Below are 53,647 nucleotides of genomic sequence, written 5' to 3'. Positions count from 1 at the left end.
ACACCTTCTTCGAGGTGGGCGGCAAGACGCCGCCGGCGCCTGTGGCCGCCAATGCCGCTGCATCGGCGCCGATTGCGGAGCCGCGTTCGTGATCATGACAGCGACACCGCCGCGCAAGACCTCCCTGTGGCGCACCGTGAAGGCGGTGGCCTGGGGCTTCTTCGGCGTTCGCAAGAACAGCGCATACCAGGAAGACATCGCCCGGCTTTCGCCGCTGCACATCGTCGCCGTCGGGATCGTCGCCGCCATCCTCTTCGTGGTCGGCCTGATCCTGCTGGTGAAGTTCGTCGTCGCGCCCTGACCAGAGATTCGTGCCCCCCAGATTGAAGTTAAAGAAGAGAACCAGGACCTGATATGAGTTCAACCACCCACGGCACCACGCCCTACTACTTCGTGCCCGGGCCATCGGCCTACCCCGTCATGTCCGCCATCGGCCTGCTCTTTGTCATCTTCGGCGCGGCGCAGTGGATCAACGGGCACCAGTGGGGAGCCTGGTCGCTGTTGCTCGGCATGGTGTGGTGGCTGGGGACGCTCTTCGCCTGGTTCCGCCGCGCCATCGGCGAGAGCGAAAGCGGACAGTACGGCCACAAGGTGGACCTCTCCTACCGCTGGAGCATGAGCTGGTTCATCTTCTCCGAGGTGATGTTCTTCGGCGCCTTCTTCACCGCGCTCTGGTGGGCTCGCACCCATGCGCTGCCGAACCTCGGCAGCCTGGACAATGCCCTGCTGTGGCCCGACTTCAAAGCCGTCTGGCCGACCATGGCGCCCGGTGCCACCGGCTCGCCGGCCGACATCGTCGAGCCCTTCCAGACCGTCGGCCCCTTCTGGCTGCCCACCATCAACACCGCGCTGCTGCTGAGCTCGGGCGTCACGCTGACCATCGCGCACCACGCGCTGCGTGCCGATCACCGTGCACAGGCGATCCGCTTCATGTGGCTCACCGTGCTGCTCGGCGCCACCTTCCTGGGCGTGCAGGGCTACGAGTACTACCACCTCTACACCGAGCTGAACCTCAAGCTCAGCTCCGGTGCCTACGGTTCCACCTTTTTCATGCTGACCGGCTTCCATGGCCTGCACGTGTTCATCGGCATGCTGATGCTTCTGTTCATCACGCTGCGCCTGCGCAGCGGCCACTTCACGCCGGAGCGCCACTTCGGCTTCGAAGGCGCCGCGTGGTACTGGCACTTCGTCGACGTGGTGTGGCTCGGCCTTTACTTCCTGGTTTACTGGCTTTGAGCGGTCCCCACGGCACAACAAAAAAGCGCCGTCAGGCGCTTTTTTCATGGAGGTTGTGGAACGAGCACGACCTACTTGCCGAGCGGGAGCCCTCCCGGCTGGATGTAACCGAGTTTCCAGGCCAGCAGCAGGCAGAGGAACAAAAGCACGGACAGGCCGATCCGAACCGTCAGGGCGCGCACCATTCCGCCGCTCTTGGCGCGGCCCTCGCGCCCATCCCTCAGCATGAAGAACAGCGCGACCACGAGGCTCGCCAGGATGCCGATGAAGGCCAGGGCGACAAGGTATTTCATGACGCCGATTATCGACCGCGGGGACAGGCCCCTGACGTGAGCGATGGCTTGGTCTCGGCCGCGCCGCGTGCCCGTCGCGGCCGCTTCTGGCTCGTCACCCTGGCGGCGGTGGCCATGCTGGCCGCCACCGTTTCGCTCGGCCGCTGGCAGCTGTCCCGCGCCGCGCAGAAGGAAGCCCTGCAAGCGCAGATCGAGGCGCGCAAGAACCTGCCGCCCCTCACCGAGGGCGAATTCCTCGCGCTCGACCCGGCCACCGAGGCCATGCACCGGCCGGTCCGCCTGCGCGGGCTCTGGCTGGCGCCGCACACCATCTACCTGGACAACCGCCAGATGCACGGCGTGCCGGGCTTCTACGTGCTCACTCCCTTCGCCATCGAGGACAGCAACCGCACCGTGCTGATACAGCGGGGCTGGGTGCAGCGCAATTTCACGGACCGGACCCAGCTCGCGCCGGTGGAGACGCCGAGCGGCCTGGTCGAGGTCACGGCCCGGATCGCACCGCCGCCCGCCCACCTGCTCGCGCTGGGCAAGGAAGACGCAGCGCCCGCCGCATCCCCGGGGTCTTCGCCCATCCGGCAGAATCTCGACCTGGACGCATACCGGACCGAGACCGGCCTGCCTTTGCGCACCGACGTTTCACTGATGCAGACCGGACCGGCCTCCGAGGGCCTCCAGCGCGACTGGCCGGTTCCCGCGCTGGGCATCGAGAAGCACTACGGCTATGCATTCCAGTGGTTCGGGCTCGCGGCCCTCGTCGTCATCCTCTATGTCTGGTTTCAATTCATCGCCCCCTACCGCCGCGCGCGCCGTGTCCGCCGTGGCTGACGAGCCGCTGGGCCTGACGGTGCACTCGATGCCTTCGCCACGCCAGGCGCTGGATGGCGCGGAGGGCCGGCGCACGGTGCTGGGCCGCTGGAAGATGATCCTGGTCATGCTGTGCTGTGCATCGCCGGTCATCGCGTCCTACTTCACCTACTACGTGATCCGGCCCGAGGGGCGGCGCGTCTACGGCGAACTGATCGACCCGCAGCGAGCCTTGCCCGACATCGTGGCGACCACGCGCGAGGGCGCGCAGGTGCCACTCGGCTCGCTCAAGGGACAATGGCTGCTGGTCGCGGTCGCCGATGCGGCGTGCGACACGCTGTGCGAGCAGCAGCTCTACCTGCAGCGGCAATTGCGCGAAAGCCTGGGTCGCGAAAAGGATCGTCTCGACCGCGTCTGGCTGGTCAGCGACGCGGCGCCCGTGCCCTCACGCCTGGACAACGCTCTGCGTGGCGCGACCGTGCTGCGCGTGCCGGCGGCACAGCTCGCCCAGTGGCTGACCCCGGCGTCCGGGCACGCACTGGCAGAGCATTTCTATGTGGTCGATCCCATGGGCAACTGGATGATGCGCTTCCCCGCCCGCATGGATACCGCAGGTGCAGGCCGTGCGAAGCGCGACCTCGATCGCCTCCTTCGCGCCTCCTCCTCCTGGGACGAGCCCGGCCGCTGAGGGGGCCACCACAGCCCATGGACACGACCTCGCTTTACGACCTCACACCCATTGCATGGCTGCTGGCGGTGGGCGTGCTGCTGGCGCTGGGGCCGCTCTACTGGGTCTGGCGCCGCAGCGCCGGCCATGGCGCGGCCCGCCGCCTGCACCTGCTGACAGTGCTCACGCTGTTCCTGACCTTCGATCTCACCCTGTTCGGTGCCTTCACCCGCCTCACCGACTCCGGTCTGGGCTGCCCCGACTGGCCCGGCTGCTACGGCAACGCCAGCCCCCTGGGTGCACGCCATGAGATCGCGATGGCCGAGGCTGCTCAGCCCACCGGCCCGGTCACCCACGGCAAGGCCTGGGTGGAGATGGTGCACCGCTACCTGGCGACCGGTGTCGGTTTCCTGATCTTCGTGCTGGCGATCGCCACCTGGGTGGCGCGGCGGAACCAGCGCCATGCGGAGCATGCGCGCGAACGCCCCCTCAGCGCCTGGTGGCCCGCCGCCACCCTCGTGTGGGTCTGCCTGCAGGGCGCCTTCGGCGCGCTGACCGTGACCTGGAAGCTCTACCCGGCGATCGTCACGCTGCATCTTCTCGGCGCCGTGGTCCTGCTGGCGCTGCTGTGCATTCAGGCGGTGCGCTACAAGCAGGCTGCGGCCGACCGGCAGCCCGTGCCGGTATCGCCGGCGCTGCGCGTGTTGCTCTTCGGGGTGAGTGCGTTGCTGCTCGTGCAGATCGCGCTCGGCGGCTGGGTCAGCACCAACTATGCGGTCCTGGCCTGCACCCAGTTCCCCAGTTGCCAGGGCAGTTGGTGGCCACCGATGAACTTCGCCGATGGCTTCCACATCTGGCGTTCGCTCGGCGAGGGGGGCGACGGCGCGCCGATCGACTTCGCTGCGCTCACGGCGATCCATTACGTGCATCGTCTCATGGCTTACCTGGTCTTCCTCGCGATCTTCCTGTTGGTCTGGCAATTGCGCCGCAACACGTCTCTGCGCCCACACGCCCGGTGGCTGGCCGCACTGGCACTGCTGCAGCTCGCCACGGGCCTTGGTAACGTCCTGCTGGGCTGGCCTCTGGTCGCGGCCGTGCTGCACACCGGCGGCGCGGCGGCGATGGCAGTGGTGCTGACGTGGGCGCTGTGCGACAGCCGGCGCGCCGGTATGCGCGTTCCGGTGGGTTCGGCGACGCGTGGCGCCGGGATGGAGGCGGCATGACCACCAAGGCCACAGTCCACAGCCATGGCGCGGCCAGCGTGATGCGCCAGTTCTACGTGCTCACCAAGCCGCGTGTGGTGCAGCTGATCGTCTTCTGCGCGCTCATCGGCATGGTGCTGGCGGTGCCGGGCCTGCCCAGCCTGGCCGAGGCGCAACGCATCGTGGTGGCCAGCCTCGGTATCTGGCTGGTCGCGGGCGCCGCGGCCGCGTTCAACTGCATGGTGGAAAAGGGTATCGACGCCAGGATGAAGCGCACCGCCTGGCGCCCCACGGCGCGCGGCGAACTCAGCGACAGGCAGGCGCTGCTGTTCTCGGCGCTGTTGTGTGCCGTGGGCTCGGCCATGCTGTGGTTCGCGGTGAATCCGCTCACCATGTGGCTGACCTTCGCGACCTTCGTCGGCTATGCGGTGATCTACACCGTCATCCTCAAGCCTTTGACGCCGCAGAACATCGTGATCGGCGGTGCCTCCGGCGCCATGCCGCCGGTGCTGGGCTGGGCCGCGATGACGGGGGAAGTCGGGCCCGAGGCGCTGATCCTTTTCCTCATCATCTTCCTGTGGACGCCGCCGCACTTCTGGGCGCTCGCGCTCTACCGCGTCGAGGACTACCGCAAGTCCGGCCTGCCGATGCTGCCGGTCACGCACGGCAACGAGTTCACGCGGCTGCAGGTATTGCTCTACACATTCATCCTCTTTGCCGCCTGCCTCATGCCTTTCATTTACGGCATGAGCGGCTGGCTGTACCTGGCGGTTGCCGTGGCCGTGAGTGCCGGCTTCACCAGCTATGCCTTCGCCTTGTGGCGCAGCTACTCGGACCAACTGGCGCGCAAGACCTTCCGCTTCTCGCTCATCCACCTCAGCGTGCTCTTCGCGGCGCTGCTGATCGACCACTACCTGCGATGAAACAATCGATGAACAAGCGGCAGGCGCTGCGGCTGATGGGCTGGACCGGGCTCGCCGCCGCGGCCGGGCTTGGCCTGGCGGCCTGCTCGGAGAACAAGCCCAGCTTCAACGCCGTCGACATCACAGGGGCGGACTATGCCAAGGGCTTTTCGCTCACCGATGCCGAAGGAAAGCAGCGCACGCTGGCCGACTTCAAGGGCAAGGTGGTCGTGATGTTCTTCGGCTACGCCCAGTGCCCCGATGTCTGTCCGACCACGATGACGGAGATGGCGCAGGTCAAGCAGCAACTCGGCAGCGACGGCAACAAGCTGCAGGTGGTCTTCGTCACGGTCGACCCCGAGCGCGACACGCCCGAGGTCATGAAGGCCTACATGAGCGCGTTCGACCCGGCCTTCGTTGCCCTCATCCCCACGCCGGAGCAGCTGGCCGCGTTGGCCAAGGACTACAAGGTCTACTACAAGAAGGTCGAAGGCAAGACGCCGACCAGCTATTCGATGGACCACTCGGCCGCCAGCTTCGTCTACGACACCGAGGGCCGCCTGCGGCTCTATGCGCGCTATGGCGCGGGCGTGCCGGCCATGGTGTCGGACGTGAAAATGCTGCTCAAGTCTTCCTGAGGCGCGCGGCTGTGGTTGTGGCGGGCGTCGAACACCTGAGGCAGCGCAAGGGCGCCTCTCGCATCGCCCTGATCCCGCCTGAGGTGCTGGAGGCGCTCAACGACGGGCTCCTGGAGACGGTCAACCTCAACGAGTTCATGGCGCTTGAACTGCCACGTCTCGCGCGCAGCGTGGCCGCGCACCTGGGCCTGGATCCCCAGAGCGAGCGCTTGGTCGACACCTTGGCAATGCTGTCGGCCTTCAAGCCCCTGCAGCGTCACGGCCACATCTCGCGGGCGCTCTACGACCTGACGGCGCTGCATGCCGAACGTGATGCGGTGGCACATCGGCTGGCCACGCACCCCAGCGATGTGGCGCGCTGCTGGGCGACGCAGTGGGTCCCACTGTCGGGGCTGGCGCTCCCGGCGCAGTTGGTGGCGGTGCGCCGCTTCGCTGCCGATCCGCATTTCGGCGTGCGAGAGATGGCCTGGATGGCGGTGCGCGACTCGACCATCGCTTCGCTCGATGAGGCGCTGGCGCTACTGCAGCCCTGGGTGCTCGATCCCGATCCGAACATTCGCCGCTTCGCCAGTGAATTGACCCGGCCCCGCGGCGTTTGGTGCGCCCAGATCGAGCGGCTGAAGGCCGAGCCCTGGCTGGCTCAGCCGCTGCTGGAGGCCTTGCGGGCGGATCCCAGCCGCTATGTGCAGAACTCGGTCGCGAACTGGCTGAACGATGCCAGTCGGACCCAGCCCGAATGGGTGGAAGAAACCTGCTCGCGCTGGCTGGAAGGGCCCGAGACGCCGCTGCAGACCCGATACATCGTCCGGCGGGCGTTGCGTACGCTGGCGAAGCCATAAGAAAAGCCCGGCAGGCCGGGCTTTTGTCGGATGGAAAAAGGAGGCTGGATCAGGCGAAGTCTGCCAGCGCCTTCTTCATCTTCTTCATTGCCGCCACTTCGATCTGGCGGATGCGTTCGGCGCTGACCTTGTAGACCTCGGCCAGCTCGTGCAGCGTCATGCCGCCGGAGCCGTCGTCGTTGACCTTGAGCCAGCGCTCTTCCACGATGCGACGGCTGCGGTCGTCCAGCGTCGCCAGGGCGGTGGAGATGCCGTCTGTCGACAGGCGGTCGCGCTGGCGCGATTCGAGCTGGGCCGTCGGCTCCTGCGAGGCGTCCGCCAGGTAGGCGATAGGGCCGAAGCCTTCATCGCCGTCATCCGACGGGCTCGGGTCGAGCAGCACGTCGCCGCCCGACATGCGAGTTTCCATCTCCAGCACTTCCTCGGGCTTCACATTCAGGCGGCTCGCGACCTGGGAAACCTCGTCCGAACTCAAGGTGTCGCGGTGCGTGTCGCCGTCGGCGGAATCGGCCTTGAAGCCCTGCTTCATCGAGCGCAGGTTGAAGAACAGCTTGCGCTGCGCCTTGGTCGTAGCAACTTTGACCATGCGCCAGTTCTTCAGGATGTACTCGTGAATCTCGGCCTTGATCCAATGCATCGCGTAGCTGACCAAGCGCACACCCTGATCGGGGTCGAAGCGCTTGACCGCCTTCATCAGGCCGACATTGCCCTCCTGGATCAGGTCGCCATGCGGCAGGCCGTAACCCAGGTACTGGCGGGAAATGGAAATGACCAGGCGCAGGTGAGACAGGATCAGCGCACCCGCGGCTTCGAGATCGTTGTGGTCGCGCAGACGCCGGGCATAGGTCTGCTCTTCCTCCTGCGTCAACAAGGGCAGGCGGTTGGCGGCCGAAATGTAGGCGTCCAGGTTACCCAGCGAAGGCACCATCGACCAAGGATTGGCGACGGCGAGCTGGTTGGCGGGGGCTCCGGACAAGACTGTCATTGAGGAAACTCCTTCGTTCAAAGGCATATTAGCACTCGATTGGAGGGAGTGCTAAGCAAAGGGTTCCCCTGCGCTGCCAATGGAAACAATAGTCGCAGGCTATTCCGGCCATGCTGGCGCGACACGTAGGACAGCGGCTGAAGGGGCCGCGCGGCGTGTCTCGCCCTACCAGCGCACCCCGAGCCGGATAAAGAGCCTGGAGAGTACGAACAGGGGGCCGACCCAGAGGTACTGGATGTCCTCGAAGAAGGAGGGCTTCCTGCCTTCGATCTTGTGGCCGACGAACTGAAAGATCCACGCCACGACGAAAATGGTGGCGCAGATCGGAACCACAAGGTCCCCCATGGCATGGACCGCGGCCAGCGCCACGGCGGTGCATGCCACCATGGCCAGCACGAAGGGCAGGGAGCGCAGCATCAGGTAGTACACCAGGCTGGCGGCTACGAAGGCGTAGGCCACCCAGGGGTGCAAGCCGAACAGCAGGCCGAGGAGGCTGAGCATGATCGCCGGGATCGCCGCCATGTGGATCGCCTCGTTGGTCGGATGCTGGTGGCTTTCGCCGTAGTGGGCAAGGAGGCGGTCGACCTTGCGGTCGGTGCCCGACAGGGGGGGGGCGGCGGTGTGCATGGCTATTCCTGAGGCTCGGCGGCCGGCGGGGAGGATGCCAGACCGGCCCTATCCCATCAAGGCCTGGGCGAACTCACGTGCATTGAAGGTCTCCAGGTCCTCCAGCTTCTCTCCGACGCCGATGAAGTACACCGGGACCGGCCGCTCGCGGGCGATGGCGCACAGCACGCCGCCCTTGGCGGTCCCGTCCAGCTTGGTGATGACCAGCCCGGTCAGGCCCAGCGCCTCGTCGAAGGCCTTGACCTGGGCCAGTGCGTTCTGGCCGGTGTTGCCGTCGATGACCAGCAGCACCTCGTGGGGCGCCGTGGCTTCGGCCCGGGTGACGACGCGCTTGATCTTCTTGAGCTCGTCCATCAGGTGCAGTTGGGTAGGCAGCCGGCCGGCCGTGTCGACCAGCACCACGTCCTTGCCGCGTGCCTTGCCGGCGTTGACGGCATCGAAACTCACCGCGGCCGGGTCGCCGCCCTCCTGGCTCACGATCTCTACCGTGTTGCGGTCGGCCCAGACCAGCAACTGTTCCCGCGCCGCCGCGCGGAAGGTGTCTGCGGCCGCCAGCAGCACTGCCGCACCCTCGTTGGACAGGTGCCGGGTCAGCTTGCCGATCGAGGTGGTCTTGCCTGCGCCGTTGACGCCCGCCACCATGATCACGGTGGGCGTGTGCTCGCCGATGACCAGCGTCTTCTCGAGCGGACGCAGCAAGTCGGCGATGGCGTCGGCGAGGAGCAGCTTGACTTGCGAGGCCTCGGTCGCCATGTTGCTGCGCACGCGCTTGCGCAGGTCCTCCAGCAGGTATTCGGTGGCCTTGACGCCGGTGTCGGCCATCAGGAGCGCGGCTTCGAGTTCCTCGTAGAGCTCGTCGTCGATCTGGGCGTTGACGAAGGCGGCCGTGATGCCGTTGCCGGTCTTGCGCAGGCCGGCCTTGAGCTTGCCGAGCCAGCTGGTGCGCTCGGGGGCAGGGGCTTCGACTGTTATGGGCGCAAGGGCAGCAATCGGCGGCGCGATCGGGGCGGGCGGGGGCGGCGTTTCAGCCGGTGCGGTCGGCGCCGCAGCGGGCGGCGTGACAGGCGGCGTGACAGGCGGCGTGACAGGCGGCGTGACAGGCGGCGCGACGGGTGGGACGACTGCCGGCGCAACCGGGGGCGGCGCCACAGGAGCCGCTACGGGGACAGGGGGCTCCGCCACCGCGGGCTTGCCGCCGAACCAGGTGGACGGCGAGAACATCGACCTCACGGGCGCAGGCGGCTCTGCGGGCGCCTCCGCCTGCGGGGCGGCTGGGGCCGGCGTCGGTGCAGGACTTTCGGCCGGCGGCTTTTTCTTGAAGAAACTGAACATCGGAGCGTTTTTACAATCCGAGCCATTCTATGAAACACCCCTCGCCACGCCGCGCTGCGTCTGGTGCGGTGCTGGCTTCGGTGCTGATGGCGCTGTGGGCCGGCCCCGCGCTGGCGCAGACCCCTCCTGCGCCTGCCACCGACGCGCCGGCCGCAAGTCCAGCCACCCAGGCTCGCCAATTCACCCTTGCCAACGGCATGACCCTGATCGTCAAGCCGGACCGCCGTGCCCCGACGGCCGTGCAGATGGTCTGGGTCCGGGTCGGTTCCGTCGACGAGGTCGACGGCACCTCCGGCGTGGCGCACGTGCTCGAGCACATGCTGTTCAAGGGCACGAAGACGCTCAAGCCCGGCGAGTTCTCGCGCCGCGTGGCAGCGCTGGGCGGGCGCGAGAATGCCTTCACCACGCGCGACTACACCGGCTACTACCAGCAGATCCCGGCCGACAAGCTGGAGCAGGTGATGGCGCTGGAGTCCGACCGCTTCGCCAACAACCAGTGGCCGGACGAGGAGTTCAAACGCGAGATCGAGGTGGTCAAGGAGGAGCGCCGCCTGCGCACCGAGGACCAGCCGCGCGCGCTCCTCGGCGAGCAGCAGAACGCCGCCGTCTTCATCGCTTCGCCCTACCAACGCCCCGTGGTCGGCTGGATGAGCGACCTCGACGCGATGACCCCGGCCGATGCCCGTGCCTTCTACGAGAGATGGTACGTGCCGGCCAATGCAGCGGTGGTGGTGGCCGGCGATGTCGATGTCGACAGGGTGCGCGCCCTCGCCGAGAAGTATTACGGTCGCATTCCCGGCCGTGCGGTGCCCGAGCGCAAGCCTCGTATCGAGCCGCCGCAGCGCGGCATCCGGCGCATCGAGTTCAAGGCGCCGGCCGAGCAGGCCTACGTGTCCCTGGCGTTTCGCGTGCCGCAGATTCCGGCCACCGACCAGTTCGACGGCGCGAGCGATTCCTATGCCCTGCTGGTGCTGTCCGCCGTGCTCGACGGCTATCCTGGCGCGCGGTTGGACCGTGCGCTCACCCAGGGACCGGATCGGGTGGCCGATGGGGCCGGTGCCTACGCCGGCTTCGTCGGCCGCGGTCCGCAGCTTTTCGTGCTGGATGGCGTGCCCGCCGCGGGCAAGACGCCGGAGGCGGTCGAGGCCGCCCTGCGCGCGCAGGTCGACAAGATCGCCCGTGAAGGCATCGGCGAGGCCGAACTGGCCCGGGTCAAGACCCAATGGACCGCCAGCGAAACTTACAAGCTCGATTCCGTCATGGCGCAGGCACGCGAACTCGGCAGCAACTGGATCCAGGGCCTGCCGCTCGACGCCAGCGCGCGCATGATCGCGCGGCTGCAGAAGGTCACGGCGGCCGAGGTGCAGGCCGTGGCCGCCAGGTACTTCGGCGACGACCAGTTGACCGCCGCAACGCTGCGACCGTTGCCGCCCGATCCCCAGCGCCGCGGACGCGGCTTCGCTGCGCCCGCGGGAGACCTGCGATGAAGACGACGAGCCGGTGCATCATGCAGAATCTTCGAAACCCCACCCGGCCCCTGGTGTGCCTCGCCTTCGCGCTGGCGGCGGCCGCAGCGCAGGCCGCTGTCCCGATCGAGCAATGGACGCTGTCCAACGGTGCCAAGGTTTACCTGGCCGCTACCGACGCCCTGCCCATCGTCGACGTGCAGATCGACTTCGACGCCGGCAGCCGGCGCGACCCCGCGGCGCAGGCCGGGCTGGCCGGCGTGACCGCCGGCATGGTCGAAAAGGGCATTCGCGCGAACGGCAGCGACCCCGCGATGGACCAGAACGCCCTGGGCGAGGCTTGGGCAGACCTCGGCGCCAACTTCGACGCCAGCGCCGGCACGGACCGCATGAGCTTCTCGCTGCGCACGCTCGCCACGCCGGCCTTGCTCGACAAGGCGGTGCGCCTGGCCGCGCGCGAGATCGGCGAGCCTTCCTTCCCGGAAGACGTGTGGCAGCGCGAGCGCGAGCGGCTCAATGCCGCCATCCGCGAGGCCAACACCAAGCCCGCGACCCTGGCCAGCCGGACCTTCGGCCAGGCCGTCTACGGCAGCCATCCTTATGGGCAGGACGTGACCGAAGCCACCCTCGCACGCATCGACACGGCCGCAATGCGCCAGCGCTACGAGCAACTGATCCAGCCGTGCCGGGCCAAGCTCAGCATCGTGGGCGCCGTCACGCGCGCGCAGGCCGACACGATCGCCGCCGCGCTGCTTTCGCGCCTGCCCGAGCCGGCCGGTACTTGCGCCCCGTTGCCGCCGGCGCCCGAGGTAGCGCCGCTCGCGGCTTCCAAGGAAGAGCGCCTGCCCTTCGACTCGGCCCAGGCCCATGTCTGGATCGGGCAGCCTGGTTATCCGCGCAGCGATCCTGACCATTTCGCCCTCACGCTCGGGAACTACATCCTCGGTGGCGGCGGTTTCGTCTCGCGACTGACCGAGGAGGTGCGCGAAAAGCGCGGCCTGGCCTACAGCGTCTACAGCAGCTTCTCGCCGGGCCTGCATGCGGGTGCCTTCCGCATCGGCTTCCAGACGCGTCCCGACCAGGCCGACGCGGCCGTGAAGGTGGCGCGCGAGGTGGTCGCGAAGTTCGTCGCCGAAGGCCCCACGGCGGCCGAACTCAAGGCCGCCAAGGACAACCTGATCGGCGGTTTCCCGTTGCTGCTCGACAGCAATCGCAAGCTGCTGAGCAACGTCGCCAACATCGCCTGGAACGACCTGCCGCTCGATTACCTCGAGACCTGGACCGCCCGCATGAATGCCGTCACCGTGGCCGACATCAAGGCCGCCTTCGCGCGCAAGCTGCAGCCTGATCGCATGGTGACGGTCGTCGTCGGCGCAAGGCCCTGAACCGTGGCGACCACGACCAAGCAGAAGCACGGCGCGCGTCGCCACGAACTCCGCATCATCGGCGGCGAATGGAAGCGCACGCGGCTCGCCGTGGTCGACAAGCCCGGCCTGCGCCCCACGCCCGACCGGGTGCGCGAAACCCTCTTCAACTGGCTCGCCAGCCTGGCGGGTGCCAGCGGCGGCGAACTGCCCGGGTGGCATTGCGTCGACGTCTTCGCGGGCACCGGTGCGCTCGGCTTCGAAGCGGCGTCGCGCGGTGCCGCCTCGGTGCTGCTGTGCGAGCAGGATGCCGCGCTGATCGCGCAGATGCAGGCTCTGAAGACGAAGCTCGACGCCGAGGCCGTGCGCATCGAGCGCGGCAACGGCGTGACGGCCCTGGAGCGCGTACCGGCGGGTAGCGTGCATGCCGTGTTCCTCGACCCGCCTTTCGACCACCCGCAGCTCTACGAACCGGCGCTGCGCGCCGGGGTACGTGCGCTGCGTCCCGACGGCGTGGTCTACCTCGAGGCGGCACGCCGCTGGGGTGACGATGAGCTCACCGATTTCGGTCTCACGCCCTGCCGTCATCTCAAGGCCGGTGCGGTGCATGCCCATCTCCTGGTGCGCGTGTCCGGCAGCACTGCATAATCCGCCCGAACCCGGCCGCATCGGCTGCACCAGAGGAAGCAACCATGTCCAGCAACGTGATCGCGGTGTACCCCGGTACATTCGACCCCATGACGCTCGGCCACGAAGACGTGGTGCGGCGTGCGACCCAGCTGTTTTCCAAGGTCATCGTCGCGGTGGCCGCCGGCCACCACAAGAAGACCATGTTCACGCTGCAGGAGCGGATCGACATGGCGCGCAAGGCGGTGGCGCCCTACAGCGACCAGGTCACCGTCGAGAGTTTTGCGGGCCTCTTGCGCGACTTCGTGGTGGCGCGCGGCGGCAAGGCCATGGTGCGCGGCCTGCGCGCCGTCACCGACTTCGACTACGAGTTCCAGCTCGCCGGCATGAACCGTTCGCTGATGCCGGAGGTCGAGACCGTGTTCCTGACACCCAGCGACAAGTACCAGTTCATCTCCAGCACCTTCGTGCGCGAGATCGCGGTGCTCGGCGGAGAGGTCGACAAGTTCGTCTCGCGCGACGTGCAGGAAAGCCTGCTTTCCAAGGTGCGCAGCCTGGGCCGCGAATGACGCCGCCGCGCCTGCACGCCCTGGGCGATGCGGCGCTGCTGTGCGAGTTGCCGCCGCCGGCCACGTTGGCGCAGCAGCAGCAGATCTGGGCGCTGGCCAGCGAGGCCCTGCAGTGGCGCGGCGTGCACGAAGTGCTGCCGGGCATGAACAATCTGAGCCTCCTCTTCGATCCGGAGCAGGTCGATGCGGCCGAGCTGGAAATGCAGGTGCTGTCCGCCTGGCCCCAGCTCGCAGGCATGGCCATCGAGGGGCGTGACATCCGCATCCCGGTCGTGTATGGCGGCGAAGCCGGTCCCGACCTGGCTGACGTGGCGGCGCACACCGGGCTCACTGCGGCTGAGGTGGTGAGGCGCCACAGCAGCGGCGACTACGTGGTGTACCTGCTCGGCTTCCTGCCGGGCTTCGCCTTCATGGGAGGGCTGCCGCCGGAGCTGGCGACGCCCCGGCGCGCCGAACCCCGGGTGGCGGTGCCGGCCCGCTCCGTGGGCATCGGCGGGTCGCAGACCGGCATCTACCCGCTCGTTTCGCCGGGCGGCTGGCAGCTGATCGGCCGCACCCCGCTCGAACTCTTCGATCCCGCCGCCGCGGAGCCCACCCTGCTGCGCCCCGGCGACCGTGTGCGCTTCGTCGTGGAAAGCGTGGCGCTGTGACGGCAGCGGGCGCTCTCACCGTGCTGCGGCCCGGTCCGCTTGCCTCCGTGCAGGACCTGGGCCGCTACGGCCATCGCGAACAGGGCATCTGCCCCGGCGGTGCGCTCGATGCGCTGGGCCTGGTGCTGGCCAACCGCCTGGTGGGCAATGCCGATGGCGCTGCGGGGCTGGAGCTCACCCTGGGTGGCTGCGAAATCCGCTTCGACACTCCCACCCGCATCGCGCTGGCCGGCGACGATTTCGGCGCACGGCTCGACGGCGCGCCACTGTGGCCCTGCTGGAGCGTGCAGGTCGCGCCCGGCCAGGTGTTGCGCCTGGGCGCGGCCAACGAGTGGTGCGCCAAGGTGGGCCTGCGAAGCTGGCTGGCGGTCGCCGGCGGCATCGACGAGCCCGTGGTCATCGGTTCACGCAGCACCGACCTCAAGGCCGGCTTCGGCGGCCACCAGGGGCGCGCGCTGAAGAAAGGCGACCGCCTGCCGCTGGGACAGCCTCGCCTCGATGCGGCGCGCATGGCGCGTCGGTCCTTCGGCGTTCGCGCGCCCGACTGGGACGCGCAGGAGGACGGCACCGTGGTCCTGCGCGTCATGCCCGGCCCTGAGTTCGAGCAATTCACCACCGCCTCGCGCGAACTGCTGTGGCGGGAGGCCTGGCGCGTCACCACGCAAAGCAACCGCATGGGCAACCGGCTCGAAGGACCGGAGCTCAAGCGCAAGCGCAACACCGACATGCTGTCCTCGGCCGTGATCCCCGGGACCATCCAGGTCCCGCCGTCGGGGCAGCCCATCATCCTGATGGGCGATGCGCAGACCACCGGAGGTTATCCGCGCATCGGGGTGGTGATCCGCGCCGATCTCTGGAAGCTCGCGCGCGCGCCCCTCAACGGGCGGCTGCGCCTGGTCGAGGTCGACGCCACAGCCGCGCTGGCGGCCTGGGCGGCGCAGCGGCAGTACCTGGCGCATGTCACCCAAGGCCTGTCGGCCATGGGATGGATGCTGCCGGCGCACAATGGGACGCAAGGAGAACGCCACCATGCGGATTGACCTCAACGCCGACCTCGGCGAAGGCTGTGACAACGACGAGGCCCTGCTGCAGCTCGTGAGCTCGGCCAACATCGCCTGCGGCTGGCACGCCGGCGACGCGAAGACCATGCGGCAGTGCGTGCGCTGGGCGCTGGACAACGGCGTGGCGATCGGCGCGCATCCCAGCTTCCCCGACCGAGAGAACTTCGGCCGCCGCGAAATGCAGTTGCCGCCTGAAGAAATCATCGCCGGCATGCTCTACCAGGTCGGCGCCCTGGCCGCCATCGTGCGGGCCGAGGGCGGCACGCTGGCCCACGTCAAGCCGCACGGCGCACTCTACAACCAGGCCGTGAAAGACCCCGTGCTGGCCGAGGCCCTGTGCGAGGCCGTGCGCCGCTTCGATCCCGGCCTGCGCTTCTTCGGCCTCGCTGGCAGCGGCATGATCGATGCGGCCCGGCGCGCCGGCCTGACACCGGTGGAAGAGGTCTTTGCCGACCGGGGCTATATGCCCGATGGCAGCCTGGTGCCGCGCAGCCGGCCCGGCGCGCTGATCGAGGACGAGGCGCAGGCCCTGGCGCAGACGCTCTCGCTGGTGCGCGACCACCAGGTGCGCGCGGTCGACGGCACGGTGGTCGAGATCCATGCGCAGACCGTCTGCCTGCATGGCGACGGCGCACACGCGCTCGCCTTCGCGCGCCGCATCCGCGAACGCCTGACAGCGGAAGGCATCGCGATCGCCGCGACGTGAATATCCTGCTGACCGGCTTCGAGCCTTTCGACAAGGAGGCGATCAATCCCTCGTGGGAGGCGGTTCGCGCGCTCGACGGCTGGCGCTGCGAGGGCGCGCTGGTGCACGCGCGGCGCATCTCCTGTGTCTTCGGCGCCGCGCTGCGCGAGCTCGATGCGGCCATCGACGAGCTGCAGCCGGTGCTGGCGATCGGTGTCGGCCAGGCCGGTGGGCGCAGCGAGATCACGCCCGAGCGCGTGGCGATCAACGTGGACGATGGCCGCATCTGCGACAACGCGGGCTGTCAGCCCATCGACCAGCCGGTGGTGGCGGGCGCGCCCGCGGCCTATTTCTCGACGCTGCCGATCAAGGCCATGGTGCGCGCCCTGCGTGCGGCCGGCATCCCGGCGTCCGTGTCGAACAGCGCCGGAACCTTCGTCTGCAACCACCTGTTCTTCGGCTTGATGCATCGCATCGCGACGCGCCCGGCGCCGGCCCTGCGCGGCGGCTTCATCCACATCCCCTGCTTGCCGGAGCAGGCGGCGAGCCTTCCGGGCATGCCCAGCATGTCGTTGGACACGGTGGTCGACGCGCTGCGCATCGCGGTCGCGACCGCACTCACGGTGCACGACGACGTGCGCGAGACGGGCGGGCAGATCAGCTGAGCATCACGCGCCGCAGCCAGGGCACCAGCGTCGCATTGACGACCTCCGGCTTTTCCATCGTCAGCATGTGGCCGCAGGCCTCGACCCACACCAGTTCCGCGTGCGGCATCAATTGGGCCAGCTCGCTCGAGCATTCGGGCGCGGTGAGGCGGTCGCTGTCGCCGCACATGATCAGCACCGGGCAGCGCAAGGAGGCCAGGTGCGTGCGCTGGTCGGGCCGCTCCATGAGGGCGCGGTTCTGGCGGATCAACTGCTCGGCGCCGGCATCCAGCACCAGCTCCACATAGCGGCGCACCAGCGCGGCATCGGCGGCCTGGTTGGGATGGAAGGCGAAGCCGGCGTTGAACTCGATCACGTCGCGCGCTTCGCCGCGCTCGAAGAGCTCGATCGCCGAGGTGCGCAGCTCGTACATCTCCGGCGTTTCGGGCCGCGGGTTCGTCCCCAGCAGTGCCAGGCCGGCGATGCGTTCCGGCGCCTGGCGCGCGGCCTCCATCGCGATCATGCCGCCCATCGAGGCGCCGCACAGCACCAGCGGGCCGGGATGCTCGCGCAGCAGGGCCGAGGCCATGGCCTCGATGCGTTCGTGCCGCATGTGGACGTCGCTCACGCGCACGTCGAGATGGGCTGGGAGGGCGGGAAGCTGGGCTTCCCAGAGGCGCTCGTCGCAGGCGAGGCCGGGGAGCAGGACAAGTCGGGGCATCGCCGCATTCTCATCGAATCGGCTTTGCTCGGGCCGCTTCGCATGTCCGTCGATGCGAGGGACGCAGCACCGACACGTATTGCGGGGACAATGGCGCACCCCATGTCCATCGAACTCATCCTGATCCGCCACGGCGAAACCGACTGGAACCGCGAGCTGCGATTCCAGGGGCACATCGACGTTCCCCTCAACGACACCGGCCACGAGCAGGCACGCCGCCTGGGCTTGCGCATGGCGCGCGAGTCGGCGCACCACCTCGTCAGCAGCGACCTGATGCGGGCGCAGCAGACGGCGGCGCCGGCCGCGCAGCAGCTCGGGCTCGACATCCTCACCTCCGTCGCGCTGCGCGAGCAGAACTTCGGCCTCGTCGAAGGCATGCGGGCCGAGGAGATCCAGGCGCAGCACCCGCGCGCGTGGGAGGACTGGCTCAAGTTCAACGAGGACCACGCCATGCCGGAGGGCGAGTCGACCCGGCAGTTCCATGCCCGCGTCATGGAGACCCTCGGCAGCCTCGCGGCCACGCACGCGGGAAAGACGGTGATCGTCGTGACGCATGGCGGCGTGCTGGACATGGTCTGGCGTACCGCCCGCGGGCTGGGGCTCAATGGTCCGCGCCGCAGCGAAATCCCCAATGCCGGATTCAACCGCATCCGCGTCGCCGATGCGGCGCGGCCCACGGCGATCGACATCCTGGACTGGGCCGACACCGCCCACCTCGACGGCCTGCCGGCGCAGCCAACCTACGACCAGGAGCGGCACCTGCGCAAGTCATGAGCCTTCCGGTGCGCTGCAGCTTTCCTGCCGCAGTACCGGCAGCAGTTGCGGCGCCAGTGACTTCAGCAACTGCACCGGCAGCGCGCTCGTGAAACGGTAGCGGGCGGCATAGGGCTCCCGCACCGAGGCGACCAGCGTGCCGTAGTACCGATCGCCGAGGGTGAAGGCGAAGGTGGCCGTGCGCTCGACCTTGCGCTCGGCGATCACGCGGCCGCCGCGCCCGTAAACCTGGAAGCGGCGGTCGCCGGTGCCGGTCTTGCCGGTGATCTCGATGGGCTTGCCGTTCTCGTCCGGCAGCGCGCCGTAGAGCCGGCGCGCGGTGCCGCTGCGCACCACATCGGCGAGTGCTCGCCGCACCGCCTGCGCGACCTCCGGCGCCAGCACCTGCTGCGGGTTGTCGACGCGCGCTTCGAGCCGAGTCTCGTAAGGCGTGCCGCGTGCGAAGTGCAAGGCGGTCACGCCGGGCTTCGGCAGCCGCCGTCCGTCGTTGGCCAGGATGCCCATCAACTCGGCCAATGCCGCCGGCCGGTCGCCGGAGGCGCCGATCGCGGTGGCATAGGAAGGCGTCAGCGAGGCGAAGGGATAGCCCAGCCGCTGCCATGTGCGGTGGATCTGGGCGAAGGCATCGTCCTCGATCAGTTCGCGGATGCGGCGGTCCTGCGCGCGCTTGTGGCGCGTCTTGAAGAGCCAGGCATAGCTGTCCTGGCGCTCCTGCACGCTGGCGTCCAGCACCTCGGTCAACGAGGCACCGGGGTGCCGGCGCAGGTAGCCCACCAGCCACAGCTCCAGCGGATGCACGCGGGCGACGTAGCCGCGGTCGCCCAGCGAAAGGGCGGAATAGGTCCCGTGCATCTTGCGAAGTGCGCGTGGCGATTCGGCGCCGCGGCCGAGCTCGCGCACCAGCAGCGCTTGCAGCTGCGCTTCGTCGGCCTCGGGTTCGAGGCTGAACAGCACGCTGGCCAGCCGTGGCGCCGTCGGCCGCCGCAGGCCCTTGAGCAGCAAGGCCTGCGCCTCGGCCGGCGACTTGTCCTTGTACTTGCGATGGAAGCGAGTGAGGTAGGCCGAGCCCTCGCGGTCGGCGAAGAGCACCAGCATCTCGCGCCGCCCCGGGTCGGCCGGGTCTTCCAGCAGCTGGCGGCCGGTGGCGCCTTCGCCGTACATCCGATGGCGCACGATGTCCCGCATGAGCCGGATGAACACCAGGTTGACCGAGTGCCGGAAGGCCTCCTGCACCGTCATCGGTCCGCCGCGCGTGCGATCGAAGTTGCTGAAGCTGTGCAGGCCGCCGCCGGTGAAGAAGGCCTCACCTTCGCCGGCCGAGTAACGGCGTTGCATGGCCGCTTCCAGCATGGCCGCGAGGCCGCGATCGCCCTCGTTCAGAAGGTACTGACGGGCCCATCGGCCCAGGGGGTCGCGCTCGCTCGGCTGCCAGGCGGAGATCGCGGCCTGGCCGGCCCCGGCCCAGCGCCCGTGCAGTTCGGCCACCACTTCGAGATAGGTGACCAGCGTGCGCAGCTTGGCGGTGGAGCCGAGATCGAGCCGCCCACCCTGGTTCATGTCGAAAGGCTGGTCGACGCTGTCGGCCTGTATGCGCAGCAGGTTCCTGCCGGCGGCGCGTTCGTAGAGCGTGAAGCTGTAGGCAAGGTGGCGCGGATCGTCGCCGGTGCCCAGCAAATGGTGCCCGTAGAGGCCGGCGGCGCGGGCCGCTTCCGGCGTGCGCAACTGCATCAGTGCATGGGCGGCGGTGGCCTGCGCCGGGGCGTGAAGGGTGCCGTCGATTTCGAGGTCGAGGCGCTCGAGATCATAGGTGCGGTGCACGTCGAGCAAGGCGGACAACTCGCCGCGCAGTGCGTTCAGTGCCTTGCGCCCGATGAAATCGGGCCGCGGCGCGGGCGGCACCTCGCGTATCCACTTCAGCCTGGCCTTGAACGCCGCATCCCGCAAGGAGGGCGCGATGACGCCCGCGTCGGCCATCAGACGCAGGTAGCTGTCGGTGAGCCGGCCCAGGCTCTCGCCATCGTCCTGCAGGTGCTGCGCGGGGCGCCGCTGGGCGATGATGAGCGACAGCGCCTGCTTGAAGGCCTCGGCCTGGCGCTCGAGCGCCTCTTCCGTGGCTCGGGCGCCCTCGGCGTTGTCGGCCAGCAGGCGACTGAGTTCACCGATGTCGCGTCCGTACCAGGCCCACAGGCCGTCGCCCACGCCGTGCACCTCGCCGTAGCCCGGGCGCGCGCCCAGCGGCACGGTGTCCAGGTAATCGACCACGATTTGCCGGCGCCGCTGTTGCGTGTCCTCGCCGCCGTGGTACGCGCGCAGCGAGGCCGTGGTCATCTGCCGCAGCTTGTCGCCGACCGACCCGGTGCGTCCGTGGGGCGAATGGCGGTACTTCTCGATCTGGGTGGCCAGCGTGCTGCCGCCGGAAGCCGAGCGCGACAGGCCCAGCGCTCGCTGCAATTGCTCGAAGCCGGCCTTGGCGAAGCGCTCCGGGTCCAGCGCGGGATTGCGCTGGGCCGGCTCGGCGTCGAGCAGGTGGCGGTCCTCGACGAAGAGCAGGGCGTCCACCAGCAGTGGCGGCACGTCCTCGAAGCGTTCGTACACGCGCTGCGGCACACGGGTCTGCGTCAGCGTCCGGGCCCGGCAGTCGCGTACCGTGAGTCCGGCCTGGTTCTTCTCGCGCCACGGGCCATAGAGGCCGTGGTCGTAAAGTGCCACGAGGCGCGGCGACATGCGTGCCTGTTCGGTCACCTGGTAGCCGCGCGCCTCCAGCCGCTCGATGAACTCGGGCATGCGCCTGTAGCCGAGCCGCTCGTCGTAGGGACCGCTCCGCGGAAAGCGCAGGGCGTCGCTCGGGCCGGCGGCCACGCTGAAGTGCGCGTCGCGCCCGAGATCGCGCCAGAAGGCGGACTGCAGCCGCGCGGTGCGCAACTCGTCGACCGCAACGGCAACGAGCGCCCCCGCCGCGGCGAGTCCCGCGCCGAGCCACAGGAGCGTCCTGAACCTTGCCACGATCTGCCTCCATCGAGCCCGTGCCGCGGGTTCTGCAGATCGGATGATGCGCTCTTTCGGCGCGGTTGTGGGACCTGGTGACCGTGATGTCGGGCGGAACCCCCGGCATGCGGACAGGCTCCAAGAAAGACCGGCATTCCCGCCGGCAGGAGGTGCAACCATGTTCCAACTGAAGCATTGGCAAGACGCCGTCAATGGCGCGCTGGGTGCCTGGCTGGTTCTCTCACCCTGGATCCTGGGCTATTCCGGCAACGCTGCCGCCATGCCGAATGCGGTGATCGTGGGTATCGCGCTGATCGCCACGGCGCTCGGCGCGATGCTCCTTCCGCGCGCATGGGAAGAGTGGACGGAAGCAGCGCTGGGGCTGTGGCTGATGGTGTCGCCATGGGTGCTGCGCTTCAACGGCAACGCCGACGCGATGCTCACCGCGGTCGTGACGGGCCTGGTCGTTATGGTGCTGGCGCTGTGGACTTTGTCGACCGACGAGGAATACAGCCGCTGGTGGCACCGCATCGCGCACTGAAGAAGCTGCAAGCAATCCCGCCGCGCCGGCTCATCCCGCCCAGGCGGGGCCACCCGGCGCGGCGTTCAGCGTCGACGCGGTGACGCATTGAACGTCAGGCGCGGAAGCCCCAGAGCTGCATAGACCTGGTCGGCCCGGCGCCGCAGGCGCAGCGATTCGGGCTGGGCATTGACCTGCTGCTGCAGAAGGCCCTGCGCGCTCGCCAGCGTGCTGGCGGTGCCGCTGGCGATCAGCGCATCGAGGTAGACCTGCTCGAACAGGTCGCGTTGCGCATGGCTGCCGCCGATCTCCACCAGGCGCGGCAGCGCCAGACCGAGGCCCTCGAGTGTGCCGGCGGCATCGCCGCGCGCGTGCGCCAGCAAGCCCCGGGCCGCGGGCACGCAGACGCGTTCCCAGGCGGCATGCGTGGACGCCGGCGCGCCGGCCGCAAACGCCTCGATGTTGTGCAGCAACTGCCCCGCCTCGGGGCGCCCCGCACGTGCGAGGCCATAGAGGTACTGCAGATCGAGAAAGGGCAGAACGTGGTCGTCGAGCCGCCCGGCCAGGTAGCCGGCAAGGTCCTGCCAGCGCTCGCCCACGTCGATGCCGGCGAGTTCCAGGCGGGCCAGCAGCGAGACCGCGCCGATCTGGTCCTGCGAGTACGCCTTGACCACGCCCCACACCTGCCCGTCGTAGACGGCGAGCGCCTCGGCGTCGCGACCCAGGTCGATCAGGAAGAGCGCCATGTGCCACCAGTTGTGCGTGACCATGAAAGAGTTGAGACCGGTCCAGGTGTCGCTCACGCTGCGCATGAAGTCCAGGCCCTCGGCCAGCCGTCCCTCGGTCAGCATCACGTGGGCGAGGGCATGGTGCGCCCAGGGCTCCTTGCGAACCATCGCGATGGCGCGGCGCGCGCTGGCCTCGGCCTCGCGCAGCAGGTGGCATTGCTCCTGGCCGAAGGCCAGCATGCCGTGCACATAGGGCACGTCGGCCGCGGCGGGCAGGGCCGCCAGCGCGAGTCGCAGCATGCCGGGACAGTCGCCGATGTTGAAGCAGTGGTACTGCCCGAGCTTGAGCGAAGCCAGGTCGCGCGGATGTTCCCGGGCCTGCTCGTGGTGCAGGGCGATCGCCTGAGTGATGTCGCCCTCGGCCCAGGCGGCGACGGCTTCGATGTAGCGCCGCTCGCGCGGGGTGGCACGGGCCGCGCCGGCTTGCGCCCGCTCGAGGAAAGGCCGTGCGTTGGGAACGGCATCGCGCGACTCGGCGAACAGGTGCAGCGTCGCGCAGTAGGCCTGTACCAGCGGGCTGTCGTCCTTTGCGGCTGCGAGCACGTCGGCGGCGCGCGCTTCGCATGAGACGAAGCCCTCGACGAAGTCATTGACCGCGCGCAGGCTGGAGGGGTCACTCGAGGTGAGGGGATTGCCCAGGCTGTCTTGCATGCGGCCTATTCTGCCGCCGGCGCATCCTCGCCGCGACGGTCCCCTACACCCCCGCCTGCTGGTGCCGATACTCCTGCGTCAGCCCGCCGTAGCCATAGGCCGCGGCGCGTGCGTCGATGAGATGCACGTAGGAAACTTCGTGCAGGTTCTTCCGCAGTGCCGCCAGCGCGCCGTAAATCTCTCGCAGGTAGCGGGCTTTCTCGGCCTTGGTGTTCGTCTCGTCGGTGATGCTGATGTCCAGGTGGAAAGCCGACTTTCCGAGCTCGGTCAGCGAGCGGCCGCCGATGAACCAGGCGTCGGCGGGAATGTACTGCACGGTGGTGGCGATCACGGCCAGCTTCTTGCCCAGCACGCTCTGGGTCAGCTCGGCCACGGTGTCGACGACGCGGCGTGTGAGCTGGGCGTCGGGTTGGCCGGACAGGTGAATCACGATGTGAGGCATGGCGCTTGTCCTTGAAGGGATGAGGACTTCATTCTGCGGAAAGGTAATCCATCCGAAAAGCGGGAAGATATGATGGATGTCATCGGCTAAGCGAATGGATGAAGCATGCAGACCTTCGACCTGGAGCAGCTCAGGACCTTCGTCACGGTGGTCGAGGCGGGCAGCCTCACCGCGGCCGCGCCCCAGGTTTTCCTGTCGCAGTCCGCCGTGAGCGAGCAGATGCGCAAGCTGGAGGAACGGGCCGGACAAGTCCTGCTCAGCCGCAGCAAGTCCGGCGTTCTGCCCACGGTGGCCGGCACGCGCCTGCTGGCCTATGCGCAGCGACTGCTGGCGCTGGCGGACGAGGCCCTGCGCGATCTGCGCGGCGAAGCCCTGCAAGGTGAGCTGCGCCTGGCCGTCACCGATTACTTCCGCCCCGGAGAGCTGGCGCGCCTGCTCGCTCGCCTGGGTGAACGCTACCCCCAGGTGCGCCTGCATGTGAGCGTGCTGAAGAGCGGGGCGATCGAGTCCGGCTACGCGCAGGGCGAGTTCGACGTGGGCGTCACGATGCGGGTCGCGGGGCAGGGGGACAAGGCGGACGCAAAGGCGCCCGTGCTGCGCCGAGAGTCACTGGCCTGGATGGGCGCCGCCGGCCTGCGCGTCGCGCGCGGCGAGCCGCTGCGCCTGCTGGTGCTGCCCGACACCTGCTCGCTGCATCAGTTCACCGTGGGGCTTTTGCAGCGGCGGCGCGTGCCCTACACCGTGGCGCACGTGGCCTCGGGCGTGGCGGGGCTGCAGTCCGCGCTGGCGGCGGGCCTCGGCGTGGCATGCCTCAACGAGTCCGCCCTGTGCGAGGGCGTGGCGCGCCTGGTGCCGCCGCATGGGCTGCCGGCGCTGCCGCGGGTGGTGTTCCAGCTGTTGCCGCCGCGCCGCGGCGAGACGGCGTTCGTCGCGCGGGCCCGCGAGATGCTGGCCTCGCAATTCTCCTGAGCAGCGTTCAGGCGTTCGGGCGTTCAGGAGGCCGTCGGCCGGTCAGCGTGCCCGCACAGCAGGCGGCGGCCAGTCGGCCGCGTCCTGGGCATGCAGGTCGTCTGCGCTCACCAGCTCATCGCCGACAGGTCGTTGCAGAAGATGGGCACGGCGGTCCACAGACCCTTGACGCCCTTCTTGGCCACCGAGGGGAACTGGGGCTGGTACAGAAAGCCGTTGGCGGCATCTTCGGCCAGCAGGCGCTGAGCATCGCCCAGCAGCTTGGCACGCTCGGCCGGGTTGCCGGTCGAGACCAGCTTGTTGTAGATGCCGTCGAAGGCCTGCGACTTGTAGCCCCAGTAGTAGTCGGGCTTGGTGTAGTTGTCCAGATCGAAGGGTTCGACGTGCGAGACGATGGTCAGGTCGTAGTTGTGGCCGCCGCCGTAGGTGCCGCTGAGCCACTGGGCCCATTCCACGTTCTGCAGCTTGGCCACGATCCCCACCTTGGCCAGCATGGCGGCAATCACCTCGCCGCCCTGGCGTGCGTAGGGCGGTGGCGGCAGCGTCATGGTCAGTTCCAGCGGCGTCTTCACGCCGGCTTCGGCCAGCAGCTTCCTGGCCTTCTCGGGGTCGAAGGGATTGACGGCGGTGGTGTCCACGTAACCCTCGGCACCGGGCACGTAGTGGCTGCCGATGGGCACGCCGAAGCCGTCGGCAGCGCCGGCGATCACCGCCTTGCGGTCGATCGCTGCCAGGATGGCGCGGCGCACGCGCACGTCGTCCAGCGGCTTGTGCTTGCTGTTGATGGCCAGGATGGTCTTGGCGCGCGAGCCGCGCAGGAGCACCTGGAACTGCGGGTTGTTGCGGAACTGCGCCACCGTGCGCGTGCCGATGGAGGTGAACACGTCCACGTCGCCCGCCAGCACCGAGGCGGCCTGCGCCGCCGAGTCGGAGATGAAGCGGAAGGTGGCCCGCTTGATCTTGATCGACGAGGCATTGCGGTACTCAGGCCAGGCCGTGAGCGTGAGCGAGGCGCCCTTGACCCAGTTCTGCAGCGTGTAGGGGCCCGTGCCCACCGGCTGCGTGGCGTTGGTGGGTGCGCTCTTGGGCTCCATGATCGAGGCCGTGGGCTGCCCCAGCAGGAAGGGCAGGTTGGGGTCGATCTCCTTGTTGATCAGAACCACCGTGTAGTCGTCGACGATCTGCGTGCTCAGCGCGGCGTAGGTGCGCTTGTCCTTGTTGGTGCTCTTCTCGCCGCCGGCGCGGTCGAAGGAGAACTTGACGGCCTGCGCGTTGAAGGGCTCGCCGTTGTGGAACTTCACGCCGCGGCGCAGCTTGAAGGTGTAGGTGCGCAGGTCGGGCGAGACTTCCCAGCTCTCGGCCAGCAGGGGCGTGACCTTGCCGTCGTCGTGGATCTTGGTCAGCGTCTCGTAGACGTTGTAGAGCGTGATCTCGCCGATGGCGGCGGCGGCGTTGGCGGTCGGGTCGAGGCCGGGCGGCTCCAGCGTCATGCCCAGCACCAGGGCGTCCTTGCGGCCCTGCGCGAAGGCCTCGGGCAGGGCCAGCGGCAGGCTGCCCAGGGCGGCGGTGGTCAGGAGGGTACGGCGGTTGAGCATGGCGTCAGACTCCGGGATGAAAAAAAGCGTATGCGCGACGTTATAGCAATTGAACGGCCCGCGGCTCCGCGCGCGGCACGGCAGCGAGCAGCGCCTGGGTGTAGGGGTGCTCGGCATGGGCGAACAGGCGCGAGGGCGCGCCGCGCTCCACCACCACGCCGCGGTGCAGCACGCACACCTCGTCGCACAGGTGGTTGACCACGGCCAGGTCGTGGCTGATGAGGAGGTAGCTGATGCCGTACTGCTGCTGCAGGTCCTGCATCAGGTTGAGCACCTGGGCCTGCACCGAGACATCGAGCGCGCTCACCGGTTCGTCGGCCACGATCAGCCGGGGGCGCGTGATGAGCGCGCGCGCGATGGCGATGCGCTGGCGCTGCCCGCCGGAGAACTCGTGCGGGTATTTGTCCAGGTCGCTGCTGCGCAGGCCGACGGCGGACAAGGCTTCCGCGGCGCGCTCGCGCTGCTCGGCGCGTGTGGCCTGCGCCAGGGCGGCCAGCGGCTCGGCCACGATGCGGGCGACGGTCATGCGCGGGTCGAGCGAACCGTAGGGGTCCTGGAAGACCATCTGGAAGTCGCGCCGGGCGGCCTTCAGCGCATCGGCAGACAGCCGGTGCAGGTCGCGCCCGTCCAGCAGCACGCGGCCGGCGGTGGGCCGGTCCAGCGCCATCACCAGCCGGGCAATGGTGGACTTGCCCGAGCCCGATTCGCCGACGATGCCCAGGCTGCGGCCCGGTTCGACCGAGAAGCTGACGCCGTTGAGCGCCTGCACCGTCGGCGGCGGCGCCAGCAGGCGCTCGCGCGGCAACGGGTAGTGCCGCACCAGGTTCTCCACCTGCAGCAAGGGTGCGCCGGTCATGCCGCGACCTCCGCCACCTGGAGGGAGGCGTCGCCGGCGCGCACTGCGTCGAGGCGGATGCAACGCACGCCGTGCTCGTGGCCCACCGATGTCAGGGGCGGCGGGGTGGCGAAGCAGGCGTCGGCGGTGTAGGCGCAGCGTCCGGCGAAGGGGCAGCCCGGCGGCAGGTCGACCAGCTCGGGCACGCTGCCGCGGATGGTGGCCAGGCGCCCGCCGCGCGGTGCGCCCAGCGCCGGCCGGGCCGCGAACAGGCCCTGCGTGTAGGGATGCTCGCGGCGCGCGAAGACCTCGGCGGTGGGGCCCGACTCGACGATGGTCCCGCCGTACATCACGAGCATGCGTGAGACGTTCTGCGCGATCACGCCCAGGTCGTGCGAGATCAGGATCAGGGCCATCCCGCGCTCCTGCACCAGGCCCTGGATCAGCTCCAGGATCTGCTTCTGGATCGTCACGTCCAGCGCGGTCGTGGGCTCGTCGGCGATCAGCAGGTCGGGGCCGCAGGCCAGCGCCATGGCGATCACGATGCGCTGTCGCTGGCCGCCGGAGAACTGGTGCGGGTAGGCATCGAGGCGCTTGGCGGCATCCGGAATGCCGACGCGTTCGAGCAGCGCCAGGGCTTCGGAACGCGCCTCGCGTGCCGACAGGCCGCGGTGCAGGCGCAGGGGCTCGGCCACCTGTCGGCCGATGGTGTGGACCGGGTTCAAGGCCGTCATGGGCTCCTGGAAGATCATGCCCATGCGGTCTCCGCGCAGTTGGCGGTAGCGCTTCTCCGGCAGGCCGACCAGTTCCTGCCCTTCGAAGCGGATGCTGCCCGTGACGTGCGCGGCGGACGGCAGCAGCCCCATCAGCGCCTGCACCGTGATCGACTTGCCGCACCCCGATTCGCCCACCAGGCCCAGAGTCTGACCGCGCTCGAGCGAGAAACCGACGCCACGCACCGCATCGGCCGGGCCGCGCTGCGTCTGCAAACGGATGCGAAGGTCCTGGACTTCGAGCAGGGGCATGGTGGCAGGTGAGGGTGTCAACGTTTGCGGGCCAGGCGAGGATCGAGCAGGTCGCGCAGCCCGTCGCCGAGCAAATTCAGCCCCAGCACGGCCAGCACGATCGCCATGCCGGGGAACACCGCCAGCAGCGGCGCCTGCCACATCATGGTCTGCGCCTCGGCCAGCATGCGGCCCCAGGACGGCTGCGGTGGCTGCGTCCCCAGCCCGAGAAAGGACAGGGCCGCCTCGGCCAGGATGGCGATCGCGAAGCGGATGGTGCTCTGCACGATCAGGATCGCCGAGATGTTGGGCAGCACGTGCTGCAGTGTGATGGCGAGTTGGCCTTTGCCGGCCGCCCGCGCCGCCGCGACGTATTCGCGCGACCACACTGCGTTGGCCGATGCGCGCGCGATGCGGGCGAAGGTCGGGATGTTGTAGATGCCGATGGCGATGATCGCGTTGACGATGCCGGGGCCGAACACCGCCGTGAGCATGATGGCGGACAGGATCGCCGGGAAGGCGAGCGAGAAGTCGGTCAGGCGCATGATGCCTTCCTCGACCCAGCCGCGCCGTGCCGAGGCCAGCAGGCCCAGCGCCGTGCCCGCGATGAGGCCGATGCCGACAGCGATGATGCCCACGAGGATGGAGGCGCGTGCACCGACCAGCAGTTGCGAGGCGACGTCTCGCCCGAACACGTCCGTGCCGAGCCAGTGGCGCTCGTTCGGACCCTGCAGCTTGTTGGCGATGTCCATCTCGTAAGGAGACCAGGGCGTCCACACGTACGACACCCCTGCGGCCAGCAGCAGCAGGACCGTGAGCGCCGCGCCGATGACGAAGCTGCGGTGCTGCAGCGCGCGCCGCCAGAAGCCGGGTGGGGCCGGCGCCGCTGCGCCGGGGGGCGGCGCGGCGTCGGTGGTCGGCAATGTGCTGCTCATATGTCGGAGGCCTTGAGGCGCGGATCGATCGCCGCGTACAACACGTCGACCACGAAGTTCACGATGACGACCATCGCGGCGAGCAGCATCACGCAGTTGCGCACCACGATCAGGTCGCGGTTGGCGATCGAGTCGAAGATCAGCTTGCCCAGGCCCGGCAGATAGAACACCCGCTCCACGACGATGGTGCCAGCCAGCAGCTCCGAGAACTGGAGCCCCATCACCGTGACGACCGGGATCATGGCGTTGCGCAGCACGTGGCCCCAGAGCACCGCGTTCTGGGACACGCCCTTGGCGCGGGCGGTGCGCACGAAGTCCTCTCGCATCACTTCCAGCACGGCGGAGCGGGTGATGCGCGCCAGGATCGCGGCCTGCACTGCCGCCAGCGACAGGGCCGGCAGCAGCAGGGCCTTCAGGCCGGCGCCGACGCCTTCGCTCCAGCCGTCGAAGCCGCCGGCGGAGAACCACTGCAGCGTGACCGAGAAGACCAGGATCAGCAGGATCGCGAACCAGAAATTGGGAATGGCGATGCCCACCTGCGTCAGGCCCATGAGGCCGACGTCACCCAGCTTGTTGTGGTTGGCCGCCGCCGTCACGCCCACGATCAGCGCGAGCACGGTCGTGAAGGCCATGGCCATCAGGGCCAGCGGGACGGTGAGGGCGAGGCGCTCCAGGATCAACTCGAGCACCGGCGAGCCATAGGCGTAGCTGTTGCCCAGGTCGCCGTGCAGCATGCCGGCCACCCAGTGCCAATAGCGGGTCCAGGCGGGCTGATCCAGCCCCAGCTTGGTGGCCAGCGCGGCCACCGCTTCGGGCGAGGCGTCGGCGCCCATCAACATCTGCGCGGCATTGCCCGGCAGGATCTCCAGGACCAGGAACACGATCACCGAAGTGGCGATCAACGTGGCAATCAGCGTAAGGACGCGTTTGAACAGGAACAGACTCATGGGGCGGGCCGCAGCATAACCTGTAGACGCAATGGGCGTGCCTGGCTGCTCGCGAAGTTGCGGCCCGGCCACCCCGGCAGGCGCCACGGCGGTGGGGGTTTCGGCCTTCTGCGGGGCGTGGCGGCGAGGGGAAGGCCGATAATCGAGCCCATGGCCCTCATGATCACCGACGAATGCATCAACTGCGATGTCTGCGAGCCGGAGTGCCCGAACGACGCGATCTACATGGGCGAGGAGATCTACGAGATCGACCCGCACAAGTGCACCGAATGCGTGGGCCACTTCGACGAGCCGCAGTGCGTGCAGATCTGTCCGGTAGCCTGCATCCCTACCAACCCTCAGCACGTGGAGTCGCGCGAGACCCTGTGGCAGAAGTTCGAGCGCCTGTCGGCGGCCAGGGCGGCGGCCGACAACACGCCGCCCGCGGGCGCTCAGGCCTAGCCTGACGCGCCGCTGCGCGCGGTCGCCTTGTCGGACTTTTTCGCCGCCTTCTCTGTCTTCTTCTTCGCCGTGGCCGCGGGGTCGCGCGCGCTGAAGTAGTCGGGCTCTTTCTTGCCCTTCTTCTTCCTGCTGGCACCATCGGCGACGGTCTCCGTCTTCTGTGTTGTGCTCGCCGAGCGGCGGCTGTCGATCAGCGTGGGGCGGGTGGCCAGCGCCGCCTTTTCCTGCACCAGGCGATCGCGTTCCATGCGCTTGCCGGCCGCCTGGGCTTCGTGCGTTGCTCGGTTGGCGTCGCGCTGCTGTGCGGCATCGCGGGCATCGTCGACGGCGAGGGGCTTGCCGCCTTCGCAGGGCCGATCGGAGTAGCTGTTGCCGCAGCGCCAGGCCGTGGTGCCGGCGGCGATCGCAGGTGCCGTCAGCAGGCACGCCGCGATGGCCGGCGTGAGGAGGGCATTGGTCCAGTTCGTCATTCTTGCGTCTCTCCCTTTCGTGGTTGCCGCTCAGACCGGAGCGGGCGGACCGCCTTCGCCCGGCTCGCGCCGCGGCGGCTTGGGACGCGGCGGCTTGCTCGTGTGGATGAGCAGCGTGGCCTTGTCCATCTCGCCGGCTACCAGCGCCGGGAAGGCGTGCAGCGTGCGGGCGATCGCGTCCTCGATCGCCTCGCGCTGTTCTTTCAGTGGCTTCTTCAGCACCCAGCTCACCACCTCGGACTTGACGCCCGGATGGCCGATGCCCAGGCGCAGCCGCCAGTAGTCCGCAGTGCCCAACTGGGCGTGAATGTCGCGCAGCCCGTTGTGGCCGGCATGGCTGCCGCCACGCTTGAGCTTGGCCTGCCCGGGGACGACGTCGAGCTCGTCGTGCACCACCAGGATCTCGTGCGGCTCGATCTTGAAGAAGCGGGCCAGTGCGGCCACCGATTTGCCCGACAGGTTCATGTAGGTCTGTGGTTCGAGCAGCCAGACCGGCTGCCCGCCCACCTGCATGCGCGCCGCCAGGCCGTGGTAGCTGCGCTCCGGCTGCAGCACGAGCTTGCGTTCGCGCGCGAGCGCGTCGATCCACCAGAAGCCGGCGTTGTGCCGCGTGGCCTCATATTCCGGGCCGGGATTTCCGAGGCCGACGAACAACTTGATCATGGGCGGATTATCGGTGGGGCGATTCGCCAATGAAAAACGGCCCGCCGAGGGCGGGCCGTTTGCGGGAATCGCAAGAACGATTACTTCTTCTTGGCGGGCGCCTTGGCATCCTTCGCGGCGGCCGGAGCAGCTTCGCCGGCGCCTTCTGCAGGTGCGGCTTCTTCCGCGACCAGCGGCGGCACGGCCGACACCGCCACCGGATTGCCCTTGCCGTGGCTGATGTACTTCAGGCCCTTGGGCAGCTTGATGTCGCTCACGTGCAGGGTGGCGTTGTTTGTCAGGCCAGAGAGGTCGACCTCGATGAACTCGGGGAGGTCGGCCGGCAGGCAACTGACTTCGATTTCGGTCATCACGTGGTTCACCAGGTTGTGGTCCAGCTTGACGGCCGGGGACTCTTCCTCGCCCTTGTAGTGCAGCGGCACCTTGACGGTCATGCGGGTGCGGGCATCGACGCGCTGGAAGTCCACGTGCTGCACGAGCGGACGGAAGGGGTGGTACTGCACGTCGCGCAGGAGCACCTTGCTGACGTTGCCGCCCAGTTCCATCTCGAGGATGGAGGAGTGGAAGGCTTCCTTCTTCAGCGCATGCCACAGCGCGTTGTGATCGAGTTCGATCAGCTGGGGCTGGCCTTCACCCCCGTAGACGATACCGGGCGTCTTGCCCGAGATGCGGAGACGGCGGCTCGCACCCGTGCCCTGCTTGGCGCGCTCGTAAGCGACGAATTTCATGACTCACTCCTTGGGAAGTCGACCGCGACCAGTGCGACTCCGGTTTCGAAAAGGGCACCGCGAAAGGTGCCCGGCTTTTTGCTCAGAACAGGTTTTCCTGGTCCGAGAACAAACTCATCACCGAATCGCCCTTGGCGATGCGCTGGATCGTTTCGGCGATCAGCGGCGCCACCGAGAGTTGGCGGATCTTGGTGCAGCCCGTCGCGCCGTCGTTGAGCGGGATCGTGTTGGTCACGACCACTTCGTCCAGCGCCGTGCCCTTGGCGATGCGCTCGATGGCGGGGCCCGAGAAGATGGGGTGCGTGCAATAGGCGTAGACCTTCTTGGCCCCGCGCTCCTTCAGCACCTCCGCCGCTTTGACCAGCGTGCCGGCGGTGTCGATCATGTCGTCCATGATCACGCAGTTGCGGCCGTCGATCTCGCCGATCACGTGCATGACCTCGCTCACGTTGGCGCGCGGACGGCGCTTGTCGATGATGGCGAGGTCGCAGTTGAGCTGCTTGGCCAGCGCGCGGGCGCGCACCACGCCGCCCACGTCGGGCGATACCACGATCAGGTCTTCGTAGTTCTTCTGGCGCAGGTCGCCCAGAAGCACCGGCGAGGCGTAGATGTTGTCGACGGGAATGTCGAAGAAGCCCTGGATCTGGTCGGCGTGCAGGTCCATGGTCAGGACACGCGCGACGCCGACTGTTTCGAGCAGGTTGGCCACCACCTTGGCCGAGATCGGCACGCGGCTCGAGCGCGGGCGGCGGTCCTGGCGGGCATAGCCGAAATAGGGGATCACCGCACTGATGCGCTCGGCCGAGGCGCGCTTGAGCGCGTCGACCATGATGAGCAGTTCCATCAGGTTTTCGTTGGTCGGCGCGCAGGTGGACTGAACCACGAACACGTCGCGTGCCCGGACGTTCTGGTTGATCTCGACGGTGACTTCACCATCGGAAAAACGGCCGACGCGGGCTGCTCCCAGCGAGGTACCGAGGTGCTGCGCGATCTCGGCGGCAAGGCCCGGATTGGCATTGCCGGTGAAAACCATGAAGTCAGGATGGTGAGCCTGCATGAGCGTCCCGGCAAAAAAGCAAATGGCCCGTCAGGGGCCGCCAATACTCTCGTGAATGATGAAGATTTGGCAGGGGAGAAAGGATTCGAACCTTTGCATGCTGGAATCAAAATCCAGTGCCTTAACCAGCTTGGCGACTCCCCTACACAGGTTGGCAGCCAGAAGCCACCCACCGATATATGTCGCATCAAACCACAGAGTGGCCTGATTCTAGGTCGCCCAGCCCACGAGGGGATGGGAGTCCAGATTGCTGCACTTGCGAACCTGCCAGCCCGAAGGCGCCGGGTCCAGTTCCATGTTCGACGGCATGGCCGCGAATACCGAACTTCCCGAGCCGGTCATCCGAGCATTGAGTCCTTGATCGCCGAGCCATCGGATGGCTTCGGTGACCGCGGGACAGAGCCTCTCGGCAACCGGCTGCAGATCATTGCGACCGAAGTCAAGACTTTGGGTCTTGCCCTCGTTGCAAGCAACGTGTGCAGCAAAGCCAGAGAGTATAGCAGGTGGCGTGGCTCGGTGGAGGTCCGGTGCCGAAAAAATGAGGCCGGTATCCAGCCCTTCCGGCGGCTTGACGACAGCGAAGCGTCCGCCGGGCAGGTCGATAGGCGTGAGCCTTTCGCCGATGCCTTCGACCCAGGCATTGCGGCCGCGCAGGAAGAAGGGGACGTCGGCGCCCAGATCCAAGCCGATCTCCTCCAGTTTGGACAGCGGAAGATCGAGCCCCCACAGACGATTGAGCGCCAGCAGGCATGTGGCGGCATCCGATGAGCCGCCGCCCATGCCGGCCTGCGCGGGCACCCGCTTCACGATGCCGATGTGCGCGCCCAGCGGCGTGCCTGCTGCGGCCTGGAGGGCCCGGGCCGCGCGCAGCACGAGGTCCTCGGGCGGCAACGCGGTCGTGAGGTCCTCGCGGCTGAGGAGGCCGTCGCTGCGTGCTTCGACGTGAAGGGTATCGCACCAGTCGATCAGCATGAACACCGACTGCAGCAGGTGATAACCATCCGCGCGCCGGCCCGTGATGTGCAGAAACAGGTTGAGCTTGGCGGGTGCCGGAAGATCGTACAAGGCCTTCATGCGCGCTCGAACACGATGCGCAGGTCCGCGCGCGGCCGGGGCGACTCGCGCGTAGCCTGCAGCCGGCCGGTGCCGATCTGCGAGAGGTCGGGCCGCCAGCCGGGCACGCCCGCATCGCGGCCGGCCAGCCAGTCGAACAGCGCACCGACGGGTATGACGGCACCGGTGGCCGCCTCGATCAGCGCGTCGACCGAATCGAAGCGGCGTGTTTCGCTGCCGTTCCTCAGCAGGGCTTCACCCGGTGCCCAGTGCAACTGCGCCAGCGTGTTGCCGATCGGGCTGGTCAGGAGGAGTTCGCCCGATACCGGATTGCCGCGCAGTTCAAACAAGGCCGAGAAGGTCTGCGCCGGCTCGCTGTCGATGCGCAGCGCGAGCCGCCCGCTCCATGCCTGTCCCGACGCTTCGTCGCGAGACCGGCCACCGGGGCTCGCACAGCCGGCCAGGAACAAAAGCCCGGCCGGACCGGTGCCGAAGAAGAGGCGGCGCTTCAAAGCTTCACGCGCAGACGCTTGAGCGTCTCCTGCAACGTCTCGTTGTCCGAGTCGGCCAGGTAGGCTTCCTTCCAGATCGACAGCGCACGATCTCGCTGACCCTTGACCCACAGCACCTCGCCCAGGTGCGCCCCGATCTCGGGGTCGGGCCGGCGCTTGTAGGCAGCTTCGAGGATGCGCATGGCCTCGTCGGTGTTGCCGAGGCGGAATTCCACCCAGCCGAGGCTGTCGGCGATGAACGGATCCTCCGGCGCGAGCTGCACGGCCTTCTTGATCAGCGTGCGCGCCTCTTCCAGGCGAATCTTGCGATCGGCCAGCGAGTAACCCAGAGCGTTGTAGGCGTTCTGGTCGTCGGGCTTGAGCTCGATCAGGCGGCGCAGCAGACGCTCCATTTCGTCGAGGCGGTTCAGCTTCTCGGCCACCATCGCCTTGTCGTAGATCAGGTCCGTGTCCTCGGGCTTGGCCGTGCTGGCCTGCGCCAGCATGTCGTAGGCGGCCTGGTACTGCTTGGCGTCGCGCAGCAACTGGACCTCGGCCATGAATTTCTGCTTCTTGTCCTCTTCATTGCGCTCCGGCAGTGCCCGCACCAGTTCGCGGGCCTGCGGGAGCTTTCCTTGCCGCGCGAGAAGGGACGCGCGACGCGTCTGCGCCGCCACCAGGTCGTCGGTGCTGTCGATGCGGGAAAGCCAGTGCTCGGCGCCGACGAAGTCCTTGCGCCGCTCGGCCAGTTGCGAGAGCAGCAGGAATGCTTGCGTCTGCCCCCGGCTGCGCGCTTCGGGGTTGTTGCCGGGCGCGTCGGCCATCGCGATATAGCGCTTGAGCGAGCTTTCGGCAGCGGCGTCCTGGCGCGCCTGGGTCTGCAGGCTGCCCAGCAGCAGCCAGGGCTCGGGCAACTCCGGGCGTGCCTTGGTGAGTGCCGCGAGTTCTGCGCTGGCATCGGCGTAGCGCCGTCCTTCCACGAGCACGCGCGCGTAAGCGATGCGAAGCTCGGGAAGAGCCTTGGGCCCGGCCAGGTAGCGCTTGACCAGCGCCTCTGCGTCGGGCCGGTCGGGATCGATCAGCTCCAGGGCCAGCAGCACCGGTGCGTCGGCAGAGGGGTCCATTTCGTGGCCCTTGCGCGCCGCCTCGAGTGCGCCCGGGGCATCGCCTGCGGCCAGCCGGAGCCGGCCGATCGCGCTCCAGGCCGCACCCCCGGTCGCAGGGTTCTTGAGTTCCTCGGCCAGTGCCTGCTCGACCACCGACACCGCGAGCTTCTTGTTGGTCGCCCGGGCATAGTTGCGCGCGATGAGGGCCATCAGGAAGGAGCGTTCCCCCGGGGGCGTCGCGGCCAGTTCGGCCTTGAGTGGCTCGACGGTTTCGCCGATGCGATTCAGCGCGACCAGGATCTGGAGTTCAAAGCGTCGCGCATCGCGCGAATCCGGCAGGGCTTCTTTCCAGGCGCGCGCCGCGGCGAGTGCGGCGTCGCCGGAACGCGCCTGAAGCGCGATCTCGACGGAGCGCTGGAACAGCCTGGCGTCGCGCGAACGCCGCGCGGCATCCAGCACCAACGCGTAACCCGAACCGGGATCGCCGGAACGTGCTGTCAGCTCGCCCATCAGGACTTCGTAGAACAGCTCGGCGGTCATGGCCGAAGGCCGGACCGGCTCCTCGCGCGGAGCGGCGGCTGCGACGGTGGCTGCAGGCGGGGCTGCCGGTTCGATGAGGGGGGCGGGACTGGTCGGTTCGGCAGGCGCGGGCAGCGAGGGCTGCGCCTGCGCGCCCAGGGTGATCAAGGCCAGGAGCGCGGCCGCCGCGAGGCGGGATCGGCGGGGCGAGGGGGTCATCGAACCATAATAATCCATGGCTTTCGAGCCATGGCCGTGCGGGTCTTCGACCCCGTCTTGTTTTCGTGTCAGCGTTCCTCCATGCCTGAACTACCCGAAGTTGAAGTGACACGGCTGGGCTTTGCCTGGCGTATCACCGGCGCGCGCATCGAAGCGGTGCGGCTGGGCAAGCCGCTGCGATGGGCCTTGGCCGTCGAGCCTGCCGAACTGGTCGGTCGTACAGTGCGAGATGTACGCAGGCGCGGCAAGTACCTTCTGGTGGACCTGGACGTCGGCTTGCTGCTGATGCACCTGGGCATGTCGGGCAGCCTGCGTTTCGACCTCGGACTGCCGGCGCCCGGAACGCACGACCATTTCGACCTGGTGACCAGCCGAGGCACGTTGCGACTCAACGACCCGCGGCGTTTCGGCGCGGTGGTCTACGCGCATGACGAGAACGCGCCGCTGGCTGCCAAGTTGTTGGGTGGCCTTGGCATGGAGCCCCTGGAGGCGACCTTCGACGTCGATCGCTTTCACGAGGGATTGCGGCGCCGCAACGCCTCGATCAAGCAGGTCCTGCTGGCAGGCGACCTGGTCGTCGGGGTCGGCAACATTTATGCGTCGGAGGCATTGTTCATCGCGGGCATCCGGCCCAGCCTGCCAGCCTCGCGGATCAGCCGCCCGCGCGCGGTGCGGCTGCATGCCGCGGTGCGGGAAATCCTGGCACGTGCTGTCGAGCGCGGCGGCAGCACGCTGCGCGACTTTGCCAACGTGGACGGACAAAGCGGCTATTTCCAGCTGGAAGCCAGCGTCTACGGCCGTGCCGGCCAACCCTGCAGGGTGTGCGCCACCCCGGTTCGGCAGATCCGGCAGGGGCAGCGCTCCACATATTTCTGCCCCAAGTGCCAAAAGTACTGAAAGCCCGTCAGACTACGAAGTCAGCAGCACCATCCGGTGCTAATATTTTGTAAGCAACCCTTACACGCACTTGACTCGCTCTTTCAATCAGCAGTTCGACCAGCACGGCGCCTGGCGACGCAATTTCGCGCACCGCCTGAAGTGGCTATCGCGGTGGCTGGACGAGAACGAGCTCATGGACCAGAGCGTCGCCGAGCGGCTGCGTGAGCTGGAGTCGCAAATGCGCACCAGCAAGGTCATGGTGGCCTTCGTGGCCGAGTTCTCGCGCGGCAAGTCCGAGCTGATCAACGCGATCTTCTTCGCCGCCTACGGCCGCCGCATCATGCCGGCCAGCGCAGGCCGCACGACCATGTGCCCGACCGAACTGGGTTATGACCCGTCCTTCCAGCCCTGCCTGCGCCTGCTGCCGATCGAGACCCGGTTGGAGCCGCACTCGCTCGCGCACTGGCGCGATCAGTCCGAGCGCTGGACCGAAATCGCCATCGACGTCGAAGACGCCGAGCAGCTCTCGCAGACGATGAACAAGGTGGCCGAGGTCCGGCGCGTTTCCCTGGATGAGGCGCGCGCCCTCGGCTTCTGGAGCGACGAGACCCCCGAGGACAACCCGGTGCCCGATGCCGACGGTCAGGTCGAAATCCCGCGCTGGCGCCATGCGTTGCTCAATATGCCGCATCCGCTGCTCGAACAGGGGCTGGTGATTCTCGACACCCCCGGCCTCAACGCGATCGGCGCCGAGCCCGAACTGACCGTGAGCCTGATTCCCCAGGCCCACGCCGTCGTGTTCATCCTGGGCGCCGACACCGGCGTGACTCGGTCGGACCTGGCCATCTGGCGCGAGCATCTGATCACCGAGGGCGACCCGGGCGAGACGCGCATCGTGGTGCTCAACAAGATCGACACCATGTGGGACACGCTGAGCACCCCAGCCCAGATCGACGCCCAGATCCAGCGCCAACGCAAAGGCGCAGCTGAGCTCCTGGGCGTGCCCTTGACGCAGGTGCTGCCGGTCTCCGCGCAGAAGGGCTTGCAGGCCAAGATCCGGCGCGACGTGCCCTTGCTGCAGGCCAGCCGCCTGCCAGCGCTCGAGGCGGTGTTGGGCGAAGGGTTGCTGGGCCGGCGCGAACGCATGTTGCGACTCGCCGTGGATGCCGGCATCGCGGCCCTGCAGTCGGAGGCGGCGCGCATTCTCAAGGTGCGCCAGCGCGATCTGTCGGAGCAAGCGCTCGAGCTGCAGGGCTTGCGAGGCAAGAACGTGTCGGTCATCCGCCACATGCGCACGCGCATCGAGCAGGAGCAGAGCGAGTTCGAAGGCAGCAACACGCGCATCCTGGCGCTGCGCTCGGTCCAGGGCAAGCTGCTGCGGGAGGTCTATGCGGTCCTGGGCAGCACCGCATTGAAGGCCGACATGGGGCGCCTGTCGGCAGCGCTCAAGCGGCCCGGTATCAAGTTCAATGTGCGCAAGGCCTATGGTGCGACCTTCGATGCGCTGCGCAACAACCTGCGCGAAGTGCAGGCGACTACGGCCGAGATCCAGTCGATGCTGCATGCGACTTTCCGCCAGCTCAATGCCGAGCACGGGTTTGCGCTGCAAGCGCCCGCCGAACCGGATCTGGCGGGCTTCCAGGAGCAACTCAGCCAGATCGAACGCAGCCATCTCCACTACCTCGGGATCGGCAACATGCTGAAGCTCGCCCAGCCGGATTTCTGCGACAAGCTGGTGCGTGCACTGGCCAGCCGGCTGCGCGTGGTCAACGAAGCCGCGATGACCGAGGTGGAGCGCTGGAGCAAGAGCGCGGGCGCCCAGCTCGACGCGCAGCTCAAGGAGCGGCGCCGCAACTTCACCAAGCGCATCGAGGCGGTCGAGCGCATCCAGAACGCCGCCGGCAACCTCGACGAACGCCTCGCGGAACTCGCCGCCCAGGAAAGCGGACTCGCCGAGCTGCACGTGCGCTTGCGCGAGTTCACCGCGCTGCTCACCAGCAACGAGGCGCCGAACGCGGCCTCGGCGCGCGGCGAACTCAGTGCGGCCTGAGGCGCCGGGACCGGCGGCGCAGCGACTGCCGCCCGACTTTGCCGCGCGCGTCGTGACCTGGCAGCGCAGCCACGGCCGCAGCGAGCTGCCGTGGCAAAACACGCGGGACCCCTATCGTGTCTGGCTCTCCGAGGTCATGCTCCAGCAGACCCAGGTCTCGACGGTGCTGGGCTACTTTTCGCGCTTTCTCGAGCACTTTCCCACCGTGGCGGCGTTGGCCGCGGGCACGGAAGACGAGGTGTTCGGTCTCTGGAGCGGCCTGGGCTACTACAGCCGCGCCCGGAACATGCACCGCTGCGCGCAAGAGGTGGTCGCGCGCTTCGGGGGTGTCTTTCCGCGCACCGCTGCCGAGTTGCAGACGCTGCCGGGCATCGGCCGCTCGACCGCAGCCGCCATCGCCGCTTTCTGTTTCGGCGAGCGGGTCGCGATCCTCGACGGCAACGTCAAGCGTGTGCTCACGCGCGTGCTGGCCTTCGATGGCGACCTTGCGACTGCCGCGCAGGAAAAGAGCTTGTGGGCTTTGGCGACGGCGCTGCTGCCCCCGGCAGCGCAGCACGGCGACATTGCCGGCTATACACAGGGCCTGATGGATCTGGGCGCCACCGTCTGCCTTCCGCGCAAGCCGAGCTGCATGATCTGCCCGGCAAGCGAACTTTGCGCGGCGCGGCGGGCCGGCGAACCCGAGCGTTTCCCGGTCAAGACGCGCAAGCTGCGGCGCACCGCCCAATCGCTGTGGATGCTGAAGGCGCATGACTCGCAGGGTCGCGTGTGGCTGGAAAAGCGACCCTCGCGCGGCATTTGGGCCGGGCTGTACTGCCTGCCCGTTGACGAAAGCCGGGGCGCATTGCTGGACCGCCTGTCGTTGGACGCGCGCCGAACGGCCCACGACGGCCCGGCCTTCGTTCACGTATTGACGCACAAGGACCTGCACCTTCACCCGGTATCGGTCCACTGCCCGGACACGCATGCCCCGACCGAGGCCGGCCACTGGTTCGAGGCCGGCGAGTGGGCCGCGCTCGGCTTGCCGGCCCCGGTGCGCAAGCTCCTGCAATCGCAGGATTAGCTCATCGCGTCCAGTTCCCGGTGCCGCTTGAGCGCGGACCAGCGCCCCCCAAAGCCGCGCGCAAGTTGCTCCACCAGGAACACCGATCGGTGCTGGCCCCCGGTGCAGCCGATTGCCACCGTCACGTAGCTGCGGTGATCACGGACCAGAGCGTCGAGCCAGCGCTGGAGGAATTGCTCGATGTCGCCGTACATGCGGGCGACATCGTCGTGTTCTCGCAGCCACTCGATCACCGGCGCATCCCGGCCGTTGAGGGCGCGCAGCGTGGGCACATAGTGCGGATTGGGGAGCATGCGCACGTCGAATACGTAGTCGGCATCCAGCGGCACGCCGCGCTTGAAGGCAAAGGACTCGAACACCAGCGTGAGCGCGCTTTCAGGTGCCGCGATCAGCGCCTTGATGTAGCTCTGCAGCTGCGCCGGCCGGATGAGACTGGTGTCGATCACGTCGGCGCCATCGCGCAGCTCCGCGAGCAGCTCGCGTTCGAGTTCGATGGCCTGTACCAGCACGCGCTGCTGCTCCGGCGCATCGACACCGCCGTCATGGCGCGACAGCGGGTGGCGGCGTCGTGTTTCCGAGTAGCGGCGCACCAGCGCGTCGGTGGTCGCATCCAGAAAAAGGGAACGCAGGGACACGCCTTCGCCGCGCAGCCGCTCCAGTTGCTGAGGCACCAGCGGCAGCGAGACGCCGCTACGCACGTCCATCGCGATGGCCACGCGCTCGGCCTCTCGCTCGCGCTGGAGCGCGATGAAGGGGATGAGCAGCTCGGGCGGCAGGTTGTCGACGCAGTAATACCCTGCGTCCTCGAGGGCATGCAGGGCCACGGACTTGCCGGAGCCGGACATGCCGGTGATCAGGAGCAGTTCCAAGCTCATTTCAGTCACCTCCGCGCTGCGCTCATGCCGAAACCTCCGGCGTCTTCTTCCCCAGCATCTCGCGGGCATGCGCCAGCGAGGTCTGGGAGACGCGTTCCCCACCCAGCATGCGGGCGATCTCGCGGGTTCGGGTGTCTTCGTCGAGCGTCGAGACCTTGCTCTCTGTGCGGACGCCGTCGCGGTCCTTGCTGCTCGTCTGGTGTTTGGCGACCAGCAGATGGTGGTCCGCACAGGCCGCCACCTGCGGCAGATGGGTCACGGCCAGCACCTGCCGATCGCGGCCCAACTGCTTCATCAGCCGGCCGACGGTTTCGGCCACGGCCCCGCCGACACCCGCGTCGACCTCATCGAAGATCAGTGTCTGCGCCGTGCCGAGCCGGCTGGTGGTGACGGCGATCGCGAGTGCGATGCGGGACAGTTCTCCGCCGGAGGCCACCTTGCCGATCGGTCGCGGCGTACTGCCCGGGTGGCCGGCAACCAGGAATGCGACTTCCTCGAGTCCGTGCCGGGCAGGTTCTGCCAGCGCTTCCAGCGTGACCTCGAAACGCCCGCCTTGCATTCCCAGCCCCTGCATGGCCTGCGTGATGGCTTGGGCCAGTCGTGGGGCGGCCTGCGCGCGCGACTTGCTCAGGGCCCGTGCTTCCTTCAGGAACGCCTGCCGGGCCGCCTGTTCGGCGGCCTCCAGCGCCCCCAGGTCGCTTTGGGCATCCAGCGTGTTCAGCTCGGCCCGCCAGCCGGCCAGCAGCGCCGGCAGCTCGTCCGGCTGTCGTTTGTATCGGCGCGCCAGCGACAGCCAGAGCCCCATCCGCTCGTTCAATTCGGCGAGCCGCTGCGGATCGGTGTCGGCCTCGCGCAGGTAGCCGTGCAGCGAATGCGCCGCATCGGAGGCCTGGGCGATGCTCGACGCCAGCACCTCGCCCAGATCCTTGAAGGCCGGCTCGATGTGCTCGCAATCCTGCAGCAGCGCGAGGGCACGGCCGAGTGCGGCGAGGGCGCCATGTTCCTCGTCCTCCAGCGCGCTGGAGGCACCTTGGGCTGCGTCGATGAGTGCCTGTGCGTTCGAGATGCGCGTATGGATGGCCGACAGCTCCTCCCATTCGTCCTCGCCGGGCGCGAGCTTTTCCACCTCGCCCACCTGCCATTGCAGGCGCTCGCGCTCGCGCTGGAGCGAATCCTGTGCCGAACGGGCTTTCTCCAGGGCGGCGATGGCCTGGCGCCAGCGCTGCCAGACCGAGCCGAGCGCGCTCTCGTCGGCACCGGCGTAGGCGTTTAGAAGCCCGCGCACCGCTTCGGGCCGCGTCAGGCTCTGCCATGCGTGCTGGCCGTGAATGTCCAGCAAGCGGTCGCCGAGTTCGCGCAACTGCGCGGCGGTGGCGGGGCTGCCGTTGATCCAGCCCCGACTGCGACCCTGAAGATCGACAGTCCGGCGCAGCAGCAGGGCCTCGCCGGGCTCGAAGCCTCCCTCGTCCAGCCAGGCCGCCAGGGACGGGTCGGCGTCGAATTCGGCGCTGACGTCCAGGCGGTCGGCGCCTTCGCGCACGGCCCCGGCGTCTGCGCGATTGCCCAGGGCGAGTTGCAGGGCGTCGATCAGGATCGACTTCCCGGCGCCGGTCTCTCCAGTGAGGACGGTGAAGCCCGAGGCCAGGTCGAGTTCGAGCGCGCGCACGATGACGAAATCGCGCAAGGCGATGCGACGAAGTGCCATCTCAATACCCGCCCGGGTGCGCCGGGAACTCGGCGTGGCAAGTCCGTGGCGAATGGTGAGCAGGTCGAGCCTTCGGGCTCGTTGGAATACCTTGGCCTGCGATTGCGGTATCCGTTTTCGAAACGGCCATGCGGCTCATGGATCAGGAACCTCCTTCGTTCCAGTGCAGCTTCTTGCGCAGCGTGTCGAAATAGCTCCAGCCACGGGGGTGCAGGAAGCGCACGCGATAGTCGGAGCGGCGGACCACGACCTGGTCGCCGATGGCCAGCGAAGCCAGGGATTGCATGTCGAAATTGGCGCTGGCATCGCGACCGCTCACCAGCTCGATCGACACCTCGTCCGCATCGGGCATGAGGATCGGCCGGTTCGACAGCGAATGGGGTGCGATCGGCACCATCACCCATCCTGGCACCGCTGGATGCATCAGAGGCCCGCCGGCGGAGAGCGCATAGGCGGTGGAACCGGTGGGGGAGGCCACGATGATGCCGTCGGCACGATGATTGGCCACGAAATGGTGACCCACCGTCACCCGCAGTTCCACCATGCCCGAAGTGGCGCCGCGGTTGACGACCACGTCGTTCATGGCGAGAGCGTGGAAAACCGGTGCGCCGTCGCGCATCACCTTGGCCTGCATCAGGCTGCGGTGGTCTTCCTCGTACTCGCCCGCCAGCATGGGGGTCAGGACCGTGCGGTAGTCATTCAGCGAGATGTCGGTGATGAAGCCGAGCCGCCCGCGGTTGATGCCGATCAGGGGCAGCCCGTAGCAGGCCAACTGGCGCCCGATGCCGAGCATGGTGCCGTCGCCGCCGACCACCAGGCCCAGGTCGCACTGGCGGCCGATCTCCTCGACGGTCAGGGCCGCGCGGCGGGTCTGCGGGGGCTGGCTGTCCGGCGCCTGCTCGACGACGACCTCGCAGCCCTGCGATTCCAGGAAGGCGCCGATTTCCTCCATGGTCTCATCCTGCGCACCGGCCTGCGCTCGCCCGCCCGCGGGCTGGTACTTGCCGATCAATGCCACGCGCCGGAAGCTAGATGTCATTCGTAAATTACAACACTAAAATCTTTCAATGCTGGACGAACGCGCCAAGTTGCTGCTCAAGACTCTGGTCGAGCGCTACATTGCCGAGGGGCAACCCGTAGGCTCCAGGACGCTGTCCCGGGCCTCGGGTCTGGAGCTGTCACCCGCGACCATTCGCAACGTCATGTCCGACCTCGAAGCGCTCGGACTGATCGCCAGTCCACATACGTCCGCCGGCAGGGTGCCGACAGCGCGTGGCTACCGGTTGTTCGTCGACACCATGCTGACGGCGCAGCGTGAGGACTTCACCGCGCCCAGTATCGCGCCGGACCAGCCTCAGAAGGTGATCGCCAACGCGGCCACGCTGTTGTCCAACCTTTCCCAGTTCGTCGGTGTCGTGATGGCGCCCCGCCGCGCATCGGTGTTCCGGCAGATCGAGTTTCTGCGGCTGTCGGAGCGCCGTTTGCTGGTGATCATCGTGTCACCCGACGGGGACGTGCAGAACCGCGTCATCTTTCCCGAGGTCGACTATTCGCAGTCGCAACTGGTGGAAGCCTCGAACTACATCAACTCGCACTTCGCGGGCCTGTCGATCGAGCAGGTACGAGACCGCCTGCAGTCCGAGATCGAGCAGTTGCGGGGCGAGATCGCGGCGCTCATGCAGGCGGCCGTGCAGGTCAGCTCCGAGGTCATGACCGAGGCGCAGGACGAAGTCGTGATCGCAGGCGAGCGCAACTTGCTGTCCGTCACCGACTTTTCCAGCGACATGAGTCACCTGCGCCGCGCCTTCGACCTGTTCGAGCAAAAGGCCCAGTTGCTGCGTCTGCTCGACGTCTCGAGCCAGGCGGAGGGCGTGCGCATCTTCATCGGTGGTGAGAGCCAGGTCGTGCCTTTCGAGGACCTTTCCATCGTGAGTGCGAACTACGAGGTGGACGGCGAAGTGGTCGGCACGCTCGGCGTCATCGGGCCGACGCGGATGCACTACGACCGGATGATCCAGATCGTGGACATCACGTCGCGGCTGGTTTCCAACGCTTTGTCGCACCGCAAGTAGAGCCGCGACGCCGCCCACTAGAATCCCGCCAGCGTGGGCCGTTAGCTCAGTTGGTTAGAGCAGCGGACTCATAATCCGTTGGTCCCTGGTTCAAGCCCAGGACGGCCTACCACCGCGCTCAGCACACGTACGAGGAGCGGCCCGCATAAGCGTGCTATACTCGCAAGCTGTGCGGCTGTAGCTCAGTTGGATAGAGTACTTGGCTACGAACCAAGGGGTCGTGGGTTCGAATCCTGCCAGCCGCGCCATCATCAGGAAAGCCTGCAACGAAAGTTGCAGGCTTTTTTCCTTTGGAGCGTGTGGCGATGAGCAAGGCATTCACCAAAGAAAGCGATGCAGACGACGACGATGCCGAACCGGGCAGTGCGCCGCCCTTGCCTGCTGGCGGCAAGAACTACATCACTCCCCAGGGGTATGCGCGTTTGCGGGCCGAGTTGATCGATCTGATGGACGTGGAGCGACCCAAGGTGGTCGAAGCGGTTCATTGGGCCGCCAAGAACGGCGACCGGTCGGAGAACGGCGACTATCTCTATGGGAAGAAGCGGCTGCGCGAGATCGATCGGCGCATTCGCTTTCTAACCAAGCGGCTGGAGATCGCGGAGGTGACTGATCCCGCCGTTCATCATGGGCGCGACCAGATCTTTTTCGGCGCCACGGTGCGCTATGCCGACGAAACAGGCGACGAGCGCGAACTGACCATCATGGGCATCGACGAGGCCGACAGTGCGCACGGCCAGGTGAGCTGGATCTCGCCGATCGCGCGAGCCCTGCTGAAGCAGCGCGAAGGCGACGTGGTCAGGCTCGCCACGCCCGGGGGCGTGCACGACATCGAGATTCTGTCGGTGAGTTACCCACCGCCGGTCGGCTGAACCAGGCTCAGAGCGCCGGCACGGTGCGTGCCGCCGCGAGAACCGAGGGCGTGCGGCGCGCGGCCCGCAGGACCGCCTCGAGATGGGCGCGGTCCCGAACCGCGATCACGAATCGAAGATCGGTGGAGTCCTGAGGTGTCTCGTCGGCCATTTCCACGTGCGTGATGTCGGCTTCCGCGTCAGCGAGGGTGGACGCCACGCGCGCCAGGACCCCTTTGTCGTTGCGGACCGTGATGACCACGCCCGTCTCGAAGGTCCGCACCGGTTCATCCGCCCACTCGACGGCGAAGAATCGCTCGCTGTCCTTGTGCCGCAGGCGCTGGCCGACGCCACAAGACTCCGTGTGCACGACCAGGCCTTCACCGTGGCCCAGGTATCCCACGATCGGGTCGTCCGGAATAGGCCGGCAGCACAGCGCAAAGCGGACCGAGGAGTTTTCGCTGCCGTCCAGCGTGACCGCGCCCTGCGAGACGGCTTCGTGCGCCGTGAAGCGCTCGCGGCTGAGCATCAGGGCATCGGGCTTTTCGCCGCGTTCGGCCAAGAGCGCCATCAGCCGCTTGGCCACGATGCTGGCGATGCGCTTGCCCAGGCCGATATCGGTGAGAAGTTCCGAGCGCGTCCGGTTGCCCGTGAAGCGCAGCAGCTTTTCCCAGATCTGCTGATGTTCTTCGTCGTCGCCCGGCAGTTTGCCCAGGCCTTCGGCGCGCAGCGCTTGGGCCAGCAATTTCTCGCCCAGACCCTCGGACTCGGCATGGGCCAGTGTCTTGAGGTAGTGGCGGATCTTCGAGCGCGCGCGGCCGGTGCGCACGAAGCCCAGCCAAGCCGGGTTGGGTGTGGACACGGGAGCCGTGATCACCTCCACCACGTCACCATTCTTGAGTTCGGTGCGAAGCGGCACCTGGTCGCCGTTGATGCGGGCGGCGGAAGTGTGGTCGCCGATGTTGCTGTGGATCGCGTAGGCGAAGTCGACCACCGTGGCGCCGCGCGGGAGGGCCAGGATCTGGCTCTTGGGCGTGAAGACGTACACCGCATCGGGAAACAGATCGACCTTCACGTGGTCCCAGAACTCGGCGGCATCGCGCGTCTCGTCCTGGATGTCGAGCAGGGATTGCAGCCACTTGGTGCCCAGGCGATCTCCCGACGGGGTACTCGGCTCTGACGCCTTGTAGAGCCAATGGGCTGCCACGCCGGACTCGGCCACCACGTGCATGGCCTCGGTGCGCAGCTGGAATTCGACGCTGACGCCCGCCGGCCCCACCAGCGTGGTGTGAAGGGACTGGTAGCCGTTGAGTTTCGCGATCGCGATGTGATCCTTGAACTTGCCGGGCAGCGGCTTGTACATCTGGTGCAGGATGCCCAGGCCCGTGTAGCAGGCGATCACCGACGGCACGATCAATCGGAAGCCGTAGATGTCGGTCACCTGGGCGAAGCTCAAGTGCTTTTCTTCCATCTTGCGGTAAATGGAATAGAGCGTCTTTTCCCGACCGGCGATCCGCACGCTCATGTTGGCTGCGGCGAAGGCGGCTTCCAGCTCCTGCTGCACTTTCTGGATCAGGTCGCGGCGCCGGCCGCGGGCCTTGGCGACGGCCTTGGCAAGGATCGCGTAGCGCCAGGGTCGAAGGTGGCGGAAGGAGAGATCCTGCAGTTCCCGGTAGGTCTGGTTGAGGCCGAGCCGATGCGCGATGGGCGCGTAGATATCCAGGGTTTCGCGAGAGATGCGCGCCCATTTTTCCCGCGGGGCATCTTCCAGGGTGCGCATGTTGTGTGTGCGGTCCGCCAGCTTGACCAGGATGACACGGACGTCGCGCGCCATCGCCAGCAGCATCTTGCGGAAGGACTCTGCCTGATTCTCCTCGCGCGTGTTGAAGCGCAGCTTGTCCAGCTTGGTGAGGCCATCCACCAGCTCCGCGACGGGCGCGCCGAAGCGCTCGATCAGTTCTGCCTTGGTGACGCCGCAGTCCTCGATCGCGTCGTGCAGCAGGGCGGCCATCAGCGCCTGGGCATCGAGCTTCCATTCCGCGCACTGCGCGGCGACCGCGATCGGGTGGGTGATGTAGGGCTCGCCGCTGTTGCGCAACTGGCCCAGGTGGGCTTCGTCCGCGAAGCGGTAGGCGCGCCGGACCTGCTCCACGTCTTCTGGGCTCAAGTAATCGAGCCGATCGGTCAACGCGGCAAAGCTGGCCGCGGCCGCGTTCAACGCCGCCGGGCTGGGCCGTGGCGCGCCATTGGGGGCGCCGGACGGGGACTTGACAACCGCGCTCATGTTTGTCACTTTAGCTCGGCCGCCGGTTCGATGTGTTTATGCAACAAAAAAGCACCGCCCTGCGGTGCCTTTTTGTTGCAGCTGTGCGTCAGCTCAGCCGGGGACTTTTTTCAGCATCTCCAGGCCGATCTTGCCTTCGGCAATTTCGCGCAAGGCCGTCACGCCGGGCTTGTTCTTGCTCTCGATCTTCGGGGCGTGGCCCTGGCTCAGCATGCGCGCACGGTAGGTGGCGGCCAGGACGAGCTGGAAGCGGTTGGGGATGTGCTCGAGGCAGTCTTCGACGGTGATGCGGGCCATGGATATCTTTCGGCGAACGGAATCAAGGGATGTTCAGGGCGGCGAAGGTGTCGGCACGGGCGCGGCGCTGTGCGGAATACCGAAGCCGCTGAGCGTGGACGATCGCTTTGAGGTCGAAAAGTGCGCGCTCAAATAACTCGTTGATTATAACGAAGTCGAACTCGCTGGCGCGCGCCATCTCTTCGGCGGCGTTCTGCAGCCGAAGTTCGATGACCTCGGCGCTGTCTTCCCCGCGCCGCTCCAGCCGGGAACGCAGTTCCTCCCAGCTCGGGGGCAGGATGAAGATGGTTACTGCATTCGCGAAAGTCTGGCGGATCTGGGTGGCGCCCTGGAAATCGATCTCGAGGATGACGTCGGCGCCCGTGGTGATCCGATCCTCGATCGCCTTCTTGGAAGTGCCATAGCGCTGCCCGTGGACATGGGCCCACTCGACGAAAGCGTCGGCCGCGATCATGGCGTCGAACTCGGCATGCGGCACGAAGAAGTACTCGCGCCCATGCTTTTCCTGGCCGCGCGGCGGCCGGGTGGTGTGCGACACCGAGGGCTGCACCGCCGAGTCGAGCTCCATCAGTGCCTTGACCAGGCTCGACTTGCCGGCACCGCTGGGCGCGGCGACCACGAAAATATTGCCGGGGTAATCCATTCGCTGCTTCCCTGTCATTCGATGTTCTGGACTTGCTCTCGCATCTGCTCGATCAGGACTTTCATGTCCACCCCGATGCGGGTGAGTTCGAGCGTGGCCGATTTCGAGCCCAGCGTGTTCGCCTCGCGGTGCAGTTCCTGGATCAGGAAGTCGAGACGTTTGCCGATCTCGCCCCCTTTCTTCACCAGGCGTTCGATCTCGTCCAGATGCGACCCCAGCCGCGTGAGCTCCTCCGCCACGTCGATGCGGATCGCGAAGGCGGTGGCTTCTGTCAGCGCGCGGTCCTGTGCTGCGTCGGGGGGGGTGCCGCCGCTCGCGCCCATGGCTTCCTGCCAGCGTTCCAGGAAGCGGCTGCGCTGCTGCTCGACCAACTGCGGGACCAGCGGCAGGGCCTGCGCCACCAGGCCACGCAGCAGCGCCAGGTGGTCCAGCAGCATCTTCGCGAGGCGTCCTCCCTCGCGCTCCCGCGCCGCGACCAGATCCTCGAGCGTCTTCGCGGCCAGGTCCGACAGATCGGGGCCCCAGTCATTCCTCGTGCTCGTGTCGCCAGCCGCCAGGCGCAGGACATCGGCCACGCTCAGCTCGCGTGCGCCGGGTAGCCAGGCGCGGATGTGGTCCTGCACCCCGTTGAGCCGCTGCAGCAGCTTGGACGACGGATCGGCAATGGCGGCGGCTCCGCTGCTATCGATCGCCGCGCGCAGTTCGACCTTGCCGCGCTTGAGGCGCGCCGTCAGCAGCTCCCGCAACGTGGGCTCGTGCTGGCGAAGCTCTTCCGGGAGCTTGAAAGTAAGGTCGAGAAAACGGCTATTGACCGAACGGATTTCGACCCCGAGCCGGCCTGCGGCCGCGGCCTTGATGTCGGCCTCCGGGGGGCCGCCGGCCGGGCCGCTCTGGCCGCTGGCATAGCCGGTCATGCTGTAAACTGGCATTGCGCCTCGCTCTTGATTTCGTGTCCACGCACCGAGACGACGGCATCGCCTTCGCTTGCCGCACCCCTGTCTTCGGGCGAAACTCCCGGATTATGTCAAAGGTCAAACCTTCGCCCTTGCTGCCTGACACGGTCATCGGCGGATACCGCATCGTGCGTCGTATCTCCGCAGGCGGCTTCGGTGTCGTCTATCTCGCCGTCGACCATTCGGGGCAGCAGGTGGCGATCAAGGAATACCTTCCCTCGTCACTCGCCACCCGCGGCACCGGCGAACTCGCGCCGCAGGTGCCGCCCGAGAAGCTGTCGTTGTACCGCCTGGGGCTGAAGAGTTTCTTCGAGGAGGGGCGGTCTCTCGCGCAAATCTCCCATGCATCGGTCGTCAGCGTGCTCAACTTCTTTCGCGAGAACGAGACCGTCTACATGGTGATGAACTACCTGGAGGGCGCGACCCTGCAGGACTTCATCGTCACCGCACGCGACCTCAAGAAGCAGAAGGTCTTCCGCGAATCCACCATCCGTTCGCTTTTCGACGAGATCCTCCGGGGGCTGCGGATCGTGCACCAGCACAAGATGCTGCACCTGGACATCAAGCCCGCCAACATCTTTGTCACCGACGACGACCGCGCCGTGATGATCGACTTCGGCGCCGCGCGCGAGGTGCTCTCCAAGGAGGGCAACTTCATCCGCCCGATGTACACGCCCGGCTTCGCAGCCCCCGAGATGTACCGTCGCGATTCCTCCATGGGCCCATGGACCGACATCTACGCCATCGGCGCGTGCATCTACGCCTGCATGCAGGGCTATCCCCCCAACGACGCGCCCCAGCGAATCGAAAAGGACCGCCTCGGCCTCTCCCTTTCCCGCCTGCGCGGGATCTATTCCGACAACCTCATCGAGGTGGTGGAGTGGTGCATGTCGCTCGATCCGCTCTCGCGTCCCCAATCCGTCTTCGCGCTGCAGAAGGAATTGAGCCGCGAAGGCGAGCGCCGCTACACCAAGCTCACCGTGAGCGAGAAGGTGCGCCTTTCGATCGACAACATGCGTTCGTTCGAGAAGAAGGGCCTGCCCAAGGCCGCAGCCCCAACCACACGCCCCGCATGACCACCCTCTTTGCTTCCCGCTTCGGATGTCCGCTCTCCCTGCCAGGGAGGCTCAGCGCCCTTCAGGCCGCGTGGGGCGCGCCGTGAAGTTTTCCGTCTTCCAGGTCAGCCGCAAAGGCGGTCGGCTCAAGAACGAAGACCGCATGGGCTACTGCTACACGCGCGAGTCGGGTCTGTTCGTGCTGGCCGATGGCATGGGCGGGCATCCCGAAGGCGAGGTCGCGGCGCAGATGGCGCTGCAGACCATCGCGGCGCTTTACCAGCGCGATGCGCGGCCGCTGCTCAAGGACGTCAAGGCCTTCCTCACCTCCGCGGTGATGGCGGCGCACCAGCAGATCATGCGCTATGCGGGCAACAAGGGCATGCTGGACACCCCGCGCACCACGGTGGTGGCGGCCGTGATCCAGGGCAATGCCGCGACCTGGATCCACTGCGGCGATTCCCGCCTGTACGTGATACGCGACGGTGCGCTGCTCACGCGCACGCGCGACCATTCCCATGCCGAGCGCCCACGACCCGGCGGCGCCAACGAAGTCGTCAACCGCAACCTGCTGCTGACCTGCCTCGGTTCGCCGACCACGCCCCTCTTCGACGTCACCGCGCCGCTGCCGCTGCAGCGCGGCGACCGCATCATGCTGTGCTCCGACGGCCTGTGGAGTGTGCTCGACGAAGCCCTGATCGTTCGGACGCTGTCCTCCGGAAAGCCCGTTTCGGACGCCGCGCCCGATCTGGCCGAGATGGCATTGCGCAACGGCGGCACCCACAGCGACAACGTGACGTTGATCGCCCTCGAATGGGAAACGCCCGATGCCGCCGGCCAGACGCGCGGCGTGTCCACGGACAGCATCAACGACGGCGTGTTCGCCTCCACCATCCAGGCCGGCATGCCCTCGGACAGCGAACTCGATGATCTCGACGAGGACGCCATCGAGCGCTCGATCGCCGAGATCAACGAGGCCATCAAGCGCTCCTCGGCCGCGCGCAAGTCCTGATTTTTTCCTCCTTTTCCGGGTTCGACATGACAGTTTTCGTACGAAGCGGCGGACGTGCCGCCGATCAACTGCGGCCGGTCCGCATCACGCGCGGCTTCACCATCCATGCCGAGGGCTCGGTGCTCATCGAGTTCGGCCAGACCCGCGTGCTGTGCACCGCCTCCGTCGAAGAGAAGGTGCCGCCGCACAAGCGCGGCAGCGGCGAGGGCTGGGTCACCGCCGAGTACGGGATGCTCCCACGCGCCACCCACACGCGCAGCGACCGCGAGGCCGCGCGCGGCAAGCAGAGCGGCCGCACGCAGGAGATCCAGCGACTCATCGGCCGCTCGATGCGCGCCGTGTTCGACCTGGCCGCACTTGGCGAGCGCACCATCCACCTCGACTGCGACGTGCTCCAGGCCGACGGAGGCACCCGCACGGCCGCCATCACCGGCGCTTTCGTGGCGGCGCAGGACGCTGTCAACAAGCTGATCGCGGCCGGCGCGCTGGCGGCATCGCCGATCCGGGGGCACGTGGCCGCCGTGTCGGTGGGCATCGTGCAAGGTACCCCACTGCTGGACCTCGAGTATGTCGAGGATTCCGCGTGCGACACCGACATGAACGTGGTGATGACCGGCGCAGGCCACTTCGTGGAGGTGCAGGGCACCGCCGAAGGCGCGGCCTTCTCGCGCGAGGAAATGAACGCGCTGCTGCTGCTGGCCGAAAAAGGCATCGCCGAACTGACCGTGCTCCAGGCCCAGGCCCTGGCTGGTTGATGCAACGCGCGGACGAGCAACGATGAGACTGGTCCTCGCTTCCAACAACGCCGGCAAGCTGGGCGAGCTGCAGCAGTTGTTCGCGCCCCTGGGCGTCGCGCTGATAAGGCAGTCGGAGCTCGGCGTCGGCGAGGCGGAGGAGCCCTTTTGCACCTTCGTCGAGAATGCGCTGGCCAAGGCCCGCCATGCGGCGAAGCTGACCGGCCTGCCGGCCATCGCCGACGATGCCGGCCTGTGCGTCCAGGCCTTCGGCGGCCTGCCCGGCGTGGCCACGGCCTACTACGCGACGCAGTTCGGCTACGAGAAGGGCGACGCCAACAACGTGCGCGCGCTGCTCGAGCAGATGGCAGGCATCGAGGACCGCCGCGCCGCCCTCGTGAGCACGCTGGTAGCGCTGCGCAGTCCCGAGGACCCGGAGCCGCTCATCGCTGTCGGCCGCGCCGTGGGGCAGATCACGCGCGAGCCGATCGGCGACAACGGATTCGGCTTCGATCCGGTGATGTGGCTGCCCCAGTTCGGCAAGACTTTCGCCCAACTGCCCGCCTTAGAAAAGAACGCCCACAGCCACCGCGGCCAGGCGGCGCGTGCCATGCTGGCCTTGATCCGGGAACGCTGGCTGTGAGCCGTGCCATTCCCATCGCCGACGAGCGCC

The 53,647-nt window shown here is 67.8% G+C and carries 57 protein-coding genes and 3 tRNA genes (1 of these 60 only partly in view); 32 read left to right on the top strand and 28 right to left on the bottom strand.

All coding sequences use genetic code 11. The annotated features are described in order from the left end of the window. The 3 genes in view from ABEA07_RS07485 to ABEA07_RS07475 are tightly spaced (at most 53 nt apart) and all read left to right on the top strand, a layout consistent with a single transcriptional unit that may run on beyond the window. A protein-coding gene (locus ABEA07_RS07485) for a cytochrome c oxidase assembly protein (RefSeq protein WP_345536902.1) crosses the window boundary here: on the top strand, positions 1-92 show its 3' end. The gene continues 541 nt to the left of window position 1, outside the view; only the last 92 of its 633 coding nucleotides appear in the window; its start codon lies off the left edge, out of view; the stop codon is at positions 90-92. Between the two features lie 2 nt (positions 93-94). Further along, complete coding sequence (locus ABEA07_RS07480; protein ID WP_345536901.1) at positions 95-301, top strand: DUF2970 domain-containing protein; 207 nt, start codon at positions 95-97, stop codon at positions 299-301. Between the two features lie 53 nt (positions 302-354). Continuing rightward, the gene (locus ABEA07_RS07475) at positions 355-1,236 is read left to right on the top strand and encodes a cytochrome c oxidase subunit 3 (RefSeq protein WP_345536899.1); all 882 of its coding nucleotides are present in this window, start codon (positions 355-357) and stop codon (positions 1,234-1,236) included. Positions 1,237-1,307: 71 nt separating this feature from the next. Here the strand turns inward: ABEA07_RS07475 and ABEA07_RS07470 are convergent, their stop codons facing one another. Beyond that, on the bottom strand, positions 1,308-1,529 hold the full coding sequence (locus ABEA07_RS07470) for a twin transmembrane helix small protein (RefSeq protein WP_345536897.1): 222 nt from the start codon (positions 1,527-1,529) through the stop codon (positions 1,308-1,310). Positions 1,530-1,643: 114 nt separating this feature from the next. On the opposite strand from ABEA07_RS07470, the gene ABEA07_RS07465 reads away from it, so the two are divergent. From ABEA07_RS07465 to ABEA07_RS07440, 6 genes are read left to right on the top strand one after another with little or no spacing between them, the layout of a single operon-like run. After that, positions 1,644-2,354: an SURF1 family protein gene (locus ABEA07_RS07465; protein WP_345536950.1), complete on the top strand. Its 711-nt coding sequence runs from the start codon at positions 1,644-1,646 to the stop codon at positions 2,352-2,354. After that, on the top strand, positions 2,296-3,021 hold the full coding sequence (locus ABEA07_RS07460; protein ID WP_345536896.1) for a hypothetical protein: 726 nt from the start codon (positions 2,296-2,298) through the stop codon (positions 3,019-3,021). Before ABEA07_RS07465 ends, ABEA07_RS07460 begins: the two co-directional genes overlap by 59 nt. Before the next feature lie 17 nt (positions 3,022-3,038). Then, a complete protein-coding gene (locus tag ABEA07_RS07455) occupies positions 3,039-4,223 on the top strand; it encodes a COX15/CtaA family protein (protein WP_345536895.1) in 1,185 nt (394 codons plus the stop codon). After that, the gene (cyoE, locus tag ABEA07_RS07450; protein ID WP_345536894.1) at positions 4,220-5,125 is read left to right on the top strand and encodes a heme o synthase; all 906 of its coding nucleotides are present in this window, start codon (positions 4,220-4,222) and stop codon (positions 5,123-5,125) included. Before ABEA07_RS07455 ends, cyoE begins: the two co-directional genes overlap by 4 nt. Positions 5,126-5,133: 8 nt before the next feature. Next, entirely contained in the window at positions 5,134-5,742 is a 609-nt protein-coding gene (locus ABEA07_RS07445; RefSeq protein WP_345536893.1) for an SCO family protein, read from the top strand. A gap of 11 nt (positions 5,743-5,753) precedes the next feature. Continuing rightward, positions 5,754-6,581, top strand: a complete 828-nt coding sequence (locus ABEA07_RS07440) for a DNA alkylation repair protein (protein WP_345536892.1) — start codon at positions 5,754-5,756, stop codon at positions 6,579-6,581. Between the two features lie 49 nt (positions 6,582-6,630). Here the strand turns inward: ABEA07_RS07440 and rpoH are convergent, their stop codons facing one another. The 3 genes from rpoH to ftsY form a co-directional block, all read right to left on the bottom strand. Beyond that, entirely contained in the window at positions 6,631-7,566 is a 936-nt protein-coding gene (rpoH, locus tag ABEA07_RS07435; protein ID WP_345536891.1) for an RNA polymerase sigma factor RpoH, read from the bottom strand. 165 nt (positions 7,567-7,731) lie between these two features. Beyond that, positions 7,732-8,193 (bottom strand): Mpo1 family 2-hydroxy fatty acid dioxygenase, encoded by a 462-nt coding sequence (locus tag ABEA07_RS07430; protein ID WP_345536889.1) that lies wholly within the window; start codon positions 8,191-8,193, stop codon positions 7,732-7,734. Between the two features lie 48 nt (positions 8,194-8,241). Continuing rightward, complete coding sequence (ftsY, locus tag ABEA07_RS07425) at positions 8,242-9,525, bottom strand: signal recognition particle-docking protein FtsY (protein WP_345536888.1); 1,284 nt, start codon at positions 9,523-9,525, stop codon at positions 8,242-8,244. A gap of 29 nt (positions 9,526-9,554) precedes the next feature. Here ftsY and ABEA07_RS07420 point away from each other — a divergent pair, with 29 nt between their 5' ends. The 8 genes from ABEA07_RS07420 to pcp are packed head-to-tail and all read left to right on the top strand — an operon-like array spanning position 9,555 to position 16,612. Then, positions 9,555-11,012 carry a M16 family metallopeptidase gene (locus tag ABEA07_RS07420; RefSeq protein ID WP_345536887.1) on the top strand — a complete coding sequence of 486 codons (1,458 nt, stop codon included), beginning with the start codon at positions 9,555-9,557 and terminating at the stop codon, positions 11,010-11,012. A 20-nt stretch (positions 11,013-11,032) separates the two neighbouring features. Further along, positions 11,033-12,376 carry a M16 family metallopeptidase gene (locus tag ABEA07_RS07415; RefSeq protein WP_345536886.1) on the top strand — a complete coding sequence of 448 codons (1,344 nt, stop codon included), beginning with the start codon at positions 11,033-11,035 and terminating at the stop codon, positions 12,374-12,376. A gap of 3 nt (positions 12,377-12,379) precedes the next feature. Beyond that, positions 12,380-13,003: an RsmD family RNA methyltransferase gene (locus ABEA07_RS07410; RefSeq protein WP_345536885.1), complete on the top strand. Its 624-nt coding sequence runs from the start codon at positions 12,380-12,382 to the stop codon at positions 13,001-13,003. Positions 13,004-13,047: 44 nt separating this feature from the next. Further along, the gene (coaD, locus tag ABEA07_RS07405; protein ID WP_345536884.1) at positions 13,048-13,551 is read left to right on the top strand and encodes a pantetheine-phosphate adenylyltransferase; all 504 of its coding nucleotides are present in this window, start codon (positions 13,048-13,050) and stop codon (positions 13,549-13,551) included. After that, positions 13,548-14,201: a 5-oxoprolinase subunit PxpB gene (gene pxpB, locus ABEA07_RS07400; protein WP_345536883.1), complete on the top strand. Its 654-nt coding sequence runs from the start codon at positions 13,548-13,550 to the stop codon at positions 14,199-14,201. The genes coaD and pxpB overlap by 4 nt, the downstream gene beginning before the upstream one ends. Continuing rightward, positions 14,198-15,241, top strand: a complete 1,044-nt coding sequence (locus tag ABEA07_RS07395; RefSeq protein WP_345536882.1) for a 5-oxoprolinase subunit C family protein — start codon at positions 14,198-14,200, stop codon at positions 15,239-15,241. Before pxpB ends, ABEA07_RS07395 begins: the two co-directional genes overlap by 4 nt. After that, positions 15,231-15,968: a 5-oxoprolinase subunit PxpA gene (pxpA, locus tag ABEA07_RS07390; protein ID WP_345536881.1), complete on the top strand. Its 738-nt coding sequence runs from the start codon at positions 15,231-15,233 to the stop codon at positions 15,966-15,968. Before ABEA07_RS07395 ends, pxpA begins: the two co-directional genes overlap by 11 nt. Then, entirely contained in the window at positions 15,965-16,612 is a 648-nt protein-coding gene (pcp, locus tag ABEA07_RS07385; RefSeq protein WP_345536879.1) for a pyroglutamyl-peptidase I, read from the top strand. Before pxpA ends, pcp begins: the two co-directional genes overlap by 4 nt. Here the strand turns inward: pcp and ABEA07_RS07380 are convergent. Continuing rightward, positions 16,605-17,312 carry an alpha/beta fold hydrolase gene (locus tag ABEA07_RS07380; protein ID WP_345536878.1) on the bottom strand — a complete coding sequence of 236 codons (708 nt, stop codon included), beginning with the start codon at positions 17,310-17,312 and terminating at the stop codon, positions 16,605-16,607. The genes pcp and ABEA07_RS07380 overlap by 8 nt on opposite strands. 102 nt (positions 17,313-17,414) lie before the next feature. On the opposite strand from ABEA07_RS07380, the gene ABEA07_RS07375 reads away from it, so the two are divergent. Then, the gene (locus tag ABEA07_RS07375; RefSeq protein ID WP_345536877.1) at positions 17,415-18,086 is read left to right on the top strand and encodes a histidine phosphatase family protein; all 672 of its coding nucleotides are present in this window, start codon (positions 17,415-17,417) and stop codon (positions 18,084-18,086) included. Here the strand turns inward: ABEA07_RS07375 and ABEA07_RS07370 are convergent. After that, complete coding sequence (locus tag ABEA07_RS07370) at positions 18,081-21,089, bottom strand: transglycosylase domain-containing protein (RefSeq protein ID WP_345536876.1); 3,009 nt, start codon at positions 21,087-21,089, stop codon at positions 18,081-18,083. The genes ABEA07_RS07375 and ABEA07_RS07370 overlap by 6 nt on opposite strands. Before the next feature lie 160 nt (positions 21,090-21,249). On the opposite strand from ABEA07_RS07370, the gene ABEA07_RS07365 reads away from it, so the two are divergent. Next, the gene (locus ABEA07_RS07365; RefSeq protein WP_345536875.1) at positions 21,250-21,612 is read left to right on the top strand and encodes an SPW repeat protein; all 363 of its coding nucleotides are present in this window, start codon (positions 21,250-21,252) and stop codon (positions 21,610-21,612) included. Positions 21,613-21,677: 65 nt separating this feature from the next. Here the strand turns inward: ABEA07_RS07365 and ABEA07_RS07360 are convergent, their stop codons facing one another. Further along, positions 21,678-23,030 (bottom strand): tetratricopeptide repeat protein, encoded by a 1,353-nt coding sequence (locus ABEA07_RS07360; RefSeq protein ID WP_345536874.1) that lies wholly within the window; start codon positions 23,028-23,030, stop codon positions 21,678-21,680. Positions 23,031-23,073: 43 nt separating this feature from the next. Beyond that, a complete protein-coding gene (locus ABEA07_RS07355) occupies positions 23,074-23,472 on the bottom strand; it encodes a tautomerase family protein (protein WP_345536873.1) in 399 nt (132 codons plus the stop codon). Between the two features lie 105 nt (positions 23,473-23,577). On the opposite strand from ABEA07_RS07355, the gene ABEA07_RS07350 reads away from it, so the two are divergent. Next, positions 23,578-24,441 (top strand): LysR family transcriptional regulator, encoded by an 864-nt coding sequence (locus tag ABEA07_RS07350; protein ID WP_345536872.1) that lies wholly within the window; start codon positions 23,578-23,580, stop codon positions 24,439-24,441. Positions 24,442-24,548: 107 nt separating this feature from the next. Here ABEA07_RS07350 and ABEA07_RS07345 read toward each other — a convergent pair whose 3' ends face one another. The 5 genes from ABEA07_RS07345 to ABEA07_RS07325 are packed head-to-tail and all read right to left on the bottom strand — an operon-like array spanning position 24,549 to position 29,757. After that, positions 24,549-26,036, bottom strand: coding sequence for an ABC transporter substrate-binding protein (locus ABEA07_RS07345; protein ID WP_345536871.1), 1,488 nt, complete (start codon positions 26,034-26,036; stop codon positions 24,549-24,551). A 40-nt stretch (positions 26,037-26,076) separates the two neighbouring features. Beyond that, positions 26,077-26,892 carry an ATP-binding cassette domain-containing protein gene (locus tag ABEA07_RS07340; protein ID WP_345536870.1) on the bottom strand — a complete coding sequence of 272 codons (816 nt, stop codon included), beginning with the start codon at positions 26,890-26,892 and terminating at the stop codon, positions 26,077-26,079. After that, complete coding sequence (locus tag ABEA07_RS07335; RefSeq protein ID WP_345536869.1) at positions 26,889-27,896, bottom strand: ABC transporter ATP-binding protein; 1,008 nt, start codon at positions 27,894-27,896, stop codon at positions 26,889-26,891. The genes ABEA07_RS07340 and ABEA07_RS07335 overlap by 4 nt, the downstream gene beginning before the upstream one ends. Positions 27,897-27,913: 17 nt before the next feature. Beyond that, on the bottom strand, positions 27,914-28,810 hold the full coding sequence (locus tag ABEA07_RS07330) for an ABC transporter permease (protein ID WP_345536868.1): 897 nt from the start codon (positions 28,808-28,810) through the stop codon (positions 27,914-27,916). Beyond that, positions 28,807-29,757, bottom strand: a complete 951-nt coding sequence (locus tag ABEA07_RS07325) for an ABC transporter permease (protein ID WP_345536867.1) — start codon at positions 29,755-29,757, stop codon at positions 28,807-28,809. Before ABEA07_RS07325 ends, ABEA07_RS07330 begins: the two co-directional genes overlap by 4 nt. Positions 29,758-29,907: 150 nt before the next feature. On the opposite strand from ABEA07_RS07325, the gene ABEA07_RS07320 reads away from it, so the two are divergent. Beyond that, positions 29,908-30,198 carry a YfhL family 4Fe-4S dicluster ferredoxin gene (locus tag ABEA07_RS07320; RefSeq protein ID WP_345536865.1) on the top strand — a complete coding sequence of 97 codons (291 nt, stop codon included), beginning with the start codon at positions 29,908-29,910 and terminating at the stop codon, positions 30,196-30,198. On the opposite strand, the gene ABEA07_RS07315 is transcribed toward ABEA07_RS07320, so the two are convergent. The 8 genes from ABEA07_RS07315 to ABEA07_RS07280 all read right to left on the bottom strand — a co-directional run bounded on the left by ABEA07_RS07315 (position 30,195) and on the right by ABEA07_RS07280 (position 36,504). Then, the gene (locus ABEA07_RS07315; RefSeq protein WP_345536863.1) at positions 30,195-30,668 is read right to left on the bottom strand and encodes a hypothetical protein; all 474 of its coding nucleotides are present in this window, start codon (positions 30,666-30,668) and stop codon (positions 30,195-30,197) included. The two genes, ABEA07_RS07320 and ABEA07_RS07315, sit on opposite strands and share 4 nt — an antisense overlap. Positions 30,669-30,698: 30 nt before the next feature. Next, positions 30,699-31,331: an aminoacyl-tRNA hydrolase gene (gene pth, locus ABEA07_RS07310; RefSeq protein ID WP_345536862.1), complete on the bottom strand. Its 633-nt coding sequence runs from the start codon at positions 31,329-31,331 to the stop codon at positions 30,699-30,701. Between the two features lie 80 nt (positions 31,332-31,411). Then, the gene (locus tag ABEA07_RS07305) at positions 31,412-32,059 is read right to left on the bottom strand and encodes a 50S ribosomal protein L25/general stress protein Ctc (protein ID WP_345536861.1); all 648 of its coding nucleotides are present in this window, start codon (positions 32,057-32,059) and stop codon (positions 31,412-31,414) included. An 82-nt stretch (positions 32,060-32,141) separates the two neighbouring features. Continuing rightward, complete coding sequence (locus ABEA07_RS07300; protein ID WP_345536860.1) at positions 32,142-33,116, bottom strand: ribose-phosphate pyrophosphokinase; 975 nt, start codon at positions 33,114-33,116, stop codon at positions 32,142-32,144. 67 nt (positions 33,117-33,183) lie between these two features. Then, positions 33,184-33,260: transfer RNA gene (locus ABEA07_RS07295), tRNA-Gln, on the bottom strand. Positions 33,261-33,326: 66 nt separating this feature from the next. After that, positions 33,327-34,190, bottom strand: a complete 864-nt coding sequence (gene ispE / locus ABEA07_RS07290) for a 4-(cytidine 5'-diphospho)-2-C-methyl-D-erythritol kinase (protein WP_345536859.1) — start codon at positions 34,188-34,190, stop codon at positions 33,327-33,329. Then, entirely contained in the window at positions 34,187-34,681 is a 495-nt protein-coding gene (locus tag ABEA07_RS07285) for a lipoprotein insertase outer membrane protein LolB (RefSeq protein WP_345536858.1), read from the bottom strand. Before ABEA07_RS07285 ends, ispE begins: the two co-directional genes overlap by 4 nt. Further along, complete coding sequence (locus ABEA07_RS07280) at positions 34,678-36,504, bottom strand: tetratricopeptide repeat protein (RefSeq protein ID WP_345536857.1); 1,827 nt, start codon at positions 36,502-36,504, stop codon at positions 34,678-34,680. The genes ABEA07_RS07285 and ABEA07_RS07280 overlap by 4 nt, the downstream gene beginning before the upstream one ends. Before the next feature lie 81 nt (positions 36,505-36,585). On the opposite strand from ABEA07_RS07280, the gene mutM reads away from it, so the two are divergent. The 3 genes from mutM to mutY all read left to right on the top strand — a co-directional run bounded on the left by mutM (position 36,586) and on the right by mutY (position 40,496). Next, positions 36,586-37,401 carry a bifunctional DNA-formamidopyrimidine glycosylase/DNA-(apurinic or apyrimidinic site) lyase gene (gene mutM / locus ABEA07_RS07275; protein ID WP_345536948.1) on the top strand — a complete coding sequence of 272 codons (816 nt, stop codon included), beginning with the start codon at positions 36,586-36,588 and terminating at the stop codon, positions 37,399-37,401. Positions 37,402-37,471: 70 nt separating this feature from the next. Continuing rightward, entirely contained in the window at positions 37,472-39,433 is a 1,962-nt protein-coding gene (locus tag ABEA07_RS07270) for a dynamin family protein (RefSeq protein ID WP_345536856.1), read from the top strand. Then, positions 39,423-40,496: an A/G-specific adenine glycosylase gene (mutY, locus tag ABEA07_RS07265; protein WP_425584083.1), complete on the top strand. Its 1,074-nt coding sequence runs from the start codon at positions 39,423-39,425 to the stop codon at positions 40,494-40,496. The genes ABEA07_RS07270 and mutY overlap by 11 nt, the downstream gene beginning before the upstream one ends. Here the strand turns inward: mutY and rapZ are convergent. From rapZ to ABEA07_RS07250, 3 genes are all read right to left on the bottom strand, one after another. Continuing rightward, on the bottom strand, positions 40,493-41,371 hold the full coding sequence (gene rapZ / locus ABEA07_RS07260) for an RNase adapter RapZ (RefSeq protein WP_345536855.1): 879 nt from the start codon (positions 41,369-41,371) through the stop codon (positions 40,493-40,495). The two genes, mutY and rapZ, sit on opposite strands and share 4 nt — an antisense overlap. Positions 41,372-41,393: 22 nt before the next feature. Next, on the bottom strand, positions 41,394-43,076 hold the full coding sequence (recN, locus tag ABEA07_RS07255; RefSeq protein ID WP_345536854.1) for a DNA repair protein RecN: 1,683 nt from the start codon (positions 43,074-43,076) through the stop codon (positions 41,394-41,396). 142 nt (positions 43,077-43,218) lie between these two features. Continuing rightward, a complete protein-coding gene (locus ABEA07_RS07250; protein WP_345536853.1) occupies positions 43,219-44,115 on the bottom strand; it encodes an NAD kinase in 897 nt (298 codons plus the stop codon). 28 nt (positions 44,116-44,143) lie between these two features. Here ABEA07_RS07250 and hrcA point away from each other — a divergent pair, with 28 nt between their 5' ends. From hrcA to greB, 4 genes are all read left to right on the top strand, one after another. Then, positions 44,144-45,148 (top strand): heat-inducible transcriptional repressor HrcA, encoded by a 1,005-nt coding sequence (gene hrcA / locus ABEA07_RS07245; protein WP_345536851.1) that lies wholly within the window; start codon positions 44,144-44,146, stop codon positions 45,146-45,148. A gap of 35 nt (positions 45,149-45,183) precedes the next feature. Then, positions 45,184-45,260 (top strand) — tRNA-Ile (locus ABEA07_RS07240). A gap of 59 nt (positions 45,261-45,319) precedes the next feature. Next, positions 45,320-45,396, top strand: a tRNA-Arg gene (locus ABEA07_RS07235). Between the two features lie 57 nt (positions 45,397-45,453). Continuing rightward, positions 45,454-46,017, top strand: coding sequence for a transcription elongation factor GreB (gene greB / locus ABEA07_RS07230; RefSeq protein ID WP_345536849.1), 564 nt, complete (start codon positions 45,454-45,456; stop codon positions 46,015-46,017). A gap of 7 nt (positions 46,018-46,024) precedes the next feature. On the opposite strand, the gene ABEA07_RS07225 is transcribed toward greB, so the two are convergent. The 4 genes from ABEA07_RS07225 to ABEA07_RS07210 form a co-directional block, all read right to left on the bottom strand. Beyond that, positions 46,025-48,280 carry a RelA/SpoT family protein gene (locus tag ABEA07_RS07225; RefSeq protein ID WP_345536847.1) on the bottom strand — a complete coding sequence of 752 codons (2,256 nt, stop codon included), beginning with the start codon at positions 48,278-48,280 and terminating at the stop codon, positions 46,025-46,027. 93 nt (positions 48,281-48,373) lie between these two features. Beyond that, entirely contained in the window at positions 48,374-48,577 is a 204-nt protein-coding gene (rpoZ, locus tag ABEA07_RS07220) for a DNA-directed RNA polymerase subunit omega (RefSeq protein WP_076998296.1), read from the bottom strand. A 22-nt stretch (positions 48,578-48,599) separates the two neighbouring features. Next, positions 48,600-49,220 carry a guanylate kinase gene (gene gmk, locus ABEA07_RS07215; protein ID WP_345536844.1) on the bottom strand — a complete coding sequence of 207 codons (621 nt, stop codon included), beginning with the start codon at positions 49,218-49,220 and terminating at the stop codon, positions 48,600-48,602. Between the two features lie 14 nt (positions 49,221-49,234). Further along, on the bottom strand, positions 49,235-50,149 hold the full coding sequence (locus ABEA07_RS07210) for a YicC/YloC family endoribonuclease (protein ID WP_345536842.1): 915 nt from the start codon (positions 50,147-50,149) through the stop codon (positions 49,235-49,237). A gap of 92 nt (positions 50,150-50,241) precedes the next feature. Here ABEA07_RS07210 and ABEA07_RS07205 point away from each other — a divergent pair, with 92 nt between their 5' ends. The 4 genes from ABEA07_RS07205 to rdgB all read left to right on the top strand — a co-directional run bounded on the left by ABEA07_RS07205 (position 50,242) and on the right by rdgB (position 53,617). Further along, positions 50,242-51,249, top strand: coding sequence for a serine/threonine protein kinase (locus ABEA07_RS07205; RefSeq protein WP_086922215.1), 1,008 nt, complete (start codon positions 50,242-50,244; stop codon positions 51,247-51,249). A gap of 82 nt (positions 51,250-51,331) precedes the next feature. Then, positions 51,332-52,240 (top strand): PP2C family protein-serine/threonine phosphatase, encoded by a 909-nt coding sequence (locus tag ABEA07_RS07200; RefSeq protein ID WP_345536840.1) that lies wholly within the window; start codon positions 51,332-51,334, stop codon positions 52,238-52,240. Positions 52,241-52,266: 26 nt separating this feature from the next. Continuing rightward, a complete protein-coding gene (gene rph, locus ABEA07_RS07195) occupies positions 52,267-52,995 on the top strand; it encodes a ribonuclease PH (RefSeq protein ID WP_345536839.1) in 729 nt (242 codons plus the stop codon). 22 nt (positions 52,996-53,017) lie between these two features. Next, the gene (gene rdgB, locus ABEA07_RS07190) at positions 53,018-53,617 is read left to right on the top strand and encodes an RdgB/HAM1 family non-canonical purine NTP pyrophosphatase (RefSeq protein ID WP_345536838.1); all 600 of its coding nucleotides are present in this window, start codon (positions 53,018-53,020) and stop codon (positions 53,615-53,617) included. Positions 53,618-53,647: the final 30 nt, after the last annotated feature.

Origin of the sequence: Variovorax defluvii, from assembly GCF_039541515.1 — a bacterium.
Taxonomy (GTDB): Bacteria; Pseudomonadota; Gammaproteobacteria; order Burkholderiales; family Burkholderiaceae_C; genus Variovorax; species Variovorax defluvii.
Note: the sequence above shows the minus strand (reverse complement) of the source record. Positions and strands in the feature narration are given on the sequence as shown.

What these genes read in the sequence shown, in the direction of transcription:
- ABEA07_RS07480 (WP_345536901.1), top strand. Translation starts at nt 95, where the DNA reads ATGACAGCGACACCGCCGCGCAAGACCTCCCTGTGGCGCACCGTGAAG.
- ABEA07_RS07475 (WP_345536899.1), top strand. Translation starts at nt 355, where the DNA reads ATGAGTTCAACCACCCACGGCACCACGCCCTACTACTTCGTGCCCGGG.
- coaD (WP_345536884.1), top strand. Translation starts at nt 13,048, where the DNA reads ATGTCCAGCAACGTGATCGCGGTGTACCCCGGTACATTCGACCCCATG.
- ABEA07_RS07365 (WP_345536875.1), top strand. Translation starts at nt 21,250, where the DNA reads ATGTTCCAACTGAAGCATTGGCAAGACGCCGTCAATGGCGCGCTGGGT.
- ABEA07_RS07415 (WP_345536886.1), top strand. Translation starts at nt 11,033, where the DNA reads ATGCAGAATCTTCGAAACCCCACCCGGCCCCTGGTGTGCCTCGCCTTC.
- rpoZ (WP_076998296.1), bottom strand. Translation starts at nt 48,577, where the DNA reads ATGGCCCGCATCACCGTCGAAGACTGCCTCGAGCACATCCCCAACCGC.
- ABEA07_RS07355 (WP_345536873.1), bottom strand. Translation starts at nt 23,472, where the DNA reads ATGCCTCACATCGTGATTCACCTGTCCGGCCAACCCGACGCCCAGCTC.
- ABEA07_RS07345 (WP_345536871.1), bottom strand. Translation starts at nt 26,036, where the DNA reads ATGCTCAACCGCCGTACCCTCCTGACCACCGCCGCCCTGGGCAGCCTG.
- ispE (WP_345536859.1), bottom strand. Translation starts at nt 34,190, where the DNA reads ATGAAGGCCTTGTACGATCTTCCGGCACCCGCCAAGCTCAACCTGTTT.
- greB (WP_345536849.1), top strand. Translation starts at nt 45,454, where the DNA reads ATGAGCAAGGCATTCACCAAAGAAAGCGATGCAGACGACGACGATGCC.
- rpoH (WP_345536891.1), bottom strand. Translation starts at nt 7,566, where the DNA reads ATGACAGTCTTGTCCGGAGCCCCCGCCAACCAGCTCGCCGTCGCCAAT.
- ABEA07_RS07470 (WP_345536897.1), bottom strand. Translation starts at nt 1,529, where the DNA reads ATGAAATACCTTGTCGCCCTGGCCTTCATCGGCATCCTGGCGAGCCTC.
- ABEA07_RS07460 (WP_345536896.1), top strand. Translation starts at nt 2,296, where the DNA reads ATGTCTGGTTTCAATTCATCGCCCCCTACCGCCGCGCGCGCCGTGTCC.
- rph (WP_345536839.1), top strand. Translation starts at nt 52,267, where the DNA reads ATGACAGTTTTCGTACGAAGCGGCGGACGTGCCGCCGATCAACTGCGG.
- rdgB (WP_345536838.1), top strand. Translation starts at nt 53,018, where the DNA reads ATGAGACTGGTCCTCGCTTCCAACAACGCCGGCAAGCTGGGCGAGCTG.
- ABEA07_RS07350 (WP_345536872.1), top strand. Translation starts at nt 23,578, where the DNA reads ATGCAGACCTTCGACCTGGAGCAGCTCAGGACCTTCGTCACGGTGGTC.
- ABEA07_RS07315 (WP_345536863.1), bottom strand. Translation starts at nt 30,668, where the DNA reads ATGACGAACTGGACCAATGCCCTCCTCACGCCGGCCATCGCGGCGTGC.
- ABEA07_RS07455 (WP_345536895.1), top strand. Translation starts at nt 3,039, where the DNA reads ATGGACACGACCTCGCTTTACGACCTCACACCCATTGCATGGCTGCTG.
- ABEA07_RS07325 (WP_345536867.1), bottom strand. Translation starts at nt 29,757, where the DNA reads ATGAGTCTGTTCCTGTTCAAACGCGTCCTTACGCTGATTGCCACGTTG.
- ABEA07_RS07465 (WP_345536950.1), top strand. Translation starts at nt 1,644, where the DNA reads ATGCTGGCCGCCACCGTTTCGCTCGGCCGCTGGCAGCTGTCCCGCGCC.
- ABEA07_RS07445 (WP_345536893.1), top strand. Translation starts at nt 5,134, where the DNA reads ATGAACAAGCGGCAGGCGCTGCGGCTGATGGGCTGGACCGGGCTCGCC.
- ABEA07_RS07375 (WP_345536877.1), top strand. Translation starts at nt 17,415, where the DNA reads ATGTCCATCGAACTCATCCTGATCCGCCACGGCGAAACCGACTGGAAC.
- pxpA (WP_345536881.1), top strand. Translation starts at nt 15,231, where the DNA reads ATGCGGATTGACCTCAACGCCGACCTCGGCGAAGGCTGTGACAACGAC.
- cyoE (WP_345536894.1), top strand. Translation starts at nt 4,220, where the DNA reads ATGACCACCAAGGCCACAGTCCACAGCCATGGCGCGGCCAGCGTGATG.
- rapZ (WP_345536855.1), bottom strand. Translation starts at nt 41,371, where the DNA reads ATGAGCTTGGAACTGCTCCTGATCACCGGCATGTCCGGCTCCGGCAAG.
- hrcA (WP_345536851.1), top strand. Translation starts at nt 44,144, where the DNA reads ATGCTGGACGAACGCGCCAAGTTGCTGCTCAAGACTCTGGTCGAGCGC.
- gmk (WP_345536844.1), bottom strand. Translation starts at nt 49,220, where the DNA reads ATGGATTACCCCGGCAATATTTTCGTGGTCGCCGCGCCCAGCGGTGCC.
- ABEA07_RS07340 (WP_345536870.1), bottom strand. Translation starts at nt 26,892, where the DNA reads ATGACCGGCGCACCCTTGCTGCAGGTGGAGAACCTGGTGCGGCACTAC.
- ABEA07_RS07335 (WP_345536869.1), bottom strand. Translation starts at nt 27,896, where the DNA reads ATGCCCCTGCTCGAAGTCCAGGACCTTCGCATCCGTTTGCAGACGCAG.
- pth (WP_345536862.1), bottom strand. Translation starts at nt 31,331, where the DNA reads ATGATCAAGTTGTTCGTCGGCCTCGGAAATCCCGGCCCGGAATATGAG.
- ABEA07_RS07305 (WP_345536861.1), bottom strand. Translation starts at nt 32,059, where the DNA reads ATGAAATTCGTCGCTTACGAGCGCGCCAAGCAGGGCACGGGTGCGAGC.
- ABEA07_RS07330 (WP_345536868.1), bottom strand. Translation starts at nt 28,810, where the DNA reads ATGAGCAGCACATTGCCGACCACCGACGCCGCGCCGCCCCCCGGCGCA.
- ABEA07_RS07280 (WP_345536857.1), bottom strand. Translation starts at nt 36,504, where the DNA reads ATGACCCCCTCGCCCCGCCGATCCCGCCTCGCGGCGGCCGCGCTCCTG.
- ftsY (WP_345536888.1), bottom strand. Translation starts at nt 9,525, where the DNA reads ATGTTCAGTTTCTTCAAGAAAAAGCCGCCGGCCGAAAGTCCTGCACCG.
- ABEA07_RS07420 (WP_345536887.1), top strand. Translation starts at nt 9,555, where the DNA reads ATGAAACACCCCTCGCCACGCCGCGCTGCGTCTGGTGCGGTGCTGGCT.
- ABEA07_RS07320 (WP_345536865.1), top strand. Translation starts at nt 29,908, where the DNA reads ATGGCCCTCATGATCACCGACGAATGCATCAACTGCGATGTCTGCGAG.
- ABEA07_RS07225 (WP_345536847.1), bottom strand. Translation starts at nt 48,280, where the DNA reads ATGAGCGCGGTTGTCAAGTCCCCGTCCGGCGCCCCCAATGGCGCGCCA.
- ABEA07_RS07205 (WP_086922215.1), top strand. Translation starts at nt 50,242, where the DNA reads ATGTCAAAGGTCAAACCTTCGCCCTTGCTGCCTGACACGGTCATCGGC.
- ABEA07_RS07210 (WP_345536842.1), bottom strand. Translation starts at nt 50,149, where the DNA reads ATGCCAGTTTACAGCATGACCGGCTATGCCAGCGGCCAGAGCGGCCCG.
- recN (WP_345536854.1), bottom strand. Translation starts at nt 43,076, where the DNA reads ATGGCACTTCGTCGCATCGCCTTGCGCGATTTCGTCATCGTGCGCGCG.
- ABEA07_RS07430 (WP_345536889.1), bottom strand. Translation starts at nt 8,193, where the DNA reads ATGCACACCGCCGCCCCCCCCCTGTCGGGCACCGACCGCAAGGTCGAC.
- ABEA07_RS07380 (WP_345536878.1), bottom strand. Translation starts at nt 17,312, where the DNA reads ATGCCCCGACTTGTCCTGCTCCCCGGCCTCGCCTGCGACGAGCGCCTC.
- ABEA07_RS07250 (WP_345536853.1), bottom strand. Translation starts at nt 44,115, where the DNA reads ATGACATCTAGCTTCCGGCGCGTGGCATTGATCGGCAAGTACCAGCCC.
- mutM (WP_345536948.1), top strand. Translation starts at nt 36,586, where the DNA reads ATGCCTGAACTACCCGAAGTTGAAGTGACACGGCTGGGCTTTGCCTGG.
- ABEA07_RS07360 (WP_345536874.1), bottom strand. Translation starts at nt 23,030, where the DNA reads ATGCAAGACAGCCTGGGCAATCCCCTCACCTCGAGTGACCCCTCCAGC.
- ABEA07_RS07300 (WP_345536860.1), bottom strand. Translation starts at nt 33,116, where the DNA reads ATGCAGGCTCACCATCCTGACTTCATGGTTTTCACCGGCAATGCCAAT.
- pxpB (WP_345536883.1), top strand. Translation starts at nt 13,548, where the DNA reads ATGACGCCGCCGCGCCTGCACGCCCTGGGCGATGCGGCGCTGCTGTGC.